The sequence below is a fragment of the Bacillus sp. ISO11 genome (genome assembly GCF_003458115.1).
Taxonomy (GTDB): Bacteria; Bacillota; Bacilli; order Bacillales; family Bacillaceae_G; genus Bacillus_A; species Bacillus_A cereus.
This window is the reverse complement of the sequence record NZ_QXCO01000034.1, coordinates 1-48,779: the sequence shown is the minus strand read 5'-3', so window position 1 is coordinate 48,779 and position 48,779 is coordinate 1. Positions and strand designations below refer to the sequence as shown.

Sequence of the window (48,779 nt, the reverse complement as noted above, 5' to 3'; positions counted from 1 at the left end):
AGCAAGGAGCTTTGCATAAGGTACCATTACCGCTTACAGCTTTTATGTTAGTACGAATGATTTTTAACTACGAACAGGATTATATAAAAAATGATAAAAGTGATACAGAATTTCTGCAGTTGCTAAAACATATGCTTCTTAAAAACTAGTTTTAACAACAAAAAAATAATTGTGGTACAAATATATGAAGAAGAACGTGAATAATGAATGGTTTAATAAACTCTTTTCATTCTGGCCAAACATACGAAATATCCAACGCTTATGTAGAAATGAATGAAAAAATCATATAAATTTTTCTAAAATTAGAAAGCCTATACTTAAATCTACAATAAAATAGTTCAGTAAAAAGAGCGTGTTTTCATCTATCTAAACACGCTCTTACAAATATTTAAACCCTATATGAATTGCTTATTCCATTCTGATTTTCTTTTAACTAATATATCTCTTTATATACGATTATCATGCCAAAAGTTTATTGGAAAATGATTGTTCTCATCATAAGCTTCAAATTCGTACCCTTTTTCTTTTAACCCTTTTATAATTGCTGGAACTGCCGCGACAGATTGTGGATGAATATCGTGCATTAAAACAATTTCCTTTGAAGACGTCGCACCTGCTAAGACATTTTGAACAATCTTTGCAGCTGCTACATCAACGGGTAATTTATTGTATTTCCAATCTAAAGAATCAATTGTCCAATCCCATACTTTCAAATTATTTCCTACCACTTCATTTCGAAGTGATTCATTTAAGCCAGGCATTGATCCATATGGTGGACGTGTTAATTTCGGTGTGTATCCAATAACGTTTCTAATTAAAGATTGATCTTCTTTCATTTCCTTCACATATTCCTGATTGGTGTATAGCTTTTTAAAATCATGTGTCATACTATGCATGCCCACATAATTGTTTTCTACATGCTCTCGTTTCACTAAATCTGGGAACCTTTTCACATTATCGCCAATTAAAAAGAATGTTGCTTTCACATCATTTTTCTTTAGTACATCTAATAGATTAGCTGTATATTTTCCAGGTCCATCATCAAAAGTTAAATATGCAACTTTTCTTTCTTTACCATCAAAACGATTAGGTATCAATTTTTTTAATTCATTTTTAGGTAGACTGCTCACTTGCTGAACACTATTTGCCTCTTCCGCATTTACCAGCTTAGGATTCGTAATAGATTGAAACACGTAATACCCTATTGCTACTAAAGTAATAGCCAACAATACACTTATAATTCTCTTTTTCTTAAGCTTAATTTTCATATTATAATCTTCTTTCTATCTTAATAATAATCTGTATAGGTGAAAATTAGTGCCCTGCACTAGCGTTCATGGCATTTCCTATAATAGTCAGAACTACTGGAAATAATACTGGTCCTAAGGTAAGGACAATGTTTAAAATTATAATAAAACTATATAGTAAGCTATAATTTTTACTATTACGGTTTTCAAATACTAGGATGACTAATGTTATTATAGTAATTAAATGTAGTAATAAAATTATCAACCAATAATACATCATTATAGTAAGATTCCACTTTCCTAATAGTTGGTATGTTACCCCTATTATTATCCCTAATATAGTAGCATTAAAGGAAATAAACAAAGTTCTTTTTAGTATTTTAGGAAATGTTTTGTGATCCACAGTTTTATTATATAAACCGATTAAAATGCCCAAAGATAGATATGCCAGTAATAGCCCTACCCAATTCCAGATCCAATCTTGATCCCCCATTAAATTAAACAAAAGCGCAATGATCCCTCCTACTGCAAGAATCGAAGAGATCATAATACTATTTAAAGCTGATTTCATACTATTTTCACTTCCTTAAAAATTTTACAATACAGCATTGAAGTCTACTCTTAAGTTGTCCTTTACTTATTAGATTCCTTTTCATTAAAAATCTTGTATGGAAATCCCATCATATAATCCGGTCATCATACCTAATAGCATATACGGAGAATGGGTAGGCCCAGCAAAAATTACATGTACATGATCACATACCATAATTTTTAAACTGAATGAAACTCCACCAAATCCTATTCCACATGGTAGATATACAAATAGAGGATGCCATTCACCAACTTTTATTTGTATATCAATTATTCAGACGAGTATCAGCTACTGCATAACCTTAAAATAAATGCTTTGATTTTTCATCGTCAATCAAATAGCACATTTGATTCTTATTAACTTGTATTCTTCCTTCTTCTACTGCTTTACTATAGCCCGCTGTATATTTAAAAATAGTAACCCCTTTGTTTCTAATTAAATCTTTTTCCCATTTTTTCGCAGCTGCTGCCATATGTACATATGATGTTTTAAAATTAATAATAATTTATTATAATTAAGTATATATTAACAATATATTAAGTATAAGTAAATAAAATTAATAATAATTTAATTTTATTTACTTATTTAAAGGGGATTACATATATGAACGATATTAATGTTGGTCACAAAATTAGGGCATTTAGAAAAGGGGCCGGATTAACCAGTAAACGTTTAGCAGAGTTAGCTGATATAACACCTTCCATGTTAAGTCAGATTGAAAAAGGAATCACAAATCCTTCATTACAAACACTAAAATTAATTTCTGTAGCACTAAATATTCCATTGTTTAACTTTTTCTTAGAGGATACCAATACAGAAGAATTAGTTGTAAGAGCTAACCAAAGGAAAAAAATAACTTTTCCTGAAAGCGGCAATGTTTCATATGAGTTATTATCTCCTAATTTAGATGGAGCACTAGAATTGGCTTTAATGAATCTGTTCCCTGAAACTGCTTCATCTATGGAGCCTGTGGCACATAAAGGGGAAGAAATAGCATTTATTATGGAGGGACAAGCAAAACTATATCTAAATGATGAGGTTTTACTTCTCAATACAGGTGATAGTGTTAAAATCCCACCTTATACAAAGCATAAATGGGAAAACACTTCTTTAAACAAAGTCACTGTTATATTTGGGATAACTCCACCATCTTTTTAATTTCAAATACTAGCGAAGAAAAGTTAGAGAAAATAATTCTCTAACTTTTCTTGTATACTTAATTTTATTTTAAGAAATTAAAAAACTTGTCTCCCAATTATATGAGATTAAAATCTAAACGATTAAAACTAATGAAATAGATCTTTTTAATTACATACTTAATTTATTTTTTAATGTCCAATATTTTTCTCCATTAGCTTCAAAAGAGAATTCTACCCATCCATTTGGATCTTCACGATAAATAAAGATGGTTGTTCCAGGGGTTACTGTACCAACTTTATTCTCCTCGACAGCTACATCTGGTCTACTTTTAATTTTTAAATTAAATGGATAAGGTACCTGGTAGTAAGCAGCTGATGATACAACATTTGAGCTTGAACCGTCTGCATACATTTTATATGGAATTTCATTCGATAACGCGTCGACATCTAATGTTTCAGGATTCTTTGGTAATTTTTTTGCATATGTATAGTCTTCTACATGAAACGGTTTAATACGTTCCATAATACCCGCAATTTTCTTAGCCCAGCCTTTATCTGATGCATATTTCACATTCATGCCAGTTAATGTTGGGCCGTTATAATACATACCACTTTCTTCTAAATATCTTTCTCGTACATAATTAGCGTTATAAGCAATGCTATCCCCGTAGCTTGGTAAATATTTTGCATATTTAAACGGATCTCCATCATATGCACGTAGACCGAATAGATTATGTTTTTGATATGCGATTTCTGATTTTCCGTATCCAGATTCTAAAATCGCATGCGCTGCTAAATAATGAGCACTCACGCCATATTGATTTTGCGCATTGATAAAATCTTGCCCATGTCCAACTAAAGGACTATCCGAGTGATATTTCGCAATAAAACTATCAATCTCTTGAGCTGTAATTTTCGAAGCCACTGTTAAATTTAAATCTTCATATGAGGTAGCAGTAATAACCTCTTTTTCATCGTTTAAATTTTGTTGTAACATATCTGTTTTTGCAGTAAGTTGAGCAGCTTCAGCACGTGTTATAAATCTATTTGGTTGCCAACCGTTCTCGGTACCATTAGAGATTTTTAAATCTATTAAAATATTGGCATATTTTTCTCCCCAATGCCCTTTTAAATCTTCAAATCTAACCTGATCATTATGATTTGGTGTGCTTTGTAGTTTATATGCATTTACTAGCATCGTAGCCATAGCAGCGCGAGTTACTTTTCCGGATGGATTGAAGATTCCATTACCTTCACCTTTAACAATCCCAGCTTTTTCAGCAGCAGCAATATAAGGAGTAGCCCAGTGGTTTTGTGAATCTGTAAAAGATGGTTTTGCATTAGGATCAATTTGTATACCTAAAACTTTTGTCATAATTTTTGTAGCCGAAGCTCTGTCTAATGAGTCATTTGAACCAAAAGTTCCATCTGGATAACCATTTAATACCTGTTTATCAACTAAATAATTAACGGATTTATCAGCCCATGTAGGAACATCAGGGAATTTATGAGTATCTGCTAAAATATTAGAAGAATAGGATAATATAGCTCCTGCAAGGATACCTGTTGCAATTAATTTGTGCTTCATTAAAATAAACACCTCTACCATTGTATTTATCAAATTGAGATTTTCTATTTTTATATTTACATGTTTGTCATAATAATGAAATCGTATTAACACGCATTCAATTTGATGTAACGAGTATAGTTACTTATATACACAAGTGTCAATGAATTTATTTTACAAAAATGCATAATTTTTACATTATTTTGTAATTGAATTATGTATAAATTTTGTAAAGGACCTTTTGATAGATTTTACCTGAATAAATCTCTTTAGTTGTTAATTTGCCAATCTTTCTTGTTTACTATTAATTAATTAAAAAAAGAATTTTTTTGTTTAAGAGCTACTTTAAAATCTTAAGTTGATGGATGTGTGAATGTACCGCTACTAAAATTCTTGCTTTTAAATCATTATTACTGTATTATATTTACGTATCAATATAAGGATTATATTATATAAAAAGGAATCAAATCTATAAGTAAGATTTAAATCCTTTTCGAAATCAAAAAGACTTTGTCAAAATCTAATATAATTTATGCTTGTCTTTTTAATATGTATCTAGTAAAAACATATTTTTTATCCATAGAATTCTGTTTTCAATGCTAGGAATTAGTGTTCTAAACAAGAAACCGTACAAAGTGATCTGAAAAACCTGAGAGATATTGTATGTAGTTTGCTCATCTCCAGGTACTACAATAAAAGAGCCTTACCTTTCTAGGCAAGACTCTACTAGTTTAGTTGTATACTATTTACATGATAACTAAGAAACAGAAAACATATAACACCAAATAACAGCACCCTATTACTCCTCCTACAGCTAATACCTGTTTAACCCAACTCTTAAATTTTTGATTACTGTAAATCGCTTGCACTCTTTCCATATTTCCTCCTATTAAGCAGAACCCTTAAAGACTCTCACCTCGCTATAGTACCATTAAAAAATGAATAATAGAGATCTAATGTATAAATATGCAATATTGCATACGAAAATGTATTGTTATAATTGTAAGCGCTTACTATAATAAGGTTATAAAGATTTATTACATCTTAATACGAAAAAGAGGAGAGAATAATATGGAAATCGCAATGGCAGTTTTAAAATTTATAGGTGGAGCAATCCCATTAATTCAAGAACTACTAAAAGCATTTATGTAAATTCACTATTTAGCAATTATTTATAAAAATTATTATACAAATGATCTATATATATATAAAATGAATTGGTTTACAGATCATTTGCGTGATCAAGGTCCCTTTAACATGACTAAGGGGCCTTTTTAAAATTTTTAAATAATTAAGGTTACGTCACATCACGATCAAGTTAGCAAAATAAAATGAAACTTTAACTTGATGGTGATGGGGTAACAGTTGTGATTTAGAGATAAGATCAGATTATACAAAGTTTTGCACGTCAGCGATACTGAAAATAAACTTCGCCTTTAGTAGCAAGAATCCCCAATAAAGATAGTCAACTTGCCTATTTAGGAATAAGAGTGTCAATTTAAATGATGCATTCTGAAACACTACTCTTCTTCTAAAATAGCGTAATAATATTCATCCCACCATTCATTCCCATGTGGTATACACTTCCTGAAATAGCCTTCTCTTCTCATTCCAATCTTCTCCATTACTCGATATGATGGGGTATTTTGTGGTTGACATGTAGCTATAATCCTATGTAATTTCATTTCCTTAAAGCCATATTCCAATGTAGCTTGTGCTGCTTCAGAAGCATATCCTTTATTGAAATATTTAGGATTGAACACCCAACCAATCTCATATGTATGCTCACCAAAATATTTATGAAAAACTATATGACCAATCAGAATATCTTTATCAATTAATACTACAGGAAAGTTCTTAGCGTTTTCACCAATGTTTTCATTCACAAAGTTTCTTGTATTTTCTTCAGTAAAAACCCCTTCAGGTATGTATTTCATAACATTGATATCTGATGTATACTCATGAACAGCTTGCCAATCTTTGAACTCAAATTTCCGTATTAATAACCTTTCTGTTTTTATAAACATTTACTTTTCCCCCTCAAAAAATTACAACTATATTTGAAATCCACATTTAACCCTTAAAACAAAAAAACTTGTAGGAATCTCTACAAGTTCTTTTTAGTTTAAGGCGAATATAAGGACCAAACAAACTATCTTACAGATTGACTGTAGAAACTTTAGGGGTAATGCTTTGACAAATATATTATATAACAAATATTAACATCCACAGGATTTATTTTTGAAAATTATGTGAATTAAGAAAGGAAGTAGTTTTTTCTTAGCTATTATTATTATTATTAACTGACGGTATCATTATATTTCATTCTGCAACTTATTTAGAAGCGCTATGTACATTTCGAAGAAGTTCTTCAATAAGTTTTGTTTTTTCATTTACCTTTGTGGCATATTTGAAATCACCATAACAATATGGATACCTAAAATTATTTTTATTTCCACCACAAGTATACATCGCTGGATTTTGATCAACTTTCATCTTAGAAAACTTTTTGGCTGAATCCTCCGAGTGTTGTTTAACTTCTTGACTAGCAACAAAATCAATATAACCTGGCCCCATATTATAGCTTTGAATAATTGTATCCATGCTAACATCCTTGTCCGTTCCATATTTGTACATTTTAGCAAAGTGTTTTACCCCTTGTTCAATGCTCAAGCTTGTCTCTTGAATTTCATTTGGCTTTAATCCAAGTGATTCGGATGACTGCATAGGATCGTTTCCCTCACCTCTACTCTCTTGGTACATAATTCCTAATAAAACTGCTGTTTTCTCTCCTAAATTATATTTTTCTAATTCTTTCTTCAAGGTAGATTCATATTGCAATACACGTTTTTCGGTGGCTAGCGCTTTATTTTTTTGAATATTGGTTTTATGATTAAAATATAGCATTCCAAGTATTATTCCTAAGCCTAAAATACTAATAAGGAACACTTTTATAATTTGTTTTTTACTTGTATCCTTCATATATTCCTCCTCGTATAAAAAATTTAATTTTTCAAAGGTAATTGGTTATTTACAAACTATGTAATGAACATCTATCTCCCGCCCTTTTTAGACTCAAACATCAATACTTTAAGGTTTTAAGTTTAATATAAAAATTTAAAGATAAGGTAAAGATAAGATAAAGATAAGATAAAGGGCATTTTTTATACGTACTTTAAAAGATATTGCTACAAAGGGATATATGGGACAACTTGTTGATATGAATGGATTTAGTGATAATTGAAAGGTTATTGTACAAGTTATTAATTATGGAGACATCATTCCAGAAGATTTAATCCATCTTTTCAATATGCTTTATATAAAAACCACAACATAACATATAATAAAAAACGGCGAACCCTCCACCTAGGAGAATCCACCATCACAAATAACTGATTATTTCACACCAAGTTTTTTTGCTTTCTTAGGGATCCCGTCTTCCAGCACTTCCTCCCAAGCTGTTACACCTTGAATATGATGTGATTGCATTTGAAATAGGGCTTTGGGAAGCAGCAGCTGTTCAGCAAAATTTTGATAACTCAACCGCTACAGAAGCGATGAAACAATCCTTATACTCTGTATGGAAAACTGAGGAACTTGAACAATTATTTACCTATATGAAAGAACAAAAAGAAAAAGGAAAGCCACTCACATTAGCTGGTTTTGATATGAATTTGTTTTATAAATCTTCATTCCGCTCTTATGCAAAAGAATGGTTGCAAAAAGTAAATTCTGAAGTAAAGAGTGAATTTGATACAGCAGTGTCAGAGTTGATTGAACTGGATAGGTATTACAATAAAAATAAAACATATCCCTATGATCGGTTTAAAATGGAGATACAGCCCGTAATTAGCAAGTTTGAAAAGGTTAGAATGTTTATTCAGAATCATAAATCTGAATTGATTCAAGTTACACCACATCCTACGTATGATGTGAAAGTCAGAGGTGGCATCTCCTCACCTAACCTGACAGACTATTCTTTTTATATCCGAGATCAAAAAATGGCACAAAACTTCGCATGGCTAACTGAAATGCAGTATGGAAACAAACTGGCCCCCTTTAACAAGTAATAATTTGTTCTGCACCCATGTTGATAATTCTTCTGGTAATCGGAATGTAACGGAACCATGTTGCTCTTTTATAATGACATAGGGATTGCGGAATTCTTCTTGAATGCCGATTCCAATCACTTGATACAATTTCCTGCACTGACTCGGAAACAATATATTTGGAATGTCTAAAGATTCAATTTCATGAAAAGAATGGCGGAATCTCACATCCATTGCAAATACCATCACACCAACTCCCAGCTATACGTAAAACACAATTAGTATACCGATGAGATCTATGTTACGTGCAGAAATCCCCGTTTTCTCCCCAGACTTATCTACAAGAATAAAAAAGGAAACACAAGATATGTTCCCTTTTCACTATTTGTTTTCTACACTTTTAATTCCAATATTTCTAGATGCTGAATAGATCCGCCCCCTGGCAGGTAGACATCTTCCTCCTTCAGCAGGGATACGGAACTTTCCGTTTCTACTAGTGATGGAAGATTGCGCACGCCAAATAATAATACTTTTCCCCTATTGCCCAAATGACGTGGGGTATGCATGGAAATCGTAAGGTTGTTTATGCATGTAATTGTTCCTGTTCTTAAACATTTTCGGGTATCTATTTTTATTATGTTTTGCTTTTGTAGTATTTCTTATTTTTATTGTTTGATTGTTATGACTGGCACTTGCTCGTTTTCGGAAATTTCACTGTAACCATAATAAAGTAGAAAAAACAATAAAATAATTGTCCAAATAAATATAAACACTTTATAACTATACTTCATATGAAAAACCTCATTTTCCCTATATAAGTGAATGTACATACACCTTATAAATCCTATTACATAAATTATTGGATATTGCAGTAGTAGAGAATCATTAAGTATTAGAAATTGTTATTCATAAACATATCCAAGAAATCTTCAAAAAATATCATCTAGACATTTTAACATTTCATAAAAATGCACAGATAATATTTTTACGTTTAGCTAAGTAATGCTTATTATGTAATAAATCCTTATCTCTATTTCACCTTAATGTTTATATGTACAAGAGTCTGTGTAGCAACTAGGCTGTACTTTAAATATGTACTAAATTGTGTGTGGGAAAGGAAGCACATTTTATTTAAAGTTGTTACTTTGAACCCTTTAATTAGTTGGTAGTCTTCTTCATTCAGACAGAAAGGAAATTTAAAGTGTGCACGTATTTTCAACTCAGACTCTTTACTACACACACTCCTATACACATAACACGTCTATACCTTTCGTAACATTAAGGAAACAAAAGGAAATGATATAGAAATAATTATAATATTTCGTAACAACCTTGTAACACAAATGTAACACAATACATTTAATCGTACAATACTTTTTTAGCTAATTATCAACAAAGCATTGTTAATATCGTTCAAATTTAATAATGTTCCCATAAAGTAATACATATTGTTTGTGAAGTGTTTTTTCAAAATATAACGAAACCTACCATGACGGAGGAATGTTAATTCAATTTAAGAATAAATGGATTGATACCTTTCTAGCTTTTGTATCCCAATCATAGTATAGAGAGGATTATGGTTATCCAATAAATGTATGTGAACATATACAAGCTAAGCCTTCTAAATAATTACTGTAACTAAAAAAACAAGTAATTATACTTGTTTTTTTAGTTTACTTTCCAATATCGTAACAGTTTTATGTGCTCTCTTTTCCTGTCTACATTATTGGATGCATATCTTACTAAAGATAGCTTCTTTTTTTATGATTCTATTGAAGTAATTAATTGCTGACGTTCTTTATCTCTATAAATTTTCATTTCATGTTTAAACTCGTAATTTCCTACTTCAAATCTAGCCCATTCCTTACTTGTCCAATATACTACATCTACATTTTCTCTTAAGATTGCAAAACACACATCCACTAATTCATCTTCGTAAAATGGAGCTTCTTTTGCTAATTCAAAAGCAAGCACTTTTGGATCCTTAGTTTTAATTTGAAGTTCCCTAGAGGTTTGCCCTAAATACTGCCATGGCGATGGTATTGATTGAACTTGGGCATCTCCCCTATCTTGAAACTGTGATGGAGAATAATTTGTTGAAGCAAATGTAGGTTTACTTACTCCTATTGCTGTTCCTAAAACAATAGAACCAATAATAAGTTTTTTAATCATTTTTTCAGCCCCTTTAATAATTTTGGATATGCTTCATTTTTATACCACGTTCACAGTCATGTAAATGAAGATAATTTGACAGAATTCTGCGTTTTCCTCGAAAAATGTATATTAATTACACACCTTAAATTTACTAAAAACAAAATTGTTGGTTAAAGTAAATTTTTTTGTCGTAAGTATACACTTTTTGTATAAAAATTAGTTTTTTAAATATTTGCATACTTATTGATAAAGCTTCCTGCCATACCTTATTCGAAGCCAATTTACCTCTACCTACTCACTTCTCATTCCTTGAAGAAGGAATCTTCTTGACTAAAACGTATAAAAAAGTTGGGGATTTCCCCAACTTTTTTATACGTTTATTGTCTTATTAATCCTGTAGATGTAACCCCATATGTTCTTTTCTTTCCGATATATTCCCGTTTTCCATTCTCAAGGTTAGTTAAAGTCGCGCGTGTTTTTTCCTTTGCTGCTTCTCCTCCTATATGAGTAAATTCTATATAATCTCCCTCTTTTACAGGTACTGTTTGGGTTTCAGCATTTTGTTGTCTATTTCCCATAATTTCCTTATTGTACATAACGCTACCAGATGAGTTCTGGACTTTAATACTTGCATATGTGCTATTGAAATAAGAATGCGGTACACCAGTTTCTAATATTCGCTTTAAAACTTAGATATATTTAATATTTTTTTCACTACTATTATTAATCAAATTATAGTATTTTGTATTAAAATCTTATGATTTAGGACTAAATAACTTAATTGATCACACTATTTGACTCATAATTATTTACCAGAAAAACGTTATGTAAACTTTCTATTTGTCAATTAGACAAAATAGTTTATTTGCTGGTACCTTATCATTAGCTAGAAAGACCCTACTAAAAAAACGTAGACTCCTTTAGGTATCTAAACATTACATATATTTCAAACGTAAATTCCTCTATCGTTAACACCTGCCCAATTCCAGCGTTGTTTACAAGGATATCAAATGTAGTATCACCTATATATTTTTGAAGAGATTGATCCATCATTGAATACAATTTATTAATGCCATTAAAAGTACTTAAGTCTGCACGAATCGCAAATGCGGAACCTCCATCTTTTTTAATTTTATCCACTACACTTTCTGCTTCTTCTTTTCTTTTACTATAGTGAACAACGACTAACGCACCAGCCTGTGCCAAATGTAAGGCAATACTTCGACCTATCCCTCTACTAGCCCCTGTTACTAATGCAATTTTCCCCTTCAATTTATTCATCTCATCATCCCCTTGTTTAAAAAAATCTACTTAGTTATATCACAAGATACGCTTTGAAATGTTGCTCACTAATTTGATATCCATAAAACCAAAAGGCCCACTCATAATTATAAGAGTCGGCCTTTTCACTTCACATATTCATTAGCTTTACATACAGCATCCCTAACTGTTATGTACTTTGTACTAAGTATAATAAAGACTCTAAATGGTATTATAGGTAAAGCCAACTTAAACTAAAGTTAATTCATATACATTTTGCTTAGAGTCTCTGCCTTTAAACAGTTCGTTTAGGATTCTATGCATATATTCAATAAAATTTCAGCAATGCCTGTATTTTTCATCTTTCATATTTTTCTTTGTTAGCTATGAGTATACTTAAAAAACTAAAAACTATTTGATAATCTTTTAGAATCTAACTTTCTTTTAATACTATTTGCTATTTCTTCAATATTTTCATTTAGAAAGAAATGATTACCTTCAAAAGAATGAAAAGTACACGTTTTACTTGTGTATCGTTCCCATTTTATTACTTGATCATATGTAGTAAATTCATCATTTTCCCCATTAAATATAAGAAAATCAATATCACATGGTTGTGTATTTTTGTCATGAATATACGTCTCAACGATTTTAAAATCTGCTCTTAGAATAGGGAGAAAAATCTCCATTAATTCTTCTGATTGCAGTACCCCAGATGGTGTACCTCCCATTGCAATAACTTCTCTTTTAAATTGCTCATTAGAAAGATTATGTCGGATATTTTTTATTTTACTATTTGGATGATTTCTACCGGACAAAACAAGAAATTCAGGCGATACGTTTTTAGAATCTTTTATTTTTCTGGCTACTTCATAGGCGATCAAACTTCCCATGCTATGCCCGAATAGAATGTAGGGCGAATCATCTATCTGCATAACTATTTTATTGTAGACATCATTTACTGCCTCTTCCATACTTTGGTACAAGTTTTCTTCAATTCTATATCCTCTACCAGCTAACTCTATCGGGACTACCTCAATATATGGATTAAAGTGATTTTTCCATTTTGCGTAACTAAACGCAGATCCCCCAGCATGTGGAAAGCAAAAAAGTTTAGTCTTCTGCATTGATTTTCTCCTTACTTTCAAATTTGTATATATTTTGGCAAATTGCATAAATGTCTTTAATTATTATCTCTTGCGGAAATTCATCCCTTGTTGCACAAGCAGATAACTTATAATTTGGATCAATGTTATATTGTTTAAAGTAAAAGTTTTTAGGTATATTCTTGTATGAAATTAAAGTTCGTGATTCTTTTTTTATAGAGAATGAATTTAATGGGGTATAAAGCCCTTTTCCAATCGTTTTTATATAGCTTTCTTTTAATGTCCATAAATCAAAAAAACAATTAATTTGTTCATCAGAATTCATATTAGATATATCATAAAATTCATCCGCTGAAAAAAATTCTTTTGCTAATTTAAGAGCCTCTATCTCTGAAATCTTTTCTATATCAATACCCACATTAAAATTAGCAGTAGTACAAACCACCCATTCTCCTGAATGTGACAGATTAAAATGAAAGTCAGAAAAATTTTCAACAAAAGGTTTTCCATACTCATTATATTTAAATCTAATTTCTTCATTATTAATTTTATACTTTTGGCAGATTAGAGATCGGATTAGTAAATCCCCTATCAGGGTCCTATTAACGTCGCATGAATTTAATAAACGCTTCATTCGTTCTTTCTTCTCATTTGAAACTAAGTTACTAAGTTGCTTAAACAAATGACTTTCAATATTCTTTGGTATTTTCACAGCTTGAATTTGTATGATAAATCACTTCCTTTTTTTAAGAATTACTTCATATATGAACGTTACATAAATTCAAATTCACATTACTAAATTGCATATACAATAGGAAAGGTGCATATTTACATATCAATGAAAATATGCACCTTTCCTCAGTAATATCATCAGGCATTCGCTTCTATTACAAAGATTTCTATGTCTCTACCAATTACTTTTTACATTATCCCCTTAAAAAGTAATGCTCTTAATATATTCATTATTCCCTACACTTGATATGCAGGTATTGGTCTCCCCTTTTCGTTCATAGCGTTGCATCTTTTATACTCTCTACTTTTCCGTTAATAAAATGGATCTTTCTTTTATTCCTTCAAAATCATTTAGTAGATACATAGCTATTTTTTCAACTGCAGGTGAATCCACTATTTCTTCATGTGATCCAGGGACTGAATACCTATTTACTCTACCTTTTAATAAAGGTCCCCAATCTGTAAACAACTCTTTTCCTTCCTCAGCACTAAAGTAGAGAACTTCTCCAGAGTATGGTATTAAATCATGCTCTGCCATTAAGTTCAGGCATTTCCTATGAGCATTGATAACTTGCTTCAAATTCATAAGATCTGCATCAGGCGGGAGTACTCCCTCCATAATTAGTCGCTCTACAAGCATATCTTGTTCATGGAAGAGGCCTTCCCCCTGCTCAGTAAGATCTCTAGGAATGAAATGTTCAGATATATATGAGAGCATATCCTCCCTTGTTTTACGATCTTGCTCTGAAGGTACTTTAGTATCCATTAGTATCAACAACTCAACTTCCTCACCTTGATTCTTTAGCACAGTTGCGATTTCATAAGCAATTGCACCGCCTAAAGACCATCCTCCAAGACGATATGGGCCTTCTGGCTGAACACGTTTGATTTCTTCAATGTAAAGTTGAATTAGTTCCGGCAAGGTCAATTCATCAATTTCTCCCTTTTCTATAAGAGGATTCTGTAAACCATAAAATGAACAATGGTTCTTAAGTAATCTTGCTAGTTGAATGTAACAGAATACATTCCCCATAAACGGATGAACACAGAAGAAAGGGCTTTTTTCTGATTCTTGTAGTGGAACTAGCGCTGCTACTGATTTCGTCATATCATGCTTATCACGAATAAGGCATGCGATTCCTTCCAATGTTGGATTCTTAATCAATGTTGACACCTTAATCTCTTTTCCAAACTTCTCCCTAATTTTTGAAACTAATTTAATTACAAGGAGAGAATGTCCTCCTCTATTAAAGAAATCATCATTTACATAGACATCTTCTATCTGTAACACATCCTGCCAGATTTTAATCAACTGATATTCAATTTCATCCCTTGGAATGATTGGTGTAGAGAAGTTATTTTCTCTATGAATAGTTAAATTGTTCAATGCCTTTCGATCAACTTTGCCATTTGTTGTAAGAGGAATCTCGTCTACCTTAATAAAGTGAGCGGGAACCATATAATTTGGTACTTGTGTCTTGAGATACTCACGCCACTCATGCATACTACCATCTCCAACTACATAAGCAACCAATCTCTGCTCTCCTAATTTATCCTCTGTTACCAAAACTACTGCTTCTTTTACCAATGGATGCCTCTCTATACTCGCTTCAATCTCTTCAAGTTCAATACGAAAGCCCCTAATTTTCACTTGATTATCAATTCTTCTCAAGTAATCTAAATTACCATCAGGTAAATAACGAACCAAATCTCCCGTACGATATAAACGCTCTTCTTCATTAAATGGATGACAGATGAATCGCTCTGCTGTTAATTCTGGGCGATTCAAGTATTCTCTCGCTATACCTGCACCCCCAATATATAGCTCACCTGTTACACCAACTGGAACAGGTAACAAATTTTTATCCAATACATAAGTTTGAACGTTCGGCAACGGACGTCCAATTGTTACTCTCTTACTATCTTTTTTGATATGATAGCATGTTGCATCAACCGTACATTCTGTAGGACCGTATACGTTATAAAAATCAATCTTTTCAGTCTCTACTAGCTGTTCCCATAATGACGGCATGATTGCTTCACCACCGACCAATATCTTGCTTGGTACATGAACATCAGCACTTATTTCTAGCAATCCTCCATCTATTAGTAATTGAAGTAATGAAGGTGTCATATCAAACATTTCCAATTTATTCTCCCTAATATAGGACACAAATTGTTCTGGATTAGTGCGAACTTCACTTGGAATAATATATAAACTTGAACCATAAAGCAGCATTTGTAATTGCTGAATAGATACATCAAAGGCAATTGATGCATTCAAACCGACGCGCATATTACTAGGTATCTCATGTGAGAAAACTTCTTTTTGTAAACCATATGATAGGTTTATTACAGAATGGTGCTGTACTAAAGCTCCCTTTGGATTCCCTGTCGAACCAGAAGTGTAGATAACATACGCTAAGTTTTCCCCTGTTACCTCACATATTGGTGAAAGTTTGCTTTCTTGAGAAAGCATTGCTTGGTCCCTATCTAGGCAAACTGTCTTAATGTCTTTAGGAATCCAGCCTAGTAATACTTCATTTGTAACTAACACTTTAATTCCTGTGTCTTCTAAAATATATTGTAGGCGGCTTTCCGGATTCGATGGATCTAATGGAACATAGGCTGCTCCAGCCTTCCAAATTCCCATGAGACCAACAACCATCTCAACTGAACGCTCAAAGCAAAGGCCAACTAATGACTCTGTCCCAATTCCACATTTCTGTAAATGATGGGCTAATTGATTAGCTCTTTCATTCAGCTCTCGATATGTTAGTTGCTGTTTTTCATCTACCACTGCCAACGCGTCAGGCGTACGATTTACTTGCTCTTCGAATAGTTGATGAATTGCATTCTCACGTGGATAGGATATAGTATTATTATTCCATTCTTCCAATAGCTTTCTTTGTTCAGCTTCCGTAATATATACTAGCTCCGATAGATTTTGATCAATGTTTTTGAGCATTTGCATTAACACTTTGTGTAAATGACCCAGCATTCGTTCAATGGTTACTCTATTAAACTTACTACGGTCATACATTAACTTTAACGATAACTGGATTCCTGGAACTACAGCTAACCCTAATGGGTAGTGGGTTTGTTCTACCCCTTCCAATTCACCAATTTCCAGATTTTCTGAAGACTCCTCTTTCACTGGATAATTTTCAAACACATATAAACTATTGAACAGCGGTATTCCTCTAGGAACTTCACTCCACCCCTGAATCTCTGTCAAAGAAGCATACTCATATTGTCTTCTTTCTATCTCTTCCTCTTGTATCTTCTGCAACCAATCTATTAATTTTATATCATCCATCAATTGAATTCGCGTCGGTGACGTTGTAATGAAAGGACCTACGATGTTTTCAACATCAATAATCTCCGTAGAACGCCCTGAGCTTGTTACACCAAAAACAATGTCATTTTCTCCACTATATCGGCTCATGAGATATGCCCATGCACCTTGAATTACTGTACTCAAAGTAAGTTTATTGCGTTTCGCCCATCCTTGTAACGCTTGAGTCTGCTCTTCTGATAAATACGTAACCTGCTCTGTGTAACCTTTTTCTTCCTCTTTACTTTCTAAGCCCAGCAAAGTTGGCGCAGTAAAACCTTTTAGCTTCTCTCTCCAGAATTGTTCCGCCTGCTCCTTATCTTGCTCTCTTAACCATTGGATATATTTCTTATATGGTGAGGACTTAGGTAACTTCACAGCTTCTCCATTCATTCTCTTCTGATAGACTGTAAGTAATTCATTAAATACTAATGGTAAACTCCATCCATCCAGTAAAATGTGGTGATGGGTCCAAACAATCCGATATTCTTCCTCACCTTCTTGAATGACTGTTACCCGCATCAATGGTGCTTCATCAAATTGGAAGGCTTGTTTTCGATCTAATGCCAAAAAGACTTTTCTTTTTTCCTCTATCTCTTCACTTGTCATTGTACGCCAGTCTTCTTTATTCACTTTAAATGGGATATTTTCATACACCACTTGTACAGGTTCTTCAATTTCGTCCCATACAAATCCTGTACGAAAAATTTCATGCCGCTGAATTACAGATTTCCACGCCTGCTCAAATGTAGGAATATTCATTTTTCCTCGAATCATAAAACTCAATTGCACTATATACGGTGCAACATGTTCATCCCCTTGGTCATGCAATGTGTGGAAAATCATACCTTCTTGCAAAGGTGATAGTGGATATAAATCAGTAATCTGATTGTTCTTTCCGCGATGCATTTTGTTTAGTACATTTGTCAAACCTTCTTGGCTAAGATTAGCCATTGCAAAATCCGAAATGGTCAGTGCAGATTCTCTATCTGAAAATTGAATCAATGTACTCAGTTGATATAGCATATTCTGTGCAATACTTTGAATCGTTGATTTGGAAAATTGTCCAACATTGTATACCCAAGTGAACTGAAGTTTTCCATCCGTTACAACCCCAATTACATCAATTGCATGCGATCGCTTGGAACCGGCAGCATGATCTAAACGCTTAAATTCGTTCTCCGGAATAAACATTGCATCGCTAGAAAACATTTGGTCAAATTGTCCAAGATAGTTAAAACTAATAGACGGTGTATATTGGGAGCTTAATTGCTCACACATTGTTGCGTTCATGTAACGCAACACCCCATAATCAACACCCTTATTAGGAATTTTGCGAACTTGTTCTTTAACTGCTTTTAATGCTTCAATTGGCGTATTAGCACTAGTAATATTTAAATGAACTGGGTAAATACTTGTAAACCATCCCACAGTTCTCGATAAATCAACATCTTCAATAATCTCTTCTCGACCATGTCCCTCTAAATCTACGCTCAATATCGGCTGCCCCGTACATGCTGCCGTAGCTTGTACTAATGCTGCTAATAATACTTCATTGATTTGGACACGGTGAGTGCTTAAAGTCTCTTGCAATAACATACGGGTCTCATTCTCATTTAACACCACAGTAATTTCCTCAGTTACTGCGCTTACTGGATTACTTATAGTACCATCTACCGGCAATTTAACTACGTCTTGTTCAGCCTGCTCCTCCCAGTAATGTAGCACTTCTTTTGATAGGCCAGTTTCAGCGTAATGATGTAATTTCTCCGACCATTCTTTAAAAGATGTACTCTTCATAGGTAATTGAATTTTCTGCCCTTGGACTACTTGCGTATATGCTGTTTGCAAATCTTCCAATAAAATTCGCCAAGAAACACCATCCACGGCTAAATGATGAATTGTCCAAAATAATCGGCCAGCGTGCTCACCTTCATCAAAATACACCATTCTCATTAGCGGACCATCATGTAAATTCAAACTTTCTTGTGCAATATTAATCTCTTTTTGAATAACCTGATGCCAATCAGCTTCCGGCACTTCGTCTAATGAAATGACAGTAAGCATCAATTGTTCTTCTATTCCTTCATTCCACTGTTTCCAAACCCCATTAGGTAAACGTTCATATCTTAAACGCAGAGCATCATGATGAAGTAGAAGGTTACCTGCCGCCTTTTCCAGTGATCCTATGTCCAATTTCTCTTTCGTTCTAAAGAACATGGATTGATTCCAATGATGTGGGTTAGGATGATTTTGTGCAAAAAACCTTTGCTGAATAGGTGTAAGTATCGTCTCTCCAGTTATAATTCCCTGTTCAGCTTGTACACCTTGTTCTTCTTTGACTACTTGCGCCAACTCAGCAATTGTTTGGTGTTCAAATATTTGTTTTGGTGTCAATTGTAAACCAACTTGCTTCGCGCGCGAGACAATCTGAATGCTAAGAATTGAATCTCCACCAATTTCAAAGAAGTTATCATTCATACCAATACGTTTTGAACCTAGCACACGTTCCCAAATGATAGAAAGCTTATGTTCACGTTCATTTCTTGGGGCCACGTATCCTTCTTGTGTTCCTTGATAATCTGGTATAGGTAACGATTTCCGATCAATCTTTCCATTTATGGTTAGCGGTAATTCTTTCATTTCGACAAAGTAGGAAGGTATCATATGGATTGGCAGTTTTGTTTTAAGATACTCTCGCCATTCTTCTAAACTGCCTTCGCCCACTACATAAGCTACCAGCCTCTTATCTCCCGACTGATTTTCCCTAACCATTACAACTGCCTCTTTTACTAAGTCATGCTCTTGTAAAGTCGACTCAATCTCTCCAAGTTCAATTCGAAATCCTCTAATCTTCACTTGATTATCCATTCTTCCTAAGTAGTCTATATTACCATCAGGAAGATATCTCACAAGATCACCTGTTCTATATAACCTCTCGCCTTCTTTGAATGGATGAGAAATAAATCGTTCGGATGTTAACTCTGGACGATTCAAGTACCCCCTTGCTAGACCTGCTCCTCCGATATAAAGTTCCCCCATTACACCAACTGGAACTGGCAACCTATTTCTATCTAATACATAAGTTTGGATGTTAGGCAATGGACGTCCAATTGTTACTCTCTTACTATCTTTCTTGATATGATAGCATGTTGCATCAACCGTACATTCTGTAGGACCATATACATTATAAAACTGGATTTTATCAGTCTCTACTAGCTGTTCCCATAATGACGGCATAATTGCTTCACCACCAACCAGTACCTTACTTGGAACATGAACGCCATCGCACGTTTCTAACAATCCGACATCTATAAGTAATTGAAGCAATGAAGGTGTTATATCAAAGATTTCTAACTTGTTCTCCCTAATATAAGCTACAAACTGCTCCGGATCACTTCGTACTTCGCTTGGAATAATATACAAACTTGAACCATAAAGCAGCATTTGTAATTGCTGAATAGATGCATCAAAGGCAATTGACGCATTTAAACCGACATGCATGTTAGATGGTATCTCATCTTCGAAAACCTCTTTTTGTAAACCATGCGACAAGTTTATTACAGAATGATGCTGTATCAAGACACCCTTTGGGTTCCCTGTCGATCCCGAAGTATAGATAACATACGCTAGGTTTTCTCCTGTTACTTCACATTTTGGTGAAAGAATGCTTTCTTGCGAAATCATTGTTTGATCCCTATCTAGACAAACTATCTTGATTTCTTTAGGTATCCAATCTTTCAATGACTCGTTCGTAACTAATACTTGAATTCCAGTGTCCTCCAAAATATATCGTAGGCGACTTTCTGGATATGATGGGTCTAATGGAACATAGGCTGCTCCAGCCTTCCAAATCCCCATAATACTAACAACCATCTCAATTGAACGCTCAAAGCAAAGTCCAACCAATGATTCATTCCCAATTCCGCATTGCTGAAGATAGTGGGCCAATTGATTAGCTTTTTCATTCAGCTCTCGATACGTTAACTGCTGTTTTTCATCTACCACTGCTACCGCATCAGGTGTACGATTTACTTGCTCTTCAAACAGCTGATGAATTGTACTTTCCTGTGGATATGCTACAGCACCATTATTCCACTCTTCCAACTGTTTTTGCTGTAATCCTGATAATATAGGCAACTTAGCTAATGATTTATCAGGATTCTTCACGATTACATTCAACCAGTTCCCAAAATGTTCAGCCATGGATTCAATAGTTAAGCTGTCAAATAAATCAGTTCTATAAACAAAAGTAAGTAATAAACCCTCTTCCACTTCTGCAGCAGTTAAACTTAAATCAAACTTAGCGATCGGAGCATTACTTTCCATTACTTCTATATTTCTTCCATGTAATTCTGGTAGCTTCTGTCCCGTATTTTGCAAAGTAAACATGGTTTGAAAAATCGGAGAATGGCTTGTATTTCGTTCAGGTTGGATAACCTCTACAATTTTCTCAAACGGAACATCTTGATACTCATACGCCTTCAATGCTTTTATCCGTACTTGAGATAACAACTCTTGAAATGCCGGTGCATTACTTAAATCAGCTCGATAAACCAAAGTGTTGACAAAGAAACCAATCAGCCCCTCAATTTCTCGATAATTTCGATTTGCAATTGGGCTACCAACAATAATATCCGTTTGTCCCGTATAACGAGCAAGGAAACTTTGATACGATGCCAATAAGGTCATGAAAAGTGTGGCCCCTTCTTGACGACTTAGTTCGTTTAATTTATCCAGTAATGAGCGTGACAACAAAACATTATGAGTTAATCCATGATGGGTTTGCACTGGCGGACGCGGACGATCCATTGGCAACATTAAGACTGGTAACTCACCAGATAATTCTTCCTTCCAATATGCAAGCTGTTGATATAGTACTTCATCTTTCAACCAGTCTCTTTGCCACTGAGCAAAATCGGCATATTGAACTGGTAGTGGTTGCAGCTCTGCTTGTTTTTCACCAATCGCATTCTCATAAAATGCCATCCATTCTTGAAGCAAGATTTCCATCGACCACCCATCCGAGATAATATGATGCATATTACACAGAAGAACCCATTCTTCTTCTGAAATTCTTATGAGTTTCCCACGGAATAATGGCCCTTGTTCTAAATCAAATGGAGATTCGACTTCAGTTTGAATCCATTGCTCCAACTTTCTTTCTCGCTCCTCTAATGAAAGCTTAGTTAAGTCCATTTGCAGAAGCGGACGGAAAACGTACGGTTGAATCTGCTGCACAGGATGGCCATCCTCTTCATAAAATACAGTCCGCAAAGATTCATGACGCTCTATCAACTGATTCCATCCCAACTCCAATGCCTCAGGTAACCAATTCCCTGTAAGACGGCATACCATTGGCATATTATAAAGTGCACTATTAGGTGCAAATTGATCAATAAACCATAAGCGCTGTTGGGCATAAGATAGTGGAATATTATTTCCACGTTCCATCGGCACCAATGGTGGAATTTCTCGTTTTTCATTCCCCTTACGTAACTGATCCATTCGTTTCGCTAATGCCTCGATCGTTGAATATTCGAACAGTTCACGTACTGGCAATTTGATTTGAAAGACTTCCTGTAAGCGTGAGACCACTTGTGTAGCAAGTAGAGAGTGACCACCGAGCTCAAAGAAAGAATCTTGAACACCAATGTCTCTTATTCCTAGCACTTGACTCCACACTGAAGCAATAAGTTCTTCCAGCGGAGTTCTTGGGTATACAGTATTTTCAGCGGATTGTTCACTAAGTATAGGCAATGCCTTCAAATCAAGTTTTCCATTCGGTGTAAGTGGTAAAAATTCCATCTCAATAAAGTTTGTTGGAACCATGTAATTAGGTAAATGTGTTTGTAGATGTTCTCGCCATTCATGGACACTTCCTTCACCAACTACATAAGCTACTAATCTCTTATCACCTTGATTATCCTCTCGCACCAATACAACAACTTCTTTCACAGAAGAATGCGCCTGCAAAACAGCTTCTATTTCTCCCAATTCAATCCGGAAACCACGAATTTTCACTTGGTCATCTATACGTCCATGGAACTGGAGATTACCATCAGAAAGATAACTTGCTTTGTCTCCTGTATAATAGAGACGTTCTCCTGACTTGAAAGGATGTGGAATAAATTTTTCCTTTGTAAGATCCGGACGATTAGCATATCCACGTGCAAGACTCTTCCCTCCAATATAGAGATCTCCAATTACACCAATTGGTACTAGCTGAAGATGAGAATCTAACACATAAACTTCTGTATTCGCAATCGGTCGACCAATCGATGGCGTACCTGTTGTCACTCCTACAGGTACATAACAATCTGTGGTAACAACGGTATTTTCCGATGGACCATACTGATTAATTACCGCAAAAGGAATATCGTTAGATGGATACTGCGTTAATTGATCCCCACCAGTAATGATAAAACGAAGATCCGTTTTATCTGGCCAAGATAATTTCAAGAGTCTTTCCAGAATAGGCGTAGGTGCAAAGCTAGCTGTTATTCGTGAATCAATGAGCCAGTCCCTTAGTGCTTCTGGATTAATTCTCAGTTCCTCTGTTGACAAGTAGAGTGCTGCGCCAGCAGTTAGATACGGCCAGATCTCCTGGACAGCCGAATCAAAAGCAACCCCTGCAATCTGAGTCGCACGATCCTCTGCTGAAATATGATAAACTTCCTGATGCCAAGAAACCATATTCATTAATGAGCGATATTCAACCATGACACCCTTCGGTTTTCCTGTAGAACCAGAGGTATAAACAATATAGGCTAAGTTCTCTGGATTTATTTGACGTGTAGGTGCGATTACGCTTTCCACCGTTAATTCTTCTAACCTCACCATTTCGACGTGTGCGAAATGTCCGTCTTGTCCTTCCGCCGTCACTACAAATTGAATTCCTGCATCTTCAATCATGTATTCTAACCTTGATTTTGGATACAACGGATCTAAAACGACATAAGCTCCACCAGCTTTTAAAATGCCTAGTAAACTTACCATCAGCTCAGCTGATCTCGGAAGATAAACCCCTACCACTGACTCTGGGGCTACTCCCTTTCGCTGTAAAACATTTGCCAACTGATTTGCTTGTGTATCCAATTCACCATAAGTCCACTGTTTTGTTTGATCAACTATCGCAATCGCATCAGGACGCCTTGCTACTTGCTCCTCAAATTTGTCGCAAATAAGACCCTGATGAGACATTTCCATTACAGTGTCATTCCATGTTTCTAATAACAAAGTACACTCGGTTTCTGATAGCATGCTCAGGTCATGCAACGGATTTTGTGGGCGATGAGAAACTTCATGTAGCCATTTCTCAAAGTGTCCTGCCATCCGTTCAATAGTAGTAGCATTGAATAAATCCTTATTGTACTCAAAAGTAAAAAGTAATCCCTCTTCCGTCTCAACTGCCATTACACTTAAATCAAACTTTGCAATTGGACTATGGCTTTCTATCATTTCAATACTTCTACTAGATAACACCGGTAACTCTTGTTTCATATTTTGCAAGATGAACATAGTCTGGAAAATTGGCGAATGACTTGTACTTCGCTCCGGTTGCACAACTTCTACAATTTTTTCAAATGGAATATCTTGATATTCATACGCCTTCAATGCCTTTTGACGAACCTGATACAGTACATCTTGAAATGTCGGTCTACCACTCAAATTAGCTCGATAAACCAGCGTGTTAACGAAGAAACCAATTAGTCCTTCAATTTCTCTATAATTCCGATTCGCAATTGGGCTTCCGACCAGAATATCTTCTTGTCCCGTATAACGAGATAGAAAGCTTTGATATGCAGCTAAAAGCGTCATGAAGAGCGTAGCCCCTTCTTTTCGACTAAGTTCATTCAATTTATCATGTAGCGTGCTTGGCAGGACCATAGTGTATGTCGACCCGTGATGAGTTTGTATTGCGGGACGCGGGCGATCCACAGGAAGTTGGAGTACAGGAAGCTCCCCAGACAATTCTTCCCTCCAATATTGGAGTTGTTGATCAAGCACCTCCTCCTTTAACCATCCTTTTTGCCACTGAGCAAAGTCGGCATATTGAACCGGTAATGGTTCAAGTTCCGCTACCTTTCCATCCGTTGCTTTCTCATAAAATGCCATCCATTCTTCAAGTAGGATTCCCATTGACCATCCATCTGAAATGATATGATGTAGAGTACAAAGGAGTATCCATTCTTCCTCTCCCACGTGCAAAATACTTGTCCTGATTAATGGACCCTCTGTTAAATCAAATGGTACTTCTGTTTCTTGTTGAATTAAACGTTTAACTTCTTCTTCTTGATCTTCAGAAGAAAGCATAGTTAAATCCGTTTTCGGAATTGATTGAAAAGCATACGGTTCAATCTGCTGTACGGGTTGACCATTCACCTCTTGAAAGACCGTCCGCAGTGATTCATGACGTTCTATTAGTTGATTCCATCCCGTTTCCAATGCTTCAAGTAGCCAATTCCCTGTAAGACGGCATACCATTGGCATATTGTAAAGGGCACTATTAGGTGTAAATTGATCAATAAACCATAAACGTTGTTGGGCATAAGATAGTGGAATAGCTTCTCCTCGTTTCATTGGTATTAGTGGCGGAATCTCTCGTTTTTTATCCCCTTTACGTAACTGTTCTAATCGCTTTGCCAGTGACTCCACCGTTGTATATTCAAATAGTTCACGTACTGGTAATTCGATTTGAAAAATTCCCTGTAAACGTGACACTACTTGAGTAGCTAGTAGTGAATGACCACCGATTTCAAAAAAGGAATCCTGAACACTAATATTTTTTATTCCTAACACTTGGCTCCAAACGGAAACGATGAGCTCCTCCACTGGTGTTCGTGATGAAGTAATATCTTCACTTATGAACTGTTCTTCTAATTCCAATAATGCTTTCCGATTCACTTTACCATTTGGAGTGAGTGGCATACCTTCAATTTGGAAAAAGTATGCCGGAACCATATAATGTGGTAATTGCTTCTTGAGATATTCACGCCATTCTCCAGCATCCCCTTCACCCACTACATAAGCTACTAACTGCTTATCTCCTGGTCGTTCTTCCTTCACCAACACGACTGCCTCTTTTACAGATGAGTGATCATGTAAAGCTGCTTCAATTTCTCCCAATTCAATTCGGAATCCTCTAATTTTAACTTGGTTATCTATTCTTCCAATATATTCTAAGTTACGATCATTCATATATCTCACCAAGTCACCCGTTCGATATAATCGTTCCCCGTCCTTAAAAGGATGCGGAATAAAACGTTCAGTAGTTAAATCCGGTCGATTGAAGTAGCCACGTGCCAATCCTACTCCTCCAAGGTAAAGTTCCCCTGCCACACCAATCGGGACCACTTGTTGATATTGATCTAACACATACAACTCTGTATTATCAATTGGACGACCAATCGGAATAATCATTGCTTCTTTTTCTAAATCACAATCGTAATAAGTCACATCCACAGTCGCTTCAGTAGGACCATACAAGTTAATTAACTTTGTTTGCTGAACATTGTAAAAAATCCCCTTAAACCGGCGAACATGCTCAGTGTTTAACGCTTCTCCACTAGTAAAAACTTGAATTAAAGACGATACATCCCTTTTCGAATTATATAGTTCCATATAATCTAAGAAAGTAGATAACATCGACGGAACAAAGTGTATGGTGGACACGCGATATCGTTCAATATACTCCTCAATCACCGCAGGATCTTTCTCTCCTCCTGGTGGAAGTAAACAAACACGTGCTCCTACAAATGACCACCAAAATAATTCCCATACAGAAACATCAAATGAAAACGGTGTCTTTTGTAGGATTGTATCCTCCTCGGACAATGGGTATTTTTTCTGCATCCACTGTAGGCGGTTGATAACGGAATGATGTTCAATCATTACCCCCTTTGGATTTCCCGTCGAACCCGAAGTGTATATAATATAGGCTAAGTTATTTGCTGTTACTCCACTTACCGGAGCTAAATTACTCTCTTTAGAAATCATCACTTGATCCCGGTCTAAACAAATTGCTTGAATATCTTTAGGTAACCAGTCCTGTAGTGCCTCTTTTGTTAACAGCACTTGAATTTGTGAATTCTCCAAAATATATCTCAGGCGGTTTTCAGGATAACTTGGGTCCAGTGGGACATAAGCCCCACCTGCCTTCAAAATCCCAAAGAGACCGATAATCATATCAGGAGAACGTTCAATGCATATACCAACCAATGATTCAGGTCCGATACCTCGTTTTTGTAGAAAATGTGCCAATTGATTCGATTTTTCATTTAGTTCTTGATACGTTAGCTTTCCACCCTCATAAACTACCGCCACTGCGTCAGGTGTCCGTGCAACTTGCTGCTCAAATAGCTCATGAATCATACAATCATGACCATAAACTACGTCCGTATCATTCCATTCTTCTAGGAGTTGTTTTTGCTCAGTATCCGATAACATTGACAGCTTTGTATATGATTCATCTGGATGATACGTGATTTCATTTAGCCAGTTCTCAAAATGTCCTGCCATACGTGCAATGGTACTACTATCAAATAAATCCGTGTTGTATTCAAATGAGACGAATAGACCTTCTTCCACTTCATAGGCAGTTAAGCTCAAATCAAATTTAGCAATAGACATATTACTTTCTACCATTTCAATACTTCTATCAGGCAAATCTAGTCGTTCTTGTTTTATATTCTGTAGTGTAAACATGGTCTGAAATATAGGGGAATGACTCATGCTTCGTTCAGGTTGCACAGCTTCTACCACTTTTTCAAATGGTATATCTTGATATTCGTAAGCTTTTAACGCCTTTTTCTTTGTTTGGTTCAAAATCTCCCGAAAAGTAGGGGTGCCACTCAAATCTGATCGATAAACCAACGTATTAACAAAGAAACCAATTAATCCTTCTACTCCCTTATGGTTCCGATTTGCAATCGGGCTACCAACTAGAATATCTTTTTGTCCCGTATAACGAGCAAGAAAGCTCTGGTATGCGGCCATTAAAGTCATAAATAAAGTAGATCCTTCTTGTCGACTTATATCCTTCAATTGACTGAGCAATTTATAAGGAAAAATCACATGATGCGCAGCCCCAGAGTAAGTCTGCTTAACCGGTCGAGGTCGATCCACTGGCAGTTGTAAGATAGGAAGCTCACCAGACAATTCTTCCTGCCAATACGTAAGCTGACGATTTAGCACATCACCTTGCAACCACCCCTTTTGCCACTTCGCAAAGTCTGCATATTGAATAGATAATGAACTTAATTTAGCAGGATTTCCGCCCGTTTCTTCTTCATAGAAAGCAAGGAATTCATTCATGAATATACCAATGGACCAAGCATCAGAAATAATATGATGCATCGTACACAGTAATAACCATTCATCCTTCTCTAATTGAACAAGCTGATTACGAATTAAAGGACCATTCATTAAATCAAATGGTTCTTGCGCTTCTCTCGCAATTAAACTATCTACCTCTTTTTCTTTTACTTCTAGAGGAAGTTGAGAGTAATCCCTTACAGGTAATGCTCTAGGAAGGAATTCGACAATTTGTTGCACAGGCTGTTCTCCTATTTCTTTAAAAACAGTTCGTAATGATTCATGACGTTCAATGAGTCGATTGAATCCCTTCTCTAATGCTTCAGGTATCCAATTTCCTTTTAGATGCCATACTGTTGGAATATTATATAAAGAACTGTTTGGGTTAAATCTGTCCATAAACCACAAACGTTGTTGTGCATAAGACAACGGGAGTGCTTCTTTATTCTCCTTTTTTTGCATTTGCTTCTGAAGCCATGCTCTCTTCTCAGGAGAAAGTGAACTCAGCTTTGCAAGTAAATCACTTCTCATTTTTTTACCCCTTCCTCAATCAAATTACTCTCAAATATCCCTTGTGCTTCTTCCTCTGATAACTCTTCTAATTGCTTAAGCAGTTCCAGTAATTCTTCATCATTACTCACTTCTGCTTCTTTTTGAATATAATCTTGAAGGCTTATATTCTCCTTACTATCATTCTGCATTTCTTGATTTTTGTTATCGAGCAATTGATCAATCTGTTCTGCCAATTGCTGCACCGTATGAAACATAAATAAATCATGCAATGGTATCTCGATTCCAAAAGCCTCTTTAAGATTGGAAACAGCTTGCGTAGCAAGTAATGAATGTCCACCAATTTCAAAAAATGAATCTTGAATTCCGATGTTTTCCATGCCTAAAACTTCATGCCATATCGAAACAATTGTTTTTTCCGTAGACGTACGAGGAGCAATATAACAACTCGCTATCTCCTGCTTCTCTGGTGCTGGTAAAGCCTTCCTATCAATTTTTCCATTAGGAGTGAGTGGAAATGCATTTAATCCAACAAAATAGGATGGAATCATATAATTTGGTAGTTGGTCCTTGAGATAATCACGCCACTTTTGAGCATCCCCGTCTCCTACAACATAGGCAATCAAACGTGGATCGCCAGGATAATCTTCCCGCACCATCACAATAGCTTCGTTAACTAATGTATGCTTTTGTAATACCGCTTCGATTTCTCCTAGTTCAATCCGGAACCCACGAATTTTCACCTGATGATCAATTCGTCCAACATACTCCAAATTTCCATCCGGCAAATACCTTACTAGATCTCCAGTCCGGTATACTCGCTCGTCTTCTTTAAACGGATGCGGTATAAATCGATTTTTCGTTAAGTCAGGGCGTTTTAAATATCCACGTGCTAACCCTGATCCACCAATGTACAACTCACCAACTACACCAATTGGAACCATTTTTTGTTCAGCACTCAATACATATACTTCTGTATTGAAGATTGGTTTACCAATTGGTGGTACCCTATGCATGACACCCTTTTCTAATTCCATATACGTGGAATACGTAGTATCTTCAGACGGTCCATATAAGTTGAACACCTTCTCAATCGTACTTCTCTCGTATAAATCTTGAACAAGCGGATATGGTAACGGTTCTCCAGCCAAATTCATTACCTTTACTGAAGAAGGAATTGTTTTTGCTCGAACCAGTTCCTTTGCTGCCGATGGCACAGTATTAACCAAAGTCACACCTTTGGTAGACAACTTGTCTAGATGTAGAGCATTTTCAGCGACAATCACCTTACCACCCATCGTTAAGGGAACAAATACTTCAAAAACAGATAAATCAAAAGATAGTGAAGTTGAAGCTAATACTCCCGCTAATTCCTTTCGAGAATACGTATGATGCGCCCAATGAATCATTGTTACTGTATTCCTGTGCTCAATCATTACTCCCTTTGGATTTCCCGTGGAACCTGAAGTATAGATAATATAGGCTAAGTTATCACCCGTCACTTCACTCGTGCATACCGTAGTAACTTCTTGTTCTATTTCTGCTCGATTACGATCAATACAAATGACGTTAACGAATGTAGGTATAACCATTTTTTGTTGTAACTTTTCCTGTGTCACCAGTACCTTTATTTGAGCATCTTCTAAAATGTACTGCAGTCGACTTTCCGGATACGCTGGATCAATTGGGACATATGCTCCTCCCGCCTTCATAATTCCTAAGAGACCGACAATCATCTCGGATGAACGTGTAACGCAAATCCCAACCAATGTTTCGCGTGTTACACCATTTTTTTGTAAATAATGTGCCAACTGATTCGAGCGTTCGTCCAACTCTCGATATGTTAGTTCTTCATCTTCGCACACTACTGCAATTGCTTCTGGTGTTTTTTCCACTTGTTCTTCAAACATTGTATGAATCGTACTATCTTCTATATCTATAACAGCTGATTCATTCCATTCCTCTAGTAGTTGCTTAAATTCCACTTTCGATAACATATTCAATTCTGATAATAAACATTTTGGATAAGAGGCAATTTGATTTAACCAATGTTCAAAATGATTTACCATACGTTTAATGGTTGTATCATTAAACAAATCAGTATTATATTCAAAGGTTAGTGATAATCCTTCTTCCGTCTCAGAAGCAAATAAACTCAAATCAAATTTGGCAACAGAAACATAGCTTTCCATGAGTTCCATTTGTCTTTCGGATAGCTGAAGAAACTCTTGTTTCGTATTCTGTAAAGTAAACATAGTTTGGAATATTGGTGAATGACTTGTATTCCGTTCAGGTTTTACGGATTCTACCACTTTCTCAAATGGGATGTCCTGATACTCGTATGCTTTTAGTGCTTTTTTTCTTATCTGCGACAATAGTTCTTGGAACGTCGGATTTCCACTGAAATCAGCTCGATAAACTAACGTATTTGCAAAGAATCCTATTAATCCCTCAATCTCTTTCACATTTCGATTAGCGATGGGGCTTCCAACTATAATGTCGTCCTGTCCTGTATAACGAGAAAGGAAGCTTTGATACGCTGCCATCAATGTCATAAATAAAGTGCATCCTTCTTGCAAACTTAAATCTTTGAGCTTTTCCTGTAAGGAATTCGCCACTATTAAGGACTGACTTGCACCACGATGGGTTTGAACTGCAGGTCGAGGACGATCCATCGGTAATTGTAAAACCGGTAGTTCCCCAGATAATTCTTCCTTCCAATATTGAAGATGCTGATTCAAACTCTCCTCTTTTTGCCATTCCTTCTGCCACATGACAAAATCTGCATATTGGATAGATAACTCCTTCAATTCCACTGGTTTTCCGGTTAGTGCTCCTTCATAAAAAGCCATCCATTCTTCAAGTAAGATTCCCATTGACCATCCATCTGAAATAATATGATGCATCGTACAAATGAGAACCCATTCTTCCCTGTCCACTTTCAATATTCGTGTTCGAATCAGAGGACCTTGTCCAAAATGAAATGGTTCCTCCGCCTCGTTTTGAATAAGGCGTTTCATTTCTCTTTCCCTATCTTCCAAAGAAAGATCTGTTAGATTCGTTTGAGGAATATGCCTGAACACATGAGATTGAACCTGTTGAAAAGGTTCACCCTCTTGTTCTAGAATTGTCGTCCTTAATGATTCATGACGCTCCAACAATTGATTCCATCCGACCTCCAATGCTTCAATTGACCATTTACCTGTTAAGCGACACGCTGCATGAATATTGTACATAGCACTATTTGGCATTAATTGATCAATAAACCATAGACGTTTCTGCGCATAGGAAAGTGGGATAACTTCTTCTCGTTTCATAGGTACAAGAGGAGCAACCTCTCGTTTTTTATCTTCTTTTCGTAACTGATCCACTCGTTTCGCCAATGCTTCCACTGTATCGTGCTTGAAAAGTTCACGTAATGGGATTTTAATTTGGAACATTTCTTGCAATCTAGAGACAATTTGAGTAGCAAGTAGTGAGTGCCCACCACGTTCAAAGAAGGAATCCTGAATGCCAATATTTTCTGTTCCTAACACTTGACTCCAAACCGAGGCAATAAGCTCTTCCGATGGCGTCCGAGGTAGCACATTTAAATCTTCAATAGCTTGCTCATCAGGTGCTGGCAAGGCCTTTCGGTCAATTTTCCCATTTGGAGTAAGCGGGAAGTGTTCTAAATCTATAAAGTGCGCTGGAATCATATGATTTGGTAATTGTTTTTGTAAATACTCTCTCCACTCCTCGGTATTTCCATCGCTTATTACATATGCAACCAATCGTTGATCACCTGGACGATCTTCTCTAACTAATACGACAGCCTCTTTAATAAACGAACATTTTTCTAAAGTCGCTTCAATTTCTCCTAATTCAATCCTAAAACCACGCATTTTGACTTGGTGGTCCATTCTACCTATAAATTCTAAATTCCCATCAGTTAAATATCTTACTGAATCTCCTGTTCGATATAGTCGTTCCCCAAATCGATATGGATGCGAAACGAATTTTTCAGCAGTAAGATTCGGACGATTTAAGTATCCACGTGCTAAACCAGCACCACCAATATATAACTCACCCTCAATTCCTATTGATTGCAAGCGTTGATTTTGGTCTAATACATATAATTGCGTGTTCTGTATTGGCTGCCCAATAGAAACAAATTCTTGATTAGGCTGAATATCAAATGCATTCACATAAATAGTGGCTTCAGTTGGCCCATAAAAGTTGGTTAATTTCACTTGTCCACTATAATTCCATTTCTGTTGAAATCGTCTAACCAACCCTGAACTTAGTTCTTCTCCACCAGAAAATACATGGCGTACGGACGAACAATTCATGTTCAATTCAATATGATTGAAGTGGTCTAAGAAAACAGATAACATCGAAGGTACAAATTGAACTATAGTAACCTGATGTTGTTTAATCACTTCAGCTATAATAGAAGGATCTTTTTCTCCACCTGGAGGTAGGAAAGATACACTTGCACCAACGTGAATGCCCCAAAACAATTCCCAAACAGAGACATCAAATGAGAATGGCGTTTTCTGCAAGACCACATCCTTTTCAGAAAGCGGATATTTATGTTGCATCCATTCTAGATAATTAATTACTGAATGATGCTCAATCATTACTCCCTTTGGATTCCCTGTAGATCCTGAAGTATACATAACATACGCTAAATTTTCTCCTGTTACACCACTTATACATGGGGTTGATTCTTCTTTTTCAATTGCAGTGTAATCTTTATTCATACAAATCGTTTCTATATTTTCAGATACAAACAAATTTTTAGAATTCTCTTCCGTCACTAGTACTTCGATTCCAGCATCCTCTAATATATATCGAAGTCGACTCTCTGGATAAGTAGGGTCAAGTGGAACATACGCTGCTCCTGATTTTAGAATACCTAATAACGCTGTCATCATTTGTAATGAACGTTCCATATATACCCCAACTAGAGACTCTGGGCCTACACCATGCTTTTGTAGATAATGAGCTAGCTGATTTGCACGCTTCTCCAACTCTTTATAGGTAATTTGTTCATTTTCGTAACTAGCCGCGATTGCTTCCGGTGTTTTTTTAACTTGCTCCTCAAACATCGTATGAATCATGCCTTCAGCCGAATAATTAAATTGAGTATGATTCCATTCCTCTAGTAACTGTATCTGTTCTTCTTCTGTTAAATGAGTAATTTCAAATAGTTTTGAATCTAGGCTCTTCGTCATCTGAATTAATATTTGCAATAAGTGATTCTGAATCAGATTTATTGTTTCTTCATTAAAATAGCTTCGATCATACATCAACTTTAAAGTAATTTTCTTACCGGGCATTACAATGAGTGTTAAAGGATAATTTGTTTGTTCCGTGCTTGTAACATCTAGTAATCTTAAATCATCATTTCTCTCACCTTGAATTGGATAATTTTCAAACACATACAAGGTATGGAATAAGGAGCTATTTCGCGGAACCTCACTCCAGCCTTGAATATCTATCAACGAATTATACTCATACTGTCTTCGTTCCATTTCTTTCATTTGTATTTTACGAAGCCAATCTACTACTGATGTATTATCCGTTAATCGAATTCTGGTAGGTAATGTGTTAATAAATAGCCCCACCATATTCTCTGCTCCCATTAAATCAGTAGGACGTCCAGCGCTAGTTACGCCAAATACGACGTCACTGTCACCGCTATACCTACTCATCAAATAAGCCCATGCACCTTGTACTAACGTATTCAACGTTAATCGACTATTTCGTACCCACTCTTGTAACTTCTCAGTAAGTTTCTCAGATACTTGATAAACACACTCTCCATAGCCCTTCTCTTGTCCTTGATCCTTTCTTTCCATTGCTAATGGCGTAGGTGCATAGAACCCTTTTAATTCTTCTTTCCAAAATTCCTCTGCTTGACTTTGATCTTGTTTATTTATCCACTGGATATATTTTTTATAAGGAAGAGATTTAGGAAGAGTCAATAATTCTCCCTTTATCATCTTGAGATAAACTTCCATCACTTCACTAAAGACCAATGACACACTCCATCCATCTAGCAAAATATGATGATGTGTCCAAATAATTCTCGTTTCCTCTTTTGCTTCTTTAATCGCAGTGACTCTCATCAATGGTGCTTCATCCAATAAAAATCCTTTTCTACGATCTACATTCAAAAACTGTTGTAATTTCTTCACCCTTTCCTCATGTGGATAGGTGCTCCAATCCTCTTGATGAATAGTAAAAGGAAGACGTTGGTAAACCGCTTGTAGTGGCTTTTCTACTTCCTCCCATACAAATACTGAACGTAAAACCTCATGTCGATTAATAACATATTCCCAAGCCTTTTCAAAAGTATCAACATCCAATTGCCCCCCGAGCAAGAAACCTACTTGTACAATATAGGAAAAAGAATGTTCATCATCTTGATCGTATAAAGTATGAAACAGTATTCCTTTTTGCAAAGGTGATAAACCATATATATCAATAACGTCTCCCATTTTTACACCCTCTTCTTTGTTAATTTAAGTAATACTTTGCTCAAGCTTTCTTCCGTAAGATCCTCTGCATCAGCAAAATCTGATACCGTAAAAGCAGACTCTGTTGTTGGTTTATTTATAAGTTGACGAAGATGCCTCAACATACCATCTGCTATCACTTGAATTTTTAATTTAGAAAACTGTTCCCTACTATACATCCAAATAAAATGTAACTTTTCATCTTTCACCATTCCGATAACATCAATTAGATGAGATGGTTTGGAATCTGGAGCATGATCTAAAAATGTAAATCCTGTCTCTTGCATAAACAAAGAGTCCCTTGAAAACACCTGATCAAATTGGCCCAAATAGTTAAAGCTTATTGAAGGCTTTTGCTGATAAAACGGAAGTAATCCTTTATTCAAGTAACGTAAAATACCATAGTCAACTCCGCGATTTGGGATTCGACGCAATTGCTCTTTGACTGCCTTTAACCCTTCAATAGGTGTCTGAGTTCCTTGAAAATTGAGATGAACGGGATAAATACTCGTGAACCAGCCCACTGTCCTTGATAAATCAATACCTTCAATCATCTCTTCTCTCCCGTGTCCTTCTAGATGAATAGAAACGGTTTGCTGATTTGTACAATCGACGATAGCTTGTCCTAATGCCGTTAATAGTACCTCATCAATCCTTGTCTTATGAGTGACTAGAACTTCGTGAAACAATGCTTGTGTTTCTTCTATTCCTAAAGTCCTCGTCACTTGATCAATCGATTCTTCTGTCGTTTCTTGTATTGGATAGTCCATTGGAATTTTCATCGTTTCTTTTTCTACTTGTTCATTCCAATAATCCTTTACTTCTTTTGAAATACCCGAATCACTGTATGTCTGAAGTCGTTCAGACCATTCTTTAAAAGATGTACTTTTCGCAGGTAAGCGAATTTCTTGACCTTGTTTCATCTGGTTATATACCACCTGTAAATCTTCCAATAGAATCCTCCATGACACTCCATCTACTACTAAATGATGTATCACCCAGAATATTCGATCATTTTCAATCAAGTTATCTTCAAAGTACACTACTTTCATTAACGGACCAGTAATTAAATTGAAACTAGCTTGATGAATATTCATCTCTTCTTGTATTATTTTATTCCACTCTTTTTCATTAACTTGATTCCGTTTTACAACATGGAGTACTGACAGCTCATCAGTCCCTTCATTTCTCTGCCTCCACGTTCCGTTTGGTAACTGTTCGTACCGGAAACGTAAAGCATCATGATGTTTCAGTAAATTTAATATCGCTCCCTCTAGTAATTTCACATCCAATCTTTCTTTTACTCTTAAAAGCATTGATTGATTCCAATGCTCTGTATGTGGATGTTCTTGCTCGAAGAACCAGCACTGAATTGGAGTAAGAGGCACATCACCTATCACAATTCCCTGCTCCGCTTGTACTCCCTGCGTTTCTATAGCCACTTGTGCCAGCTCAGCGATAGTTGGGCATTCAAACATTTGCTTTGGAGTAAGTTTTAACCCCACTTGACTTGCTTGAGATATGATTTGAATACTGAGAATCGAGTCGCCACCAATTTCAAAGAAATTATCATAGATTCCCACCTTTTTAACACCTAATACTCTCTTCCAAATGGTAGTTAGTATCTGTTCGTTACTATTCCGAGGGCCAACACATTCACTATTAATCTGCGTTTCCTCCGGCATAGGTAAGGCCTCACGATCAACTTTACCGTTAGCTGTAAGTGGAATAGCTTCCATCGCCACAAATCCCGAAGGAACCATATAACTTGGTAGTTTCGCTTTAAGATACTCTCTCCACGCATCTACATTTCCATCTCCTACAACATATGCTACTAATCGTTTATCGCCTGGCTGATCTTCTCTTACAATTACAACTACCTCTTTTACATATGCATATGTATGTAAAGTAGACTCAATTTCCCCAATCTCAATTCGGAAACCACGTATTTTAACCTGATGATCAATTCTTCCACGATAATCTAGATTCCCATCTGGCAAATACCTCGCTAAGTCTCCTGTCCGGTATAATCTTGCTTTCAGATCACTACTAAATGGATGAGATATAAAACGCTCTGCTGTTAATTCAGGTCTATTTAAATACCCACGTGCAAGCCCTGCTCCGCCAATATAAAGTTCACCATCAACACCTATAGGAACAGGTTGTTGATAAGCGTCTAGTATATACACTTCTAAATCGGGAATCCGCTTTCCAATATTACTTCTTGAAGCCTGCTGCACATCATCTAAAGTAATTGGATAATATGTAACATGAACTGTAGTTTCTGTAATTCCATACATATTAATTAACTGTGGGTTTTTCTCCCCATACCTTTGAAACCACGGTAACAAGCTAGTAGGTTCTAACGCTTCTCCGCCAAATATGACATAACGCAGCTGCAAATTTTTATTCTCATCTTCTTGTTCACACACTTGTATTAATTGTCGAAATGCGGAAGGTGTCTGATTTAGAACTGTGACTTCTTCCTCCACCAATAATTGATAAAAATCCTTAGGTGATCGACTAATCCAGTACGGAACAACAACTAATTTTCCACCATATAATAATGCTCCCCAAATTTCCCATACTGAGAAATCAAATGCATACGAATGAAAAAGCGTCCAAGTATCTTTTTCATTAAACTGATACCAACAATCCGTCGATTTAAATAACCGAATGACATTGTGATGCTCTATCATAACGCCCTTTGGATTTCCCGTTGATCCCGAAGTATAGATTACATATGCCAGATTTTGGGGACCGACACCAGAAACCGGCAAAGTCTTACTTTCTTTCCCAATCTCATCTTGATCACGATCCAGGCAAATCGACTCAACATTTTCTGGTAACCAGTTCAATTCTTTTAAACTTTCTTGCGTTACGAATAACTGAATGCTAGCATCTTCTAAAATATATTGAAGTCGTTGCTCTGGATATGTTGGATCAAGTGGGACATAAGCCCCACCAGCCTTCAAAATCCCTAAAATACCTACAATAATCTCGTGGGAACGTTCAACGCACAGTCCAACTAAAGTATCAGGTCCTACTCCTTTTTTCTGCAGATAATGAGCTAACTGGTTTGCACGTTCATTAAGCTCCTTATAAGTAATTTTTTCTTTTTCATACGTAACTGCAATAGCATTTGGATAAATCATCGCTTGCCGTTCGAACATTTCATGAATAGTTACTTGAGGCGGGACATCCAGTTTAGGATTGTTGAACTCAACTAAACTTTTTCTTTTATCCTCCTCAGAAATGATTTCTATTTCAGCCACCTTCTGCTTTGGGTTTTCAAAAATATTTTCCAGTATCACTAGCATAACGTTAAAGAATCGTTCTATCTCTTCCTTAGAAAATAGCTCCTCACGATAATCAATATGTACATGTAAAGAGTCTATATCAATTAGATTTTCAATATGCACTGCAAAATCTTGTACTTCTTCACGGTTTGGAATCCATAGTGAGTCACCACTTTCATCACGATCCCTATAATCAATCGTAGTTCCGAAAAGTCTCACATTACTGTTATTCTCTTTATTAATCTGCTTTAATAACAAATCAAATGGATATTTCTGGTGTCTTAATGATTTACTTTGTTTTCTGGACACCCTACTAATAAATGAAAGTACTTCTTCTTCTGGATCAATATCCATTCTTAAAGGAACTGTACTCACCATCATTCCAATCAATTTTCGTTCCATTTTAGTCATACGGTTGCCGTAAGCCATTCCTAAACCAATATCAAGCGATGAGGTCCACCGATACATGGACAACGAGAAAGCAGCAACAAAAAGGGTGTATAAACTAAATTTGTAATCTTCAGAAAATTTTTCTATCTTTCTCTTCAAATGCTCCGTTAATATAAACGTCTCACGTGATGCTTTGGTACTAACTTGGTACGTATTATAAGGCTTCAACCCGGTCACAGATGGCAGTGTTTTAAATTCCTCTAACCAGAATTTTTGATCTTTTTGAAAACGACTACTATTCAAGTATGTTTGTTCATTAGTCAGAAATTGAACATATGAATTTTTAATTTCGCCTTCCTCATTCTCGTTATGCATGTCATAATAATATTTTGCAATCTGCTCAGTAAATATTTGAATTGATAAACCATCCATAATAATATGATGAACATTTCCAAAGACCGCACATTCATTATCGTTTAATTTTATTAAAGCGAAATAGTATAAATTCGAATTAAATAATGTAAACGTTTCTTTTGTTTTCTGCTCAATCCATTCCTCAAGCAAATTTGTATTCTCCACATTACTGAAATCAAAAAACTCAAATTCTTGTTCTTCATGTTTAATAAAATATTGTTTAGGTTCTTGATGCCCATTTTCTTTTAACCTAATGCACAGACCGTCATTTTCACTGATAACGCGATTCACAACTTGGTTTAATTTTGAATAGTTCATTTTTCGATGAAGTTTAAATAAAAATCTTAAATTACATATTCCTTTATCAGAATGAATAACTTCTGTATACCATATTCTTCGCTGCGGATGGCTTAATGGATAACATTCCTCATTGGTCATAAAAAATCTTCCCTTCAAAAATTATTTGCTCTTATAGGTTCGTGTTTATGTTTAGCCCATAAATATTTCTGCAGTGAAACTCCAATTACTCCAATAATAACAAGCCCAATCCCTCCATAAACATAGAGTTGAGTTACTCCAAACAAATGCACTAATGGACCACTCATAGCAGGAGAAATAATTAGAACTGCGTTTGTTAAACTGCTTTGTATACCAAATACTCTTCCTACTTGATCTTGATCCGATTCTATTTGTAAAATGACTTGATTAGATACAAGCATCAGCCCACTTCCGATACCAGCGATAAAACTAATTAAATAGGCTAAAACGAAGACCGTACCGGGCGTTATCAAACCAATCCCCCCAAAACCAATTCCCATTAAAACCATACCTCCACATACTACCCAGCCATATTGAAATTGTTTTAATTTCTGAGTTAGTAATGCACCAAGTATTCCGCCAAGACCAATAATAGAAATGATATATCCCATTTTACTTTTATCATGTGGGAATAAGCTCTTAAATAAAGTTGGGAATTGTGAGTCTACTAATTGTAATACCGCCATGGCTATTGTAACGAAAATCATGGTTGATAATATTATCCGATTAGATAACACATAACCCCACCCTTGTACCCAAGCGGTCCAAGTACTTTGTTTTTGCTTTTCAACAAATTCTTTCGATATAGTTTCTTTAAATTTTATTGTGGGTATCAAAACTAAAGTAGCTAATAAACAACTTATAGCTCTTATAATGAGGCAGAACTCTGGTTGAAACCAGCTCAACAACATGCCCCCTATAAGTGGGCCTACTATCTTTGTACCCTGCTCTACTATTCCGTTGATACTTACTGCTTTAGTAAGCAAGTCCGGGGATACAATCTGTCTTGTTAGTGTTTGCTGTGCAGGATAATAGAAAACAATAAAAATGGAACGAATCATTAATGCCACTAAGAGCCAGTGGATATCTTGTACAAATAAAAGAGCAATTGTTATTAGACCAACCATTAGATTACAGAACATCATAATTGGAATTTTTCTAAAACGATCTGCAATAACACCTGCCCATGAGCCAAAAATAATTCCAGGAAGTGCATATGCAACAGGAATCAATCCAATCATAGTAGGATCTACTTCCCATTCAAACCCAACTATAGTCATAATCGCTAACATATCAATAAAAACACCAAGCATAAGCAATGAATAGGCAGAGAAAACTTGTAAATAAACCCTATTTCCTAATAGGCCTTTTGAATCAGTAGTTTTCATAAAAGCAAGCTCCTTAGGTTACTAATATAAACGCTTTTGCGTATAAGGTACCTCTTTATTAAACTTAATTAATCATTATTGACATCTCACCTAGAATTTAACTTCGTCAAAACTCAAACCGCTCTTATTTTTCATATATTTAAAATAGTCAGACAAGAGAAAGCGTACCTATTTCTTCATTTTTATATCAACTGTTACAAAATATATCTTTACCTTACACTAATAACAGCTAAACGTTGCCTTAATATAACCCTTTACAGTCGTTTGCACATTCAATTCACATCCTTTTTAAAGTTGGCTTTTTTCTATCTCAAATACTATCACACAAATATTTCACCTACTATATTCATAAAGTTGAAATATTTGAATCAGAAAATTCGGATAAAAAAACCAAATCCACAAATCATAACAAAACTATTATTTGGTTATATTTTCATTTTATAGATAGCTTTAACCATAGGAATATTAAGAATAAAGTTTTTTAATTTTATTAATATAATAGTTTATAGAGACTATAAATCCTACTAAATAAAAAGGTACATATACATTAAAGTATATGTACCTTTCCCTATCCTACATATTTTCTATTCAAATTAATTCCAATAACTAAAGTTGATAATAAAAATATAATATTACTAATCACTAATGTACTCATAACAAGAATTAAATAATATAGTATTAATACTTCTGCACCTACTACCTATTTTATTTATTGGATATTTATACTTCAAAAAAATTACACATCATTCACAATTAGGATACATACCTAAAATATGATTTGAACATGTTATTATATTTTAAGATAATATCAGTTTTTCTATAAGAGAACTTAATTTTTTTGTAGTACGAAACTGTTAGTAATACAGTATATACTAATTTAGTTATAAAAACATTTAAAGACCACCTATTTCCATAAGTGATCTTTCTTTGTGATTCTGTATTTGTGCACTACTGTAGAAATATATCGTAGAAACGCTTTGTTTGCTAAATGTTTAGTTCTTTCCATTTACTAAAAAACATAGCTTCATACACTTAATATCATATTCGTTACATTGCAAACTATTATTTTGTCTTCTGTACAGGCAAACTACTAAAAATTAATTCAGCAACTTGTACATATCCTTTTGAGTTTGGATGAATTAAATCCTTAGACCAAAGCGTATTGTCGTTAACTAAATGATGATTCCAAAAATCAACATGATGAAGCTTATACTCTCTGCTCAGTGAATGTATAACTTCATTTGCCTCTAATAATTGTTCTTTTATTACTTGTTTTTTTTCAGAAGCAAAAGGGAGCCTAACTGTAAAATCTGGAAGGTTTGCTATAATAATATCAGCCCCTGCTTTACTTAATGTATCTATCATAAATTCCATATCGTTCTTATATGCATCATGATTCCAACGTCCTTTTAAAACATCGTTTGCCCCTGCAATGAGACTAACCAAATCTGGATTAAAAGTTAACGCCTTTTCCAATTGCTGCAAGCGAATTTCTTCAGTTACTAACCCACGCTTTGCAAAATTGGCATATTCTATATCGTTTTCACACAGTTGAACAAAATGATCTACCCAGCTTTTTAATGCAATTCCCTCAACTTCATCCCCTATCCCCTCTGTAAAACTATCACCAATTGCTACAAATCGCTTCCACATATGTATTCCCCCTTTATTTTTAAACATATCTATACTATACAATAGCTCACACCGTAATTGTTATTTCTAAGTGGTTTTCGATTTCAATTATATTCCACTTTACTATATTTACATTTAGAATCCAAAATTGACCGATTCCCAAGTATACTAAGGAATCGGTCATATTCGTATATTTACTAAAGAAATAAAATCTCCCTAGGAATTATACTTTTTTTCAAAAAAATTGTTGTTATTTGTTTTGCCCAGTTGATACATTTCTTTTCGATTAAATGATACGAAACTATAGAAAAAAGTAGTGTCATTGCAATGCACAAAGTAAGAAGAAAAAATTACACCCTGACATTCCAAGCTATCCACATAAGAATCTATAGTGCTTTGAAACCTTTTGTTTCAAACTAATATTTAGTTGTATCCTATAAAATTAGCTTTTTACTATATCAATCGTACGATCCCACATACCACTAAAAAAAGATCCTGTTTTACGTATAAAACGTGTAAGCCAATTTGCTTGTTCCACATCAGATTTTGTTACAAGGTCTATTTGTAATGAATTACCTGATAAGAACCCAGGATCTGTATTATCTTTAGACGAGATAATCATTTTACTAATTGTTACACCTTTTTTAATAGGCGCTTCTTGTTCCCTATTCGATACTTTAAATTCTTTTTTATAAATGTCTTTATTGCCCTTCGGCATTGGAAGTGAAACAGCTTGCTTCGTTTGAACTACTACATCTTTGTCTTTTGCATTTGCCACTCGAACTGTTTCATGTCCTTTTATTACTGAATCTTTTCCGTAGACATTCTTCACTTCAAAATTCGCAAATCCATAATCGTATAATTTCTTTGTTTCATCAAAACGTGCCGTATGAGATTTTGCTTTTATCACTACAGAAATTAGTCGCATACCATTTCTTTCTACTGTACCAGTGAAACAATCTCCCGCTTCTGGAGTCGTTCCTGTTTTCAAACCATCTACACCTTCATATTGCTTAATTAAGCCTTTTAACATCCAGTTAAAGTTCGCCATATCAATTGGATATTTACCACCCTCTTGGAATGTTTTTTTAGGAATTTTTGCTGTATTTAATATTTGGGGGAAATCTTGAATAAGACGTTGTGCTAAAATTGCACAATCCCTTGCAGACATTTTATTTTTCTCTTCTAGAGTTGTCCCTTCTAGATGATATCCTTTTAAATCTTGATTTGTTAAGCCAGTAGAGTTTACAAACTTATAATCTTTCATACCAAACTCTTTTGACTTATCGTTCATCATTTTTACAAAATTGACCTCTTTACCAGCAATCTGTTCAACTAAAGCAATTGTTGCACCATTTGCAGAGTAAATTGCCATTGCCTCATATAACTCTTTTACCGTATAAGAGCCACCATTTTCTAATGGAACATTTGATAGTGAACGATCTTGCGAAATCTTATGTGCATATTCAGAGATTTTAACTTTTTGATCCCATTTAAGTTTTCCTTTATCCACCGCTTCATGAACTAAGTATTCGCTCATCATTTTTGTCATACTAGCAATTGCCAATGATTCATCTGCATTTTTTTCATATAAAATTTTTCCAGAATTTGCTTCTATTAAAATTGCTGACCCTGCTTCAACGTCTATAGCAGGATCTGTTTCCGCTGCTGCTTTTCCAATTGTAACGACCATGCTACAAAATATTGTAAGCACTGTTACTATTGCAATAACTCTATTGCAAAACATACCTTTCACTTCTGTTACCTCCAATTTCTTTGTACTTAAAAAAAGCGTTATTCTAACATAATCCCGCAAAAAAATAGAAAGTGTTCTCAAATTGTATATACATATAAAACGTTAGAATCGCTTTCATATAGACCATCTCATCCGACATTTTTAGGTGCGCTAATACTTTGTATTCCCACACATATCCTTATTTTTAATCCCCTTATATTTTTCAAAATGATTCACACTTTCATATTTTTTTAGGATTACAGTTAATAGACAATCTAAATAATACATTTGTTCCACATTTACAAAAAATAAAAACTACACCCTATACTGGATGTAGTTTTTCTAACTGATTTATTTATTTTTCACTTCATTTTTATAAAAAGCAAATAATGGTTCGATGGATGGACTAGATAACAGCGGAATTGCCTTCTCAATCAATTTCCTATCCCAATCAAACCAACGCATTTCCATTAACATGTTTATTTCTGTATCAGTGAATCGTTTCTTTATTTCCTTAGCAGGATTTCTTGTATACGGCGGAACATCTTTACTTACGACTGATCCTGCAGCAACAATTGCACCTTCACCAATAGTAACGCCAGTCATTATTATAGCATTCATTCCAATCCAAGCATCACTTTTAATGACTGTATCTCCCTTAGGTTCATATGATTGTTTAATTTGCTCAGCGAATGGATATACTGTAATCCATTCTGAGTGATGATTATGATTACCACCCATTAAAATGACTACCCCGCTTGCTATGCAAACATAATTCCCAATAATGAGTTTGTCAAGGTGCCATCCCATCTGTTCAATTGGATTGAACAGTGCTTGGGACTTAGCATCTCCCCACAAATACCTTACACAGCCATCTTCAAAATTTTGATGACTATAATAGCCTGAATAATAGGAGTACTCTCCTACTTCAATGAGTGGATTTGTTACTATATCTTTTATATACTTTGTTTCTGACCAATGATTAAATAATGGATGCTTCATAACTTTATTCCTCGCTTCTAAGTATTATATATATTGCTATTTACTTAGAAGCTTACTACGACTGCTACATTTTTTAGCTTTCTCAAACGACGAATCATTATCTTCAAGCCTTTCTTTTATACTATAAAAAAGCATAACGCAATACATTACACTAGTCAAATTGTGTAATTTTGAACACATCTTAAACAGCGTAATACTGCAATAGGAACATGAAAACACTCTAACTTTGATACAAATAATATATTGATTACATTTAGTTCATATTTTGTAAAAAAATCTTAATTGCCATAACAAAGCAAACAATAACCACTATTGGTCGTATTAATGCCGTCCCTTTTGTAAGCACCATCTTTGCCCCAATATATGATCCTATTATTTGACCAAGCATCATAATCAATCCAATTGTCCAATCGATTTGGCCAAAAATAATAAAATACAACAAAGCAGCGAAATTACTTGTAAAGTTCAAAATCTTAGCATTTGCAGTCGCCCGTGTAGCACTATATCCACATAAAAGAATGAACGCTAAAGCAATTAAACTACCTGTTCCTGGGCCGAAGAAACCATCATAAAATCCCAGTAACGGAGCCACTGTTAACGCAAACAACAACATACTTATTTTTCTCGGTCGATCTTCGTTTGCTATATTTGGAGATAATAGAAAATAAATGCCAATAAAAACAAGTAAAAAAGGTAATATCATAATTAGATATTCTGCTCGTATCTGTAAAACAAGCCATCCACCGAAAACTGATCCAAAAAAGGTCATTAAGATGGACAAACGCATTTCTTTAAGATTAATTTCTTTCTTCTTAATAAAAAACACTGTTGCCATGAGAGTTCCGCTACTCCCTTGCAGTTTATTAGTTGCTATCGCTACAGAAGGAGACATACCTACTAATAACATTATCGGGATAGTTATCATACCACCGCCTCCAGCAATCGTATCTATCCATCCTGCTAATACAGCTACTAAAAATAGTAGTATGAGTAATTCAATAGTAAAATCCATACAAAGAATATGGGAAGGCTTGAGCTATTATACCCCAAACCTCCCCATCTTCCCTCCTCTCTTTAAACTAGTTAATTAAATCTTTAAAGTAACTTTCTTTCTGATCACGTAATCGGCTGGAAACGTATTGCCTGCAAACAATTCTTCTTCCGTATTTATTATTTCCAATCGGGATTTTATATTCTTCCTCAGATAACCTTTCTCTACCATGAGTTACATTTGTTTGTTTACCATAGTATGAATTTGGGATAATTAATAAATCTTCAGATGTAAGTGGAACCTTATAAGTAGGCGTTGTTCGTAAGAGTTCTAAAAACATGTCAAATTTCAATTTTTCTTCTTCACTTTCTCCTACATAAATCAATCTATTCTCTGCTCCATTTAAACAAGTTGCAATAATATCACCATTATCATCTAAAAATATAATTTGGTTTATTTCCCCTACAAATCCCGATATTTCACCATCAGCCATTCCTGCGATATGAGCAATAGGCATTTTACTTATCGCCAATATGTCATCTTTACTGAAGAAATTTTCTTCAAGATGCTTTTGAAGTAATTTTGGCGTTCCAATATGAGTTTGAGTTTTTAAATTTAACACTCCTTTTAATAAAAGAGCATCAACTCTAGTAAATTTTCCACAAGTAATTTCAGACACTATTCGTTCCACGGATTTATTAAGTCTATTTGATACAATTTCTAAATTCGTATTGAATGTTTTCAATCTTGCTTCAATATCTGATTGGTCTTTCATATCTGTATACACTGTGGCATCGTTATGTTGATAAAAGTTCCCGCCACCGGTGCTTGCACCGACATTTCGCAAAACTTCATCGTTGTTTAAAGGTGAAATGAGATGAAATCTATTTTTCCCTGCATGTTCGGATGGGTGAATTAAAGCATCATAATTAAAAAGTGTGGCAAAAAGCCAGGTGCCCCATTCTGCATAAAAATATTTTTTCATTCTATCGTGTTCGTCTTCACCATAATTAAAACCTCTGCGATTTTCCCCAGGTAATAGTGTTTCTATAGGATCACATGGAGTATTTTTAATAAGGATAGGCGGTACGCTCCCACCACAATTCGCTATTTTTATCATATGTAGTAGATTTTTCATGTCTGAATTCGGAGTTTTCTTTGAATAGTCAATCAAACAATTAAGCCACTCTTTTGAAAAATATGCTGCTATTTCTTGATCACAAGTATAAGGATTATGAGTTTTTAATTCATTTTCTATCAGATTCTTCATTTTATCCTTCAATAGATTCGGAATAGTAATTTCTTCAATTTCTGTAATCTGCAGTATTCCTTTATTCATTATAAAACCTCCGTTGTTTTATTTTTTACACCCTATCTTCTATTAAACAAACTATCCACTTCTTTTTTACTCCTTTACTTTTCGTCAGAGCTATTAGAATTACCGATTTACAAATAAAAAACATGGAGTATAAGAGATTTCTTCTTAGTTACATTTCCCCCACGAACCTCCATTGATTTGGCAAATTTAATTTGAAAATCTGATTCATTTTCATACTTTACTTTCAAACTATGTTTATATGATTTTCAATTCAAGTAAGAGTATTTCATTTTCTAAAGTTTTCCTAATTTTAAAATCAGAATTTTCAATACAACTATGTTAACATTAAAAATATAACACGAAACAAAAAAATGTAAATAAATAGTTTTTTTATAAAAAATAGTCAGACTATTTATAAGGTAATCCGTATTCCATTGAACCAACTACGGCCTCTCAATTTTATTGATAACAATAAAAAAGCCCCCTAAATTGAAGTGACCCCCGAAAGTTAGACAGGTCGTTTCATTAGGCAGCCTCTAGGGTATGAGCCCGGTATTGTACTGGGCTCATACCCTTTAATTTTGCCTTAATTCTTTTATGATTATAGTATTCTATATACTTTGCTAATTCTTGTTTGAAATGTGTTATACTTTCAAATTCTTTTCGATACAGAAATTCCGATTTCATGATACCGAAGAAATTTTCAATAACGGCATTGTCATAACAGTTTCCTTTGCGAGACATACTTTGAGTTATGCCACAATTCTTAAGAGAATG

At 35.0% G+C, this 48,779-nt stretch carries 23 protein-coding genes and 5 pseudogenes; 5 read left to right on the top strand and 23 right to left on the bottom strand.

Going from position 1 to position 48,779, the window contains the following annotated elements; translation table 11 throughout:
* Nucleotides 1–149, top strand: a pseudogene (locus tag D1166_RS25805) (TetR/AcrR family transcriptional regulator); the annotation flags it as partial.
* Between the two features lie 297 nt (nt 150–446).
* On the opposite strand, the gene D1166_RS25800 reads toward D1166_RS25805, so the two are convergent.
* The 3 genes from D1166_RS25800 to D1166_RS25790 all read right to left on the bottom strand — a co-directional run bounded on the left by D1166_RS25800 (nt 447) and on the right by D1166_RS25790 (nt 2,311).
* Nucleotides 447–1,268 carry a peptidoglycan-N-acetylglucosamine deacetylase gene (locus D1166_RS25800; protein WP_000694605.1) on the bottom strand — a complete coding sequence of 274 codons (822 nt, stop codon included), beginning with the start codon at nt 1,266–1,268 and terminating at the stop codon, nt 447–449.
* A gap of 46 nt (nt 1,269–1,314) precedes the next feature.
* Nucleotides 1,315–1,818: a DUF3902 family protein gene (locus D1166_RS25795; protein ID WP_000833545.1), complete on the bottom strand. Its 504-nt coding sequence runs from the start codon at nt 1,816–1,818 to the stop codon at nt 1,315–1,317.
* A gap of 322 nt (nt 1,819–2,140) precedes the next feature.
* Nucleotides 2,141–2,311 carry a hypothetical protein gene (locus D1166_RS25790; RefSeq protein ID WP_002063312.1) on the bottom strand — a complete coding sequence of 57 codons (171 nt, stop codon included), beginning with the start codon at nt 2,309–2,311 and terminating at the stop codon, nt 2,141–2,143.
* Nucleotides 2,312–2,442: 131 nt separating this feature from the next.
* Here D1166_RS25790 and D1166_RS25785 point away from each other — a divergent pair, with 131 nt between their 5' ends.
* A complete protein-coding gene (locus D1166_RS25785) occupies nt 2,443–2,997 on the top strand; it encodes a helix-turn-helix domain-containing protein (RefSeq protein ID WP_097861627.1) in 555 nt (184 codons plus the stop codon).
* A 150-nt stretch (nt 2,998–3,147) separates the two neighbouring features.
* Here D1166_RS25785 and D1166_RS25780 read toward each other — a convergent pair whose 3' ends face one another.
* Entirely contained in the window at nt 3,148–4,566 is a 1,419-nt protein-coding gene (locus tag D1166_RS25780) for an S-layer homology domain-containing protein (protein WP_016090209.1), read from the bottom strand.
* Nucleotides 4,567–5,511: 945 nt separating this feature from the next.
* Between D1166_RS25780 and D1166_RS25775 the strand changes: the two genes are divergently transcribed.
* Nucleotides 5,512–5,697, top strand: a complete 186-nt coding sequence (locus D1166_RS25775; RefSeq protein ID WP_001987408.1) for a hypothetical protein — start codon at nt 5,512–5,514, stop codon at nt 5,695–5,697.
* 368 nt (nt 5,698–6,065) lie between these two features.
* On the opposite strand, the gene D1166_RS25770 is transcribed toward D1166_RS25775, so the two are convergent.
* Both D1166_RS25770 and D1166_RS25765 read right to left on the bottom strand, forming a co-directional pair.
* Nucleotides 6,066–6,572: a GNAT family N-acetyltransferase gene (locus D1166_RS25770; protein ID WP_000470144.1), complete on the bottom strand. Its 507-nt coding sequence runs from the start codon at nt 6,570–6,572 to the stop codon at nt 6,066–6,068.
* 307 nt (nt 6,573–6,879) lie between these two features.
* Nucleotides 6,880–7,527: a lysozyme family protein gene (locus D1166_RS25765; RefSeq protein WP_097856332.1), complete on the bottom strand. Its 648-nt coding sequence runs from the start codon at nt 7,525–7,527 to the stop codon at nt 6,880–6,882.
* Between the two features lie 497 nt (nt 7,528–8,024).
* Between D1166_RS25765 and D1166_RS25760 the strand changes: the two genes are divergently transcribed.
* On the top strand, nt 8,025–8,615 hold the full coding sequence (locus tag D1166_RS25760; RefSeq protein ID WP_097861626.1) for an erythromycin esterase family protein: 591 nt from the start codon (nt 8,025–8,027) through the stop codon (nt 8,613–8,615).
* Here the strand turns inward: D1166_RS25760 and D1166_RS25755 are convergent.
* A complete protein-coding gene (locus D1166_RS25755) occupies nt 8,568–8,840 on the bottom strand; it encodes a hypothetical protein (protein ID WP_002164541.1) in 273 nt (90 codons plus the stop codon). The genes D1166_RS25760 and D1166_RS25755 overlap by 48 nt on opposite strands.
* Nucleotides 8,841–10,070: 1,230 nt before the next feature.
* On the opposite strand from D1166_RS25755, the pseudogene D1166_RS25750 reads away from it, so the two are divergent.
* Nucleotides 10,071–10,157: pseudogene (locus D1166_RS25750) on the top strand (DUF2278 family protein); the annotation flags it as partial.
* 198 nt (nt 10,158–10,355) lie between these two features.
* Here D1166_RS25750 and D1166_RS25745 read toward each other — a convergent pair.
* The 16 genes and pseudogenes from D1166_RS25745 to D1166_RS25670 all read right to left on the bottom strand — a co-directional run.
* Entirely contained in the window at nt 10,356–10,766 is a 411-nt protein-coding gene (locus D1166_RS25745; RefSeq protein WP_086392422.1) for a hypothetical protein, read from the bottom strand.
* 359 nt (nt 10,767–11,125) lie between these two features.
* Nucleotides 11,126–11,434 (bottom strand): annotated as a pseudogene (locus D1166_RS25740) (putative mucin/carbohydrate-binding domain-containing protein); the annotation flags it as partial.
* 253 nt (nt 11,435–11,687) lie between these two features.
* A pseudogene (locus D1166_RS25735) lies at nt 11,688–12,029 on the bottom strand (SDR family NAD(P)-dependent oxidoreductase); the annotation flags it as partial.
* Between the two features lie 383 nt (nt 12,030–12,412).
* On the bottom strand, nt 12,413–13,135 hold the full coding sequence (locus D1166_RS25730; protein ID WP_001172937.1) for a thioesterase II family protein: 723 nt from the start codon (nt 13,133–13,135) through the stop codon (nt 12,413–12,415).
* On the bottom strand, nt 13,122–13,826 hold the full coding sequence (locus tag D1166_RS25725) for a 4'-phosphopantetheinyl transferase family protein (protein ID WP_000701216.1): 705 nt from the start codon (nt 13,824–13,826) through the stop codon (nt 13,122–13,124). The genes D1166_RS25730 and D1166_RS25725 overlap by 14 nt, the downstream gene beginning before the upstream one ends.
* A gap of 321 nt (nt 13,827–14,147) precedes the next feature.
* The gene (locus tag D1166_RS25720; RefSeq protein WP_098318687.1) at nt 14,148–29,030 is read right to left on the bottom strand and encodes a non-ribosomal peptide synthetase; all 14,883 of its coding nucleotides are present in this window, start codon (nt 29,028–29,030) and stop codon (nt 14,148–14,150) included.
* The gene (locus D1166_RS25715; protein ID WP_098318686.1) at nt 29,027–35,497 is read right to left on the bottom strand and encodes a non-ribosomal peptide synthetase; all 6,471 of its coding nucleotides are present in this window, start codon (nt 35,495–35,497) and stop codon (nt 29,027–29,029) included. Before D1166_RS25715 ends, D1166_RS25720 begins: the two co-directional genes overlap by 4 nt.
* A 2-nt stretch (nt 35,498–35,499) precedes the next feature.
* Nucleotides 35,500–40,056: a non-ribosomal peptide synthetase gene (locus D1166_RS25710; protein ID WP_118043481.1), complete on the bottom strand. Its 4,557-nt coding sequence runs from the start codon at nt 40,054–40,056 to the stop codon at nt 35,500–35,502.
* 14 nt (nt 40,057–40,070) lie between these two features.
* Nucleotides 40,071–41,324 carry an MFS transporter gene (locus tag D1166_RS25705; protein ID WP_000858613.1) on the bottom strand — a complete coding sequence of 418 codons (1,254 nt, stop codon included), beginning with the start codon at nt 41,322–41,324 and terminating at the stop codon, nt 40,071–40,073.
* Nucleotides 41,325–42,386: 1,062 nt separating this feature from the next.
* Nucleotides 42,387–42,977, bottom strand: coding sequence for an SGNH/GDSL hydrolase family protein (locus tag D1166_RS25700; RefSeq protein ID WP_118043480.1), 591 nt, complete (start codon nt 42,975–42,977; stop codon nt 42,387–42,389).
* A gap of 176 nt (nt 42,978–43,153) precedes the next feature.
* Nucleotides 43,154–43,306, bottom strand: a pseudogene (locus tag D1166_RS25695) (acyltransferase family protein); the annotation flags it as partial.
* Nucleotides 43,307–43,398: 92 nt separating this feature from the next.
* Nucleotides 43,399–44,712, bottom strand: coding sequence for a D-alanyl-D-alanine carboxypeptidase family protein (locus D1166_RS25690; protein ID WP_000677706.1), 1,314 nt, complete (start codon nt 44,710–44,712; stop codon nt 43,399–43,401).
* A 330-nt stretch (nt 44,713–45,042) separates the two neighbouring features.
* Nucleotides 45,043–45,693 carry a CatB-related O-acetyltransferase gene (locus D1166_RS25685; protein WP_098318684.1) on the bottom strand — a complete coding sequence of 217 codons (651 nt, stop codon included), beginning with the start codon at nt 45,691–45,693 and terminating at the stop codon, nt 45,043–45,045.
* Between the two features lie 253 nt (nt 45,694–45,946).
* Nucleotides 45,947–46,705, bottom strand: coding sequence for a TSUP family transporter (locus D1166_RS25680; protein WP_000347986.1), 759 nt, complete (start codon nt 46,703–46,705; stop codon nt 45,947–45,949).
* A gap of 67 nt (nt 46,706–46,772) precedes the next feature.
* Nucleotides 46,773–48,023 carry a hypothetical protein gene (locus D1166_RS25675; protein ID WP_098318683.1) on the bottom strand — a complete coding sequence of 417 codons (1,251 nt, stop codon included), beginning with the start codon at nt 48,021–48,023 and terminating at the stop codon, nt 46,773–46,775.
* A 504-nt stretch (nt 48,024–48,527) separates the two neighbouring features.
* A partial coding sequence (locus tag D1166_RS25670; RefSeq protein WP_141530432.1) for an IS3 family transposase occupies nt 48,528–48,779 on the bottom strand: 252 nt, incomplete at its 5' end.

Bases quoted from the DNA above. Each gene is read 5' to 3' on its own strand.
- D1166_RS25790 (WP_002063312.1), bottom strand. From the start codon at position 2,311: ATGGCAGCAGCTGCGAAAAAATGGGAAAAAGATTTAATTAGAAACAAA.
- D1166_RS25730 (WP_001172937.1), bottom strand. From the start codon at position 13,135: ATGCAGAAGACTAAACTTTTTTGCTTTCCACATGCTGGGGGATCTGCG.
- D1166_RS25745 (WP_086392422.1), bottom strand. From the start codon at position 10,766: ATGATTAAAAAACTTATTATTGGTTCTATTGTTTTAGGAACAGCAATA.
- D1166_RS25715 (WP_098318686.1), bottom strand. From the start codon at position 35,497: ATGGGAGACGTTATTGATATATATGGTTTATCACCTTTGCAAAAAGGA.
- D1166_RS25775 (WP_001987408.1), top strand. From the start codon at position 5,512: ATGCAATATTGCATACGAAAATGTATTGTTATAATTGTAAGCGCTTAC.
- D1166_RS25675 (WP_098318683.1), bottom strand. From the start codon at position 48,023: ATGAATAAAGGAATACTGCAGATTACAGAAATTGAAGAAATTACTATT.
- D1166_RS25755 (WP_002164541.1), bottom strand. From the start codon at position 8,840: ATGGTATTTGCAATGGATGTGAGATTCCGCCATTCTTTTCATGAAATT.
- D1166_RS25770 (WP_000470144.1), bottom strand. From the start codon at position 6,572: ATGTTTATAAAAACAGAAAGGTTATTAATACGGAAATTTGAGTTCAAA.
- D1166_RS25795 (WP_000833545.1), bottom strand. From the start codon at position 1,818: ATGAAATCAGCTTTAAATAGTATTATGATCTCTTCGATTCTTGCAGTA.
- D1166_RS25700 (WP_118043480.1), bottom strand. From the start codon at position 42,977: ATGTGGAAGCGATTTGTAGCAATTGGTGATAGTTTTACAGAGGGGATA.
- D1166_RS25680 (WP_000347986.1), bottom strand. From the start codon at position 46,705: ATGGATTTTACTATTGAATTACTCATACTACTATTTTTAGTAGCTGTA.
- D1166_RS25705 (WP_000858613.1), bottom strand. From the start codon at position 41,324: ATGAAAACTACTGATTCAAAAGGCCTATTAGGAAATAGGGTTTATTTA.
- D1166_RS25780 (WP_016090209.1), bottom strand. From the start codon at position 4,566: ATGAAGCACAAATTAATTGCAACAGGTATCCTTGCAGGAGCTATATTA.
- D1166_RS25710 (WP_118043481.1), bottom strand. From the start codon at position 40,056: ATGACCAATGAGGAATGTTATCCATTAAGCCATCCGCAGCGAAGAATA.
- D1166_RS25685 (WP_098318684.1), bottom strand. From the start codon at position 45,693: ATGAAGCATCCATTATTTAATCATTGGTCAGAAACAAAGTATATAAAA.
- D1166_RS25800 (WP_000694605.1), bottom strand. From the start codon at position 1,268: ATGAAAATTAAGCTTAAGAAAAAGAGAATTATAAGTGTATTGTTGGCT.
- D1166_RS25765 (WP_097856332.1), bottom strand. From the start codon at position 7,527: ATGAAGGATACAAGTAAAAAACAAATTATAAAAGTGTTCCTTATTAGT.
- D1166_RS25720 (WP_098318687.1), bottom strand. From the start codon at position 29,030: ATGAGAAGTGATTTACTTGCAAAGCTGAGTTCACTTTCTCCTGAGAAG.
- D1166_RS25785 (WP_097861627.1), top strand. From the start codon at position 2,443: ATGAACGATATTAATGTTGGTCACAAAATTAGGGCATTTAGAAAAGGG.